The sequence below is a fragment of the Bosea sp. 29B genome (assembly GCF_902506165.1).
Lineage (GTDB): Bacteria > Pseudomonadota > Alphaproteobacteria > Rhizobiales > Beijerinckiaceae > Allobosea.
Genome location: NZ_LR733817.1, coordinates 3174021 through 3229117, shown reverse-complemented (window position 1 = coordinate 3229117; position 55097 = coordinate 3174021). Strand labels below are relative to the sequence as shown.

General features: G+C 67.0%; 59 protein-coding genes (1 of these 59 only partly in view). 22 read left to right on the top strand and 37 right to left on the bottom strand.

The window, feature by feature from the left end; all coding sequences use genetic code 11:
* Both GV161_RS15705 and GV161_RS15700 read right to left on the bottom strand, forming a co-directional pair.
* On the bottom strand, window positions 1-140 hold the 5' portion of the coding sequence (locus tag GV161_RS15705; RefSeq protein ID WP_152016577.1) for a phospholipase D-like domain-containing protein. It extends 1318 nt beyond the left edge of the window; 140 of the gene's 1458 nt are visible here — the first part of the coding sequence; it begins with the start codon at window positions 138-140; its stop codon lies off the left edge, out of view.
* 360 nt (window positions 141-500) lie between these two features.
* A complete protein-coding gene (locus GV161_RS15700; protein WP_244624228.1) occupies window positions 501-1166 on the bottom strand; it encodes an MBL fold metallo-hydrolase in 666 nt (221 codons plus the stop codon).
* Between the two features lie 243 nt (window positions 1167-1409).
* Between GV161_RS15700 and GV161_RS15695 the strand changes: the two genes are divergently transcribed.
* Window positions 1410-2270 carry a GyrI-like domain-containing protein gene (locus GV161_RS15695; protein ID WP_152016576.1) on the top strand — a complete coding sequence of 287 codons (861 nt, stop codon included), beginning with the start codon at window positions 1410-1412 and terminating at the stop codon, window positions 2268-2270.
* A gap of 173 nt (window positions 2271-2443) precedes the next feature.
* Window positions 2444-3241, top strand: coding sequence for a dienelactone hydrolase (locus GV161_RS15690; protein ID WP_348521241.1), 798 nt, complete (start codon window positions 2444-2446; stop codon window positions 3239-3241).
* Here the strand turns inward: GV161_RS15690 and GV161_RS15685 are convergent, their stop codons facing one another.
* The 9 genes from GV161_RS15685 to GV161_RS15645 all read right to left on the bottom strand — a co-directional run bounded on the left by GV161_RS15685 (window position 3242) and on the right by GV161_RS15645 (window position 11620).
* Window positions 3242-3574, bottom strand: a complete 333-nt coding sequence (locus GV161_RS15685; RefSeq protein ID WP_152016574.1) for a hypothetical protein — start codon at window positions 3572-3574, stop codon at window positions 3242-3244.
* Window positions 3571-5187, bottom strand: a complete 1617-nt coding sequence (locus GV161_RS15680) for a fumarate hydratase (protein WP_152016573.1) — start codon at window positions 5185-5187, stop codon at window positions 3571-3573. Before GV161_RS15680 ends, GV161_RS15685 begins: the two co-directional genes overlap by 4 nt.
* A gap of 135 nt (window positions 5188-5322) precedes the next feature.
* Complete coding sequence (ptsN, locus tag GV161_RS15675) at window positions 5323-5784, bottom strand: PTS IIA-like nitrogen regulatory protein PtsN (RefSeq protein WP_152016572.1); 462 nt, start codon at window positions 5782-5784, stop codon at window positions 5323-5325.
* A gap of 84 nt (window positions 5785-5868) precedes the next feature.
* Window positions 5869-6456, bottom strand: coding sequence for a ribosome-associated translation inhibitor RaiA (gene raiA, locus GV161_RS15670; RefSeq protein ID WP_152016571.1), 588 nt, complete (start codon window positions 6454-6456; stop codon window positions 5869-5871).
* A gap of 188 nt (window positions 6457-6644) precedes the next feature.
* Complete coding sequence (gene rpoN / locus GV161_RS15665) at window positions 6645-8177, bottom strand: RNA polymerase factor sigma-54 (protein ID WP_152016570.1); 1533 nt, start codon at window positions 8175-8177, stop codon at window positions 6645-6647.
* A gap of 160 nt (window positions 8178-8337) precedes the next feature.
* On the bottom strand, window positions 8338-9150 hold the full coding sequence (gene lptB / locus GV161_RS15660) for an LPS export ABC transporter ATP-binding protein (protein WP_152017479.1): 813 nt from the start codon (window positions 9148-9150) through the stop codon (window positions 8338-8340).
* A 309-nt stretch (window positions 9151-9459) separates the two neighbouring features.
* A complete protein-coding gene (locus tag GV161_RS15655) occupies window positions 9460-10110 on the bottom strand; it encodes an LptA/OstA family protein (RefSeq protein ID WP_152016569.1) in 651 nt (216 codons plus the stop codon).
* Window positions 10111-10151: 41 nt separating this feature from the next.
* Window positions 10152-10832 carry a lipopolysaccharide-assembly, LptC-related protein gene (locus GV161_RS15650; protein ID WP_152016568.1) on the bottom strand — a complete coding sequence of 227 codons (681 nt, stop codon included), beginning with the start codon at window positions 10830-10832 and terminating at the stop codon, window positions 10152-10154.
* Between the two features lie 173 nt (window positions 10833-11005).
* Entirely contained in the window at window positions 11006-11620 is a 615-nt protein-coding gene (locus tag GV161_RS15645; protein WP_152016567.1) for a ribonuclease H-like domain-containing protein, read from the bottom strand.
* 233 nt (window positions 11621-11853) lie between these two features.
* Here GV161_RS15645 and GV161_RS15640 point away from each other — a divergent pair, with 233 nt between their 5' ends.
* From GV161_RS15640 to GV161_RS15630, 3 genes are all read left to right on the top strand, one after another.
* Window positions 11854-12282 (top strand): DUF805 domain-containing protein, encoded by a 429-nt coding sequence (locus GV161_RS15640; protein WP_152016566.1) that lies wholly within the window; start codon window positions 11854-11856, stop codon window positions 12280-12282.
* Window positions 12279-13481 (top strand): succinyl-diaminopimelate desuccinylase, encoded by a 1203-nt coding sequence (dapE, locus tag GV161_RS15635; RefSeq protein ID WP_152016565.1) that lies wholly within the window; start codon window positions 12279-12281, stop codon window positions 13479-13481. Before GV161_RS15640 ends, dapE begins: the two co-directional genes overlap by 4 nt.
* A 66-nt stretch (window positions 13482-13547) precedes the next feature.
* Entirely contained in the window at window positions 13548-14135 is a 588-nt protein-coding gene (locus tag GV161_RS15630; protein ID WP_152016564.1) for a hypothetical protein, read from the top strand.
* A 165-nt stretch (window positions 14136-14300) separates the two neighbouring features.
* Here the strand turns inward: GV161_RS15630 and truA are convergent, their stop codons facing one another.
* The 3 genes from truA to def are packed head-to-tail and all read right to left on the bottom strand — an operon-like array spanning window position 14301 to window position 16523.
* Window positions 14301-15038, bottom strand: coding sequence for a tRNA pseudouridine(38-40) synthase TruA (gene truA / locus GV161_RS15625; protein ID WP_152016563.1), 738 nt, complete (start codon window positions 15036-15038; stop codon window positions 14301-14303).
* Between the two features lie 2 nt (window positions 15039-15040).
* A complete protein-coding gene (gene fmt, locus GV161_RS15620) occupies window positions 15041-15970 on the bottom strand; it encodes a methionyl-tRNA formyltransferase (RefSeq protein ID WP_152016562.1) in 930 nt (309 codons plus the stop codon).
* 19 nt (window positions 15971-15989) lie between these two features.
* Window positions 15990-16523, bottom strand: coding sequence for a peptide deformylase (gene def, locus GV161_RS15615; protein WP_152016561.1), 534 nt, complete (start codon window positions 16521-16523; stop codon window positions 15990-15992).
* 114 nt (window positions 16524-16637) lie between these two features.
* Here def and rmuC point away from each other — a divergent pair, with 114 nt between their 5' ends.
* Complete coding sequence (gene rmuC, locus GV161_RS15610; RefSeq protein WP_152016560.1) at window positions 16638-17822, top strand: DNA recombination protein RmuC; 1185 nt, start codon at window positions 16638-16640, stop codon at window positions 17820-17822.
* 95 nt (window positions 17823-17917) lie between these two features.
* Window positions 17918-19159 (top strand): MFS transporter, encoded by a 1242-nt coding sequence (locus GV161_RS15605; RefSeq protein ID WP_152016559.1) that lies wholly within the window; start codon window positions 17918-17920, stop codon window positions 19157-19159.
* 9 nt (window positions 19160-19168) lie between these two features.
* Here the strand turns inward: GV161_RS15605 and GV161_RS15600 are convergent, their stop codons facing one another.
* From GV161_RS15600 to GV161_RS15575, 6 genes are all read right to left on the bottom strand, one after another.
* Window positions 19169-19678 carry an OsmC family protein gene (locus tag GV161_RS15600; RefSeq protein WP_137884437.1) on the bottom strand — a complete coding sequence of 170 codons (510 nt, stop codon included), beginning with the start codon at window positions 19676-19678 and terminating at the stop codon, window positions 19169-19171.
* 45 nt (window positions 19679-19723) lie between these two features.
* A complete protein-coding gene (locus tag GV161_RS15595) occupies window positions 19724-20434 on the bottom strand; it encodes an ATP-binding cassette domain-containing protein (protein ID WP_159650270.1) in 711 nt (236 codons plus the stop codon).
* Window positions 20435-20598: 164 nt separating this feature from the next.
* Complete coding sequence (locus GV161_RS15590; protein WP_152016557.1) at window positions 20599-21147, bottom strand: GNAT family N-acetyltransferase; 549 nt, start codon at window positions 21145-21147, stop codon at window positions 20599-20601.
* 29 nt (window positions 21148-21176) lie between these two features.
* Window positions 21177-21959 carry an ABC transporter ATP-binding protein gene (locus GV161_RS15585; RefSeq protein WP_152016556.1) on the bottom strand — a complete coding sequence of 261 codons (783 nt, stop codon included), beginning with the start codon at window positions 21957-21959 and terminating at the stop codon, window positions 21177-21179.
* A gap of 7 nt (window positions 21960-21966) precedes the next feature.
* Window positions 21967-22800 carry an ABC transporter permease gene (locus tag GV161_RS15580; protein ID WP_152016555.1) on the bottom strand — a complete coding sequence of 278 codons (834 nt, stop codon included), beginning with the start codon at window positions 22798-22800 and terminating at the stop codon, window positions 21967-21969.
* Between the two features lie 20 nt (window positions 22801-22820).
* Window positions 22821-23795 carry an aliphatic sulfonate ABC transporter substrate-binding protein gene (locus GV161_RS15575; protein ID WP_152016554.1) on the bottom strand — a complete coding sequence of 325 codons (975 nt, stop codon included), beginning with the start codon at window positions 23793-23795 and terminating at the stop codon, window positions 22821-22823.
* A gap of 357 nt (window positions 23796-24152) precedes the next feature.
* Between GV161_RS15575 and GV161_RS15570 the strand changes: the two genes are divergently transcribed.
* From GV161_RS15570 to GV161_RS15560, 3 genes are all read left to right on the top strand, one after another.
* Window positions 24153-26888 (top strand): [protein-PII] uridylyltransferase, encoded by a 2736-nt coding sequence (locus GV161_RS15570; protein ID WP_244624293.1) that lies wholly within the window; start codon window positions 24153-24155, stop codon window positions 26886-26888.
* Window positions 26889-26983: 95 nt separating this feature from the next.
* A complete protein-coding gene (grpE, locus tag GV161_RS15565) occupies window positions 26984-27601 on the top strand; it encodes a nucleotide exchange factor GrpE (RefSeq protein ID WP_244624227.1) in 618 nt (205 codons plus the stop codon).
* Between the two features lie 3 nt (window positions 27602-27604).
* A complete protein-coding gene (locus GV161_RS15560) occupies window positions 27605-28231 on the top strand; it encodes a trimeric intracellular cation channel family protein (RefSeq protein ID WP_152016552.1) in 627 nt (208 codons plus the stop codon).
* Here the strand turns inward: GV161_RS15560 and GV161_RS15555 are convergent.
* From GV161_RS15555 to GV161_RS15545, 3 genes are all read right to left on the bottom strand, one after another.
* Window positions 28223-28846 (bottom strand): alpha-ketoglutarate-dependent dioxygenase AlkB, encoded by a 624-nt coding sequence (locus GV161_RS15555; RefSeq protein ID WP_193219582.1) that lies wholly within the window; start codon window positions 28844-28846, stop codon window positions 28223-28225. The genes GV161_RS15560 and GV161_RS15555 overlap by 9 nt on opposite strands.
* The gene (gene dapB, locus GV161_RS15550; protein WP_152017477.1) at window positions 28846-29652 is read right to left on the bottom strand and encodes a 4-hydroxy-tetrahydrodipicolinate reductase; all 807 of its coding nucleotides are present in this window, start codon (window positions 29650-29652) and stop codon (window positions 28846-28848) included. The genes GV161_RS15555 and dapB overlap by 1 nt, the downstream gene beginning before the upstream one ends.
* Window positions 29653-29910: 258 nt before the next feature.
* Complete coding sequence (locus GV161_RS15545) at window positions 29911-30879, bottom strand: TIM44-like domain-containing protein (RefSeq protein WP_152016550.1); 969 nt, start codon at window positions 30877-30879, stop codon at window positions 29911-29913.
* A 182-nt stretch (window positions 30880-31061) separates the two neighbouring features.
* On the opposite strand from GV161_RS15545, the gene GV161_RS15540 reads away from it, so the two are divergent.
* Window positions 31062-31370, top strand: coding sequence for a hypothetical protein (locus GV161_RS15540; protein WP_152016549.1), 309 nt, complete (start codon window positions 31062-31064; stop codon window positions 31368-31370).
* A 486-nt stretch (window positions 31371-31856) separates the two neighbouring features.
* On the opposite strand, the gene GV161_RS15535 is transcribed toward GV161_RS15540, so the two are convergent.
* The 3 genes from GV161_RS15535 to GV161_RS15525 form a co-directional block, all read right to left on the bottom strand.
* Window positions 31857-33101: an amidase gene (locus tag GV161_RS15535; RefSeq protein WP_152016548.1), complete on the bottom strand. Its 1245-nt coding sequence runs from the start codon at window positions 33099-33101 to the stop codon at window positions 31857-31859.
* A 132-nt stretch (window positions 33102-33233) separates the two neighbouring features.
* Window positions 33234-34013, bottom strand: coding sequence for an SDR family oxidoreductase (locus GV161_RS15530; RefSeq protein WP_152016547.1), 780 nt, complete (start codon window positions 34011-34013; stop codon window positions 33234-33236).
* Window positions 34013-34711, bottom strand: a complete 699-nt coding sequence (locus GV161_RS15525) for a hypothetical protein (protein WP_152016546.1) — start codon at window positions 34709-34711, stop codon at window positions 34013-34015. The genes GV161_RS15530 and GV161_RS15525 overlap by 1 nt, the downstream gene beginning before the upstream one ends.
* A gap of 122 nt (window positions 34712-34833) precedes the next feature.
* Here GV161_RS15525 and GV161_RS15520 point away from each other — a divergent pair, with 122 nt between their 5' ends.
* From GV161_RS15520 to GV161_RS15505, 4 genes are read left to right on the top strand one after another with little or no spacing between them, the layout of a single operon-like run.
* Window positions 34834-35682, top strand: a complete 849-nt coding sequence (locus GV161_RS15520; protein WP_152016545.1) for an IclR family transcriptional regulator — start codon at window positions 34834-34836, stop codon at window positions 35680-35682.
* Window positions 35679-36485: an ABC transporter permease gene (locus tag GV161_RS15515; protein WP_152016544.1), complete on the top strand. Its 807-nt coding sequence runs from the start codon at window positions 35679-35681 to the stop codon at window positions 36483-36485. Before GV161_RS15520 ends, GV161_RS15515 begins: the two co-directional genes overlap by 4 nt.
* Before the next feature lie 51 nt (window positions 36486-36536).
* The gene (locus GV161_RS15510) at window positions 36537-37526 is read left to right on the top strand and encodes an ABC transporter substrate-binding protein (RefSeq protein WP_152016543.1); all 990 of its coding nucleotides are present in this window, start codon (window positions 36537-36539) and stop codon (window positions 37524-37526) included.
* On the top strand, window positions 37523-38302 hold the full coding sequence (locus tag GV161_RS15505; protein WP_244624226.1) for an ABC transporter ATP-binding protein: 780 nt from the start codon (window positions 37523-37525) through the stop codon (window positions 38300-38302). Before GV161_RS15510 ends, GV161_RS15505 begins: the two co-directional genes overlap by 4 nt.
* A gap of 139 nt (window positions 38303-38441) precedes the next feature.
* Here the strand turns inward: GV161_RS15505 and GV161_RS15500 are convergent, their stop codons facing one another.
* Complete coding sequence (locus tag GV161_RS15500) at window positions 38442-39149, bottom strand: glutathione S-transferase N-terminal domain-containing protein (protein WP_152016542.1); 708 nt, start codon at window positions 39147-39149, stop codon at window positions 38442-38444.
* Between the two features lie 277 nt (window positions 39150-39426).
* Here GV161_RS15500 and GV161_RS30930 point away from each other — a divergent pair, with 277 nt between their 5' ends.
* Window positions 39427-40569, top strand: a complete 1143-nt coding sequence (locus tag GV161_RS30930; RefSeq protein ID WP_201303033.1) for an extensin family protein — start codon at window positions 39427-39429, stop codon at window positions 40567-40569.
* Window positions 40570-40617: 48 nt separating this feature from the next.
* Here GV161_RS30930 and GV161_RS15490 read toward each other — a convergent pair whose 3' ends face one another.
* Window positions 40618-41316, bottom strand: a complete 699-nt coding sequence (locus tag GV161_RS15490; protein ID WP_152016541.1) for an alpha/beta hydrolase — start codon at window positions 41314-41316, stop codon at window positions 40618-40620.
* A 104-nt stretch (window positions 41317-41420) separates the two neighbouring features.
* Complete coding sequence (gene mepA / locus GV161_RS15485; protein WP_152016540.1) at window positions 41421-42362, bottom strand: penicillin-insensitive murein endopeptidase; 942 nt, start codon at window positions 42360-42362, stop codon at window positions 41421-41423.
* A 149-nt stretch (window positions 42363-42511) separates the two neighbouring features.
* Here mepA and GV161_RS15480 point away from each other — a divergent pair, with 149 nt between their 5' ends.
* Together GV161_RS15480 and GV161_RS15475 are read left to right on the top strand one after the other, a co-directional pair.
* Window positions 42512-43495 (top strand): tripartite tricarboxylate transporter substrate binding protein, encoded by a 984-nt coding sequence (locus tag GV161_RS15480; protein WP_152016539.1) that lies wholly within the window; start codon window positions 42512-42514, stop codon window positions 43493-43495.
* 91 nt (window positions 43496-43586) lie between these two features.
* Window positions 43587-43760, top strand: a complete 174-nt coding sequence (locus GV161_RS15475) for a DUF3309 family protein (protein ID WP_152016538.1) — start codon at window positions 43587-43589, stop codon at window positions 43758-43760.
* A 9-nt stretch (window positions 43761-43769) separates the two neighbouring features.
* Here the strand turns inward: GV161_RS15475 and GV161_RS15470 are convergent, their stop codons facing one another.
* The 4 genes from GV161_RS15470 to sppA are packed head-to-tail and all read right to left on the bottom strand — an operon-like array spanning window position 43770 to window position 46363.
* The gene (locus GV161_RS15470) at window positions 43770-44714 is read right to left on the bottom strand and encodes an ornithine cyclodeaminase family protein (RefSeq protein WP_152016537.1); all 945 of its coding nucleotides are present in this window, start codon (window positions 44712-44714) and stop codon (window positions 43770-43772) included.
* Between the two features lie 10 nt (window positions 44715-44724).
* Window positions 44725-45060, bottom strand: coding sequence for a LapA family protein (locus GV161_RS15465; protein WP_152016536.1), 336 nt, complete (start codon window positions 45058-45060; stop codon window positions 44725-44727).
* Between the two features lie 21 nt (window positions 45061-45081).
* On the bottom strand, window positions 45082-45366 hold the full coding sequence (gene ihfB, locus GV161_RS15460) for an integration host factor subunit beta (protein ID WP_091833512.1): 285 nt from the start codon (window positions 45364-45366) through the stop codon (window positions 45082-45084).
* A 28-nt stretch (window positions 45367-45394) separates the two neighbouring features.
* Window positions 45395-46363 carry a signal peptide peptidase SppA gene (gene sppA, locus GV161_RS15455; protein WP_152016535.1) on the bottom strand — a complete coding sequence of 323 codons (969 nt, stop codon included), beginning with the start codon at window positions 46361-46363 and terminating at the stop codon, window positions 45395-45397.
* A 165-nt stretch (window positions 46364-46528) separates the two neighbouring features.
* Here sppA and GV161_RS15450 point away from each other — a divergent pair, with 165 nt between their 5' ends.
* Window positions 46529-46903 (top strand): cupin domain-containing protein, encoded by a 375-nt coding sequence (locus GV161_RS15450; protein WP_152016534.1) that lies wholly within the window; start codon window positions 46529-46531, stop codon window positions 46901-46903.
* Between the two features lie 7 nt (window positions 46904-46910).
* Here GV161_RS15450 and GV161_RS15445 read toward each other — a convergent pair whose 3' ends face one another.
* From GV161_RS15445 to GV161_RS15435, 3 genes are all read right to left on the bottom strand, one after another.
* Window positions 46911-48200 (bottom strand): Hsp70 family protein, encoded by a 1290-nt coding sequence (locus GV161_RS15445; RefSeq protein WP_152016533.1) that lies wholly within the window; start codon window positions 48198-48200, stop codon window positions 46911-46913.
* A gap of 89 nt (window positions 48201-48289) precedes the next feature.
* The gene (gene rpsA / locus GV161_RS15440) at window positions 48290-49996 is read right to left on the bottom strand and encodes a 30S ribosomal protein S1 (RefSeq protein WP_091833499.1); all 1707 of its coding nucleotides are present in this window, start codon (window positions 49994-49996) and stop codon (window positions 48290-48292) included.
* A 467-nt stretch (window positions 49997-50463) separates the two neighbouring features.
* A complete protein-coding gene (locus GV161_RS15435) occupies window positions 50464-50886 on the bottom strand; it encodes a nuclear transport factor 2 family protein (RefSeq protein ID WP_152016532.1) in 423 nt (140 codons plus the stop codon).
* A gap of 327 nt (window positions 50887-51213) precedes the next feature.
* Between GV161_RS15435 and GV161_RS15430 the strand changes: the two genes are divergently transcribed.
* Window positions 51214-52221: an LLM class flavin-dependent oxidoreductase gene (locus GV161_RS15430; RefSeq protein WP_152016531.1), complete on the top strand. Its 1008-nt coding sequence runs from the start codon at window positions 51214-51216 to the stop codon at window positions 52219-52221.
* 12 nt (window positions 52222-52233) lie between these two features.
* On the opposite strand, the gene GV161_RS15425 is transcribed toward GV161_RS15430, so the two are convergent.
* Window positions 52234-52722 carry a MarR family transcriptional regulator gene (locus GV161_RS15425; protein ID WP_152016530.1) on the bottom strand — a complete coding sequence of 163 codons (489 nt, stop codon included), beginning with the start codon at window positions 52720-52722 and terminating at the stop codon, window positions 52234-52236.
* Between the two features lie 366 nt (window positions 52723-53088).
* On the opposite strand from GV161_RS15425, the gene GV161_RS15420 reads away from it, so the two are divergent.
* Window positions 53089-54804: a cytochrome c biogenesis protein DipZ gene (locus tag GV161_RS15420; protein ID WP_152016529.1), complete on the top strand. Its 1716-nt coding sequence runs from the start codon at window positions 53089-53091 to the stop codon at window positions 54802-54804.
* A gap of 77 nt (window positions 54805-54881) precedes the next feature.
* Entirely contained in the window at window positions 54882-55079 is a 198-nt protein-coding gene (locus GV161_RS15415; RefSeq protein ID WP_152016528.1) for a hypothetical protein, read from the top strand.
* The last annotated feature ends 18 nt before the right edge of the window (window positions 55080-55097 follow it).

Here is a 55097-nt window from a genome sequence, read left to right as displayed (position 1 = left end):
AGCACGATGACGCCGACCCAGCCGATGGCGGCGCGGACCTCGTCCTTGGTCATCGCGGCATGGCTGGCGGCGACCACTGTCAGCGCCAGCGAGACGAAGCCGAGGATATGCGGCCAGTAGGCGTAGAGAATCTCCCACATGGCCGCGACTATCGCATGGGTAGCCAAACCGGCAACGCGGTCAGGCGCCTAAACACGTGGCCCACTTTCATGGACCTGCCCCTTGCAATGACGGGATTGCAATCCCATATCGGGATCACGGCAATGTCGAGGGCGTTCCACCGCCCTCCGTTCCGTTGAAGACGGCCATGAACCCGAAGCCAGCGACGCCGGATGTACGCGCGCCCTTCCGGACATGGCCGTTGGCGTTTCTGCAGCCTTAACCCGCGTCATGCCCGGGCTCGCCCCGAGCATCTCAGGCCGGAAGAGGCTCCAACCACCACCCTCTCGTCCAGAGATTCTCGGGTCTGCGCTTCGCTCCGCCCGAGAATGACGGCGCTCCTAGAGCGAATTCCCCTGCAGGAACGGATTGGTCTTGCGCTCCTCGCCGAGCGTGCTGGCCGGGCCGTGGCCCGGCAGGAACTGGACGTCGTCGCCGAGCGGCAGCAGCTTGCCCTTGATGCCGCCGATCAGGTCCTTGTGGTTGCCATAGGGGAAATCGGTGCGCCCGACTGAGCTGGCGAAGATCGTGTCGCCGGCGAGCAGGAAGCGCAGATCCCTCTGGAACAGCGTGACATGGCCGGGCGTGTGTCCCGGCACATGCTGCACGGAAAAGCTGATATCGCCGACCGCGACGGCGTCGCCCTCGGCGAGCCAGCGCGTCGGTGTCACCGCCTGCACGCCGCGCATCTCGAACATCAGGCCCTGCTGCGGCAGGGCGTCGAGCAAGAACTTGTCGGCCTCGTGCGGGCCAATAATCGGCAGGTTCAGGACGCTGGCGAGCTCGGTCGCACCGCCGGCATGGTCGATATGGCCATGGGTCAGCCAGATCGCGACCGGCGTGACGCCGAGCTCCTTCAGCGCGCCGCGGATGCGCTCGACATCGCCGCCGGGATCGACGATCGCGGCCTCCTTGGTGCGCGTGCACCAGACGATCGAGCAGTTCTGCTGGAAAGGCGTCACCGGCACGACGGCGATGCCAAGCGGGGAGGTCATGTCGTCGGTCATTCCATCATCCCGTAGTCGTTCAAATCGAACCCGGCAGTGCAAAGGGCGAGGCACTTGCTGACTGCCATACTCCAAACACCGCCCCGCCCAAACCCATTCGCCCGACTGTGTTTCGAAACCAGAGAGGGAATGGCTGTCACATCCATGAGACGATTGAGGACGCAGCAACCGAGCGATCCGTATCCAGGCACTTTAGCAAAAGCAGCTAAGTTTCCGGCGCAGCGATAGGGCAAGCTATTAGCCATGGCCAACGATCGAACAGAACGGGATTACCGCATCCGCGTGGCTCGTGCGGTCGCGGCCATCGTCGCCGACCCGATGGCCAACTCCCGTCTCGACGATCTCGCGCGCCTCGCCAATTTCTCACCGTTTCATTTTCACCGCGTCTATGCCGGCGTCGTCGGTGAGACGGTGGCGGCCACCGTTCGTCGCGTCCGGCTGGCTCTCGCGACCCGTCTCCTGACAAGCTCGAACGAGAGCATCACGCAAGTGGCGCTGGCGGTCGGCTATGACAGCCCGCAAGCCTTCGCGCGCGCCTTTCACGAATTCACCGGGCAATCGCCACGCGCATTCCGGCAACAGATGACGCAGGCGTTCGTCGCTGCCGAAATGACGCCCCTGCTCCCCGGCGACGCATCGCTGCCAGCTGTCACGATCGTCGAGCGGCCGGCGCGACAACTGCGTGCGCTGCGGCATGTCGGATCGTTCGCGACCATCCCTCATACGCATCGGCAACTGCGCCTACGCGCCGGGCCACGCACCATCTCGGAGAAATGGGGCGCCTCGTTCGGCAACCCCGAATATGCCGGCCGCTTCAGATACTACGCCGCCATCGCCTCGCCTGAGCCCTGGCCCGAGGATGCGGATATCGAGGAACTGGAGATTCCCGGCGGGCGCTATGTCGTGCACCGGCTGGTCGGCCCATACACCCGCATCAACGCCGCCGCACAGGCCATCTACACCAGATGGATGCCGGGCAGCGGCTACGAGCCCGACGATCGGCCGACGCTCGAGCACTACCTCGATACATCGTCGCGAGGGATCGCTCCTGCCGCCCTACGCACCGACCTGTTCATCCCCATCCGCAACGCGAGCCCGCCATGAATCTCCACCGTCTCTTGTCCAGCCTAGCGTTTTGCCTTGCGACCTCGCTGACGCAGGCCGCCGGACTCAAGTCCGTCGACATTCCGGCCGAAGGAGGACTCCAGCCGCTCAAGGGCGCGATCTGGTATCCATGCACTCAGCCAAAAAGCGAGATACGGCTCGGACCTTTTGCCATGTCCGTCAGCATGAATTGCCCGCTCGCTGGCGAGAAACGCCCGCTCATCGTGGTCTCGCACGGCAGGACCGGCAGCTTCCTCGGACACCGGGACACGGCCGAGGTTCTGGCCGATGCAGGCTTCATCGTCGTCGCGATCAATCACCCCGGCGACACTAGCCTGGACCAGAGCCGTACGCGCGAGTTTTCGGTCTTCGTCGAGCGGCCGGCCGACATCAAGCGCGTGGTCGATTACATCCTCGGCTCATGGCCCGATGCCGCCAGGATCGATGCCGGGCGCGTCGGGTTCTTCGGCTTCTCGCGGGGCGGCTATACCGGACTCGTTGCCGTCGGCGCCAATCCATATTTCGGCAAGCGCCTCAGGCTCTGCGAGGGCAAGAGCGACCCGCTCTGCGATCAGGTCCGCCTGGGAGAGCTTCCGGAACTCCGCCATGATCCGCGCATCAAGGCGGCGGTCATCGCCGACCCGCTCAGCGTCTTCTTTACGCAGGAGAGCTTCAAGAACGTACGGGTGCCGGTTCAGCTCTGGGGTTCCGAGCGCGGCGGCGACGGCGTCACTCCGGCTAGTGTCGCGGAGATAGCAGGTTGGCTGCCGACGAAGCCCGATTTCCACGTCGTGCCCGGCTCCCAGCATTTTTCTTTCCTGCCGCCCTGCCCGGCCGAGCTGGCCCAGTCGGCTGGCGAGCTCTGCAGCGATCAACCCGGTTTCGACCGGGCCGCCTTCCACGCCGACTTCAACGCGCGCGTGCTCGCCTTCTTCAAGGCGCAGCTCGGCCAGCCGCCATATGTCAAGTAGTCAGCGGCGCCCGCAGCGGTTGGCGAGCAGCACGCGATAGTCGGCGAGCGACTGGTCCATCTGCGCGACGTTCTCCTCGCGCTGCCGGCCGGCCTGGCATGTCGCGAAGACCGAACGCGCATTCTGCATGAAGGCGACATGGTCGCGCCAGGCGGCGCATTGCGTCGCCTGGTCGGCCGTGGCGACCTGCTGCATCTTGTACTGGCGCTGGCGCATCGCCGCCTCGTTCTGAAACAGGTCGCGACTGCACGTCGCCGGAACGGGACGCGGCTGTGCCGATGCGAAAGTCGGAACGAGGATCAGCAAGACGGCGGCAGCGGCACGCAGGATCATCCGAGGTTCAGCTCCTTGAAGAAGTCGTTGCCCTTGTCGTCGATGACGATGAAGGCGGGGAAATCCTCGACCTCGATGCGCCAGACCGCCTCCATGCCGAGCTCGGGATATTCGAGCACCTCGACCTTGCGGATGCAGTCCTGGGCGAGGCGCGCCGCCGGGCCGCCGATCGAGCCGAGATAGAAGCCGCCATGGGCCTTGCAGGCCTCGCGGACCTGGGCCGAACGGTTGCCCTTGGCCAGCATCACCATCGAGCCGCCGAAGGACTGGAACTGGTCGACGAAGGAATCCATCCGGCCGGCCGTGGTCGGACCGAAGGAGCCGGAGGCGAAGCCTTCCGGTGTCTTGGCGGGGCCGGCATAATAGACCGGGTGGTTCTTCAGATAGTCCGGCATGCCCTTGCCGTTCTCCAGCCGCTCGCGGATCTTGGCATGAGCCGAGTCGCGCGCGACGATGATCGTCCCGGTCAGCGAGAGCCGGGTCTTCACCGGGTATTGCGTCAATGTGGCGAGAATCTCGCTCATCGGCCGGTTGAGGTCGACCTTGACGACATCGCCGCCGAGCTTGGCCTCATCGATCTCGGGCAGGTACTTCGACGGATCGGTCTCGAGCGCCTCCAGGAAGATGCCGTCCCTGGTGATCTTGCCCTTGGCCTGGCGGTCGGCCGAGCAGGAGACGCCGAGGCCGATCGGCAGCGAGGCGCCGTGGCGCGGCAGGCGGATGACGCGCACGTCATGGCAGAAATACTTGCCGCCGAACTGCGCGCCGACGCCGAGCGCCTGCGTCAGCTTGTGGACCTCCTCCTCCATCTCGATATCGCGGAAGGCATGGCCGGAGGGCGAACCCTTGGTCGGCAGCGCATCGAGGTACTTGGTCGAGGCGAGCTTGACCGTCTTGAGGTTCTGCTCAGCCGAGGTGCCACCGATGACGATGGCGAGATGGTAGGGCGGGCAGGCGGCGGTGCCGAGCGTCAGGATCTTCTCCTTCAGGAAGGCCATCATCCGGTCCCTGGTCAGGAGCGAGGGCGTCGCCTGGAAGAGGAAGGTCTTGTTGGCCGAGCCGCCGCCCTTGGCGACGAAGAGGAATTTGTAGGCATCCTCGCCCTCGGCATAGATGTCGATCTGCGCCGGCAGGTTGGTCGCGGTGTTCTTCTCCTCGAACATGGAGAGCGGGGCAACCTGGGAATAACGCAGATTGCGCTTGAGATAGGCGTCGTAGACGCCCTCGCCGAGCGCCGCCTCGTCGTCGCCATCGGTCCAGACCTTGCGGCCCTTCTTGCCCATGATGATCGCCGTGCCGGTATCCTGGCACATCGGCAGCACGCCGCCGGCGGCGATGCCTGCGTTCTTGAGCAGGTCATAGGCGACGAAGCGGTCGTTTCCGGTCGCCTCGGGGTCGTCGAGGATTTTTGCGAGCTGGGCGAGATGGCCCGGGCGCAGCAGATGGTTGATGTCGATGAAGGCCTGCTCGGAGAGCCGCTTGATCGCCTCGTGCGAGACACTCAGGACCTCGCGGCCAGCGACCGTCTCGACCGTGACGCCGTCGCTGCCGAGCGAGCGGTAGGGCGTCTTGTCTTCGCCGAGGGGGAAGAGATCGACATGGGTATAGGCCATCGGCGGGGCTCCGCGGTTCGAAGGCGCCGCGCGCGGCGCCTCACAGCTTCGGCCGCGTCATAGCCGCTCGGGGCAAGGCCTCCAAGCCCAGACTGTCATCATTCAAAGGAAGAAGCCGCCTCGTGCGGCCTGCCTTCAGGCCGCCTTGGCGGCGGTCTCCGCCAGGATGGCGTAGATGGCGGCCGGGTCATGCGCGTGGCGCACCTGCTCCAGCACCGCCTGGTTGCGCAGCACACGGGCGACGCGGGCCAGGGCCTTGAGATGATCGGCCCCCGCCCCCTCCGGCGCGATCAGCACGAAGATGATGTCGACCGGCTGGCCGTCCAGCGCCTCGAAATCGATCGCCTTCTCGGCGCGGGCGAACAAGCCGACGAGCCGGTCGATCCCGGCCATGCGTCCATGTGGAATGGCGATGCCGTCGCCGATGCCGGTCGAGCCCAGGCGCTCGCGCTGGAGCAGGGCCTCGAACAGTTCGCGCTCGGGCAGGCCGGTGAGCACGGCGGCGTGCTGCGCCAGTTCCTGCAGAGCCTGCTTCTTGGAATTGGCGCGTAGCGGCGAGATCACCGCATCGGGCCGGAGAAGATCGGTCAGCGTCATAGGCCAATCCATGCATGTCCCGTGCCGGAACGCGGGCGCCACCGGCATCCCGGCCGGCACCCGAATCCCATCAGCGGCGGGACTTCAAGAAAGAGAAGCCGGCGGATCGATCCAGCCGATATTGCCGTCGCGGCGGCGGTATACGACGTTCATGCGGCCATTGCCAGCATGGCGGAAGATAACCACAGGGGCGCCGGTCAGATCGAGCTCGGCAACCGCGTCGCCAACCGTCATCTGATGCAGGGATTTGGTCGATTCCGCCACGATCACCGGGTTCTCACCAGCGTGGTCGGCCTCATGTTCCTCGATATCCTCATCGGGAGCGGCGATCACATAGCTGGGGATTTCCAGGGCCGGCTCACGACCATTGGCGGCAGCGGCGCGATCCTTCAGCCGTCGCTTGTAGCGGCGCAAACGCTTCTCGATGCGCTCGGCCATCTTGTCGAGGCTGGCATAGGGATCATGCGCAGTGGCCGAAGCTTCGAGGGTGATGCCGGAAGAAAGATGCAGAACGCCGTCGGTCTTGAAGGCGGTGCCATCCTTGCCGACGGTGACGTGGCCCTGATAGCCGCCCTCATAGTACTTGCCCAACGCTGCGGCGACCCTGGCCTCGGCCTGACCACGGAGGGCCTCGCCGACATCGAGATTCTTGCCGGAGATTCGCAAGCTCATGGAGTGCTTCCCCTTCTTGTCGCCATGGTCAGTAGCCGACCATCCTCAGGAGGTAAGAACGGCCTCATGGGGTTGTCAATGTGCGGAACGGCGCAGGTGCACGGGCGGCAGGACAAGGTTGCGAGCGCCTCATGGAACAGAAGACGATTTGTGCTGCACCGCACGCCGGGCGTGGAAGGGTTCGCCCCTCAACGCCCCGCCAGCGCCATCGCCGCCTTCTCGCGGCGGCGCTCCATCGAGGAGGGAATGCGCAGCGATTCCCGATACTTCGCCACGGTGCGGCGAGCGATATCGATGCCGCTCTGCTTCAGCCTGGTGACGATGGCGTCATCCGAAAGCACGTCCCGCGGCGGCTCGTCATCGATCATCTGCTTGATGCGATGCCGCACGGCCTCGGCCGAATGCGCCTCGCCATAGCCGGTCGCTGCGATCGCGGCGGAAAAGAAGTATTTCATCTCGAAGACCCCGCGTGGGCAGGCGAGGTACTTGTTCGAGGTGACGCGCGAGACCGTCGATTCGTGCATGCTGATCGCGTCGGCGACGGTCTTGAGATTGAGCGGGCGCAGATGCTCGACACCATGGGCGAAGAAGCCGTCCTGCTGGCGCACGATCTCGCTGGCGACCTTCAGGATGGTGCGGGCGCGCTGCTCGAGCGAGCGGGTCAGCCAGTTCGCCGTCTGCAGGCATTCGGCGATGAAGGCCTTGTCCACATCGCTACGGGCCGCCTTCGTGACGCGGGCGTGATAGGTCTGGTTGACCAGCACGCGCGGCAAGGTGTCGGGGTTGAGATCGACCAGCCAGGAGCCGTCCGGCGCAGCGCGGATGAAGACATCCGGCACCACCGTCTCCGCCGCAGAGCCACCGAAGGCGCGCCCCGGCTTGGGGTCGAGCCGCCGGATTTCGGCGACCATGTCGGCGATGTCCTCGTCATCGACGCCGCAGATGCGCTTCAGGGCGGCAAAGTCGCGCTTGGCGAGGAGCGGCAGGTTGGCGATGAGGGCCTGCATGGCCGGATCGTGGCGGTCGCGGTCGCGCAGCTGGATCGCCAGGCACTCGCCGACGTCGCGGGCGGCGACGCCACTGGGATCGAAGCCCTGGACGATGGCGAGCACCTGCTCGACCTTGGCAAGATCGACGCCGAGACGTTCGGCGATGTCGGCAAGCGGCTCGGTCAGATAGCCGGCATCATCGACGCCGTCGATGATGTGGCGGCCGATCAGGCGCTCGGCCGGCGCAGTCACGGCGAGGTCGAGCTGGGCGCTGAGATGCTCGTGTAGCGAGAGCTCGCTCGTCAGCCCGCTTTCGAAGCCCTCGGGCCCCTCCTCGAACGAGCCGCCGGAGCCGCCATAGGTGCCGCCGATGATCGGCAGGCTGTCGGCTCCTTGCGTCTCCAGCCGCGCTGCCTTGGGCTGCTCGTTCTGGAAGACATTGTCGAGCCCGGTACCAAGCCGGCCCTCGATGCCCTCCTGGGTGTTGAGGCTCTCGGCGCGGGCATAAGTCTCGGCATCGGCGGCGAGCGGACTTTCGCCGGCGCCGTTGAGCGAGCCGGCATCGGGAGCCTCGTCGCCGCGCTCGAGCAGCGGATTGCGCTCCAGCTCGCCCTCGACGAAGCTCTGCAATTCGAGATGGGAGAGCTGGAGCAGCTTGATCGCCTGCAATAGCTGCGGCGTCATCACCAGGGACTGACCCTGGCGCAGCTCCATGCGTGGCATCATCGCCATCGCGATCCCGACTCCTTAGCCTGCGGCAATTCGGCACGGTTCTTGCCTGTGAGACAGACTAGTCGCCGACCGCGACCGCGTCAAAGCCCTGGACGGGCTTTTGCGCCGGGAAGTTAATGCACTGCAATATAGCCGGTGGGGCGACCGCGTGCCGGACGCCTCAGAGCCGGAAATCCTCGCCGAGATAGACGCGGCGGACATCGGCATTGGCGATGATCTCGGCCGGCGAGCCTTCGGTCAGCACCCGGCCGGAATGGATGATGTAGGCGCGATCGACCAGCCCGAGCGTCTCGCGGACATTGTGGTCGGTGATCAGCACGCCGATGCCGCGATCGGTCAATTGCCGGACCAGCTCCTGGATGTCGCCGACCGCGATCGGGTCGATGCCGGCGAAGGGCTCGTCGAGCAGGATGAAGGAGGGCCGCCCGGCGAGCGCGCGGGCGATCTCGCAGCGGCGGCGCTCGCCGCCCGAGAGCGCGATCGAGGGCGCCTTGCGCAGGCGGCTGATGTTGAATTCGTCGAGCAGCTTGTCGAGCTCGCGCTCGCGCTTCTTGCGGTTCGGCTCGACCACTTCGAGCACGGCCCGGATGTTGTCCTCGACCGAGAGGCCGCGGAAGATCGAGGCCTCCTGCGGCAGATAGCCGATGCCGAGCCGGGCGCGCTGGTACATCGGCAGGTTGGTGATGTCGTTCCCTTCGAGCGAGATCACGCCCAGATCGGCGCTGACCAGGCCGGTGATCATGTAGAAGATCGTGGTCTTGCCGGCGCCGTTCGGGCCGAGCAGGCCAACCGCCTCGCCATTGCGGACATAGAGCGAGGCCTCGCTCACGACATTGCGGGCGCCATAGGTCTTGCGCAGGCCGCTGACGGCGAGGATGCCGGCGCCACCGACCGCGCTCGCGATCGGGCCAGGCTGCTCGTCGTCCTCGACAGCCTGCTTGTCCTTGCCCCGGCCGAAGAGTCGGCCGAGCAGCCCCGGTGCCGCCGGCGCCTTGGCCGGCCGCGCCGGGCTGGGCTGCGCCTGCTGGCCAGCGTCGGAAGGCGGAGACGTGGATATCGTCACAGGAGGAAATTCGCGCTGCTGGCGTTCGACATGGGTCCGCTCTGGTATGCGAGGCGCGCCGAACTGGCAACGCCTTCCTGCAGCCGCCCCTGCCGAAGAGCAGGATGCGAAAAAATGGGAACCGGTTTTCCGCTGAAATCCTGCTCTAAACTCTTAGAATCGATCACGTTTTATGATTTTTGATCGCTTCGATCCAAAATCATCGTGATCCAGGGAAGATCAGTTGGTCGGCGAGGCGGCCGGCTTGGCGCCAGCCTTACTGTCCTTGCCGTCCTTGTTGTCACCCGAGTTCGGCACGAAGAAGCCTTGGACGCGCCCGCTCGACGTCACGTTGGCGATGCCGGTCTGCGTGTTGTAGACGAGCTTGTCGCCGCGGGTGATGTTCGGGCCATCGTTCAGCGCGACATTGCCGGTCATGATCACCTGATTGTTGGCGCGGTCGAAGACGGCATTGTCCGAGGTCGCGGCCTGGGTCTTCGAGACGACGGTGACCGGCCCGGTGCACTCGATGCGCTTGATCGCGCCGTCATTGGCGCCCTGCCCCTGCGCCGCAGGCTGCGCCGGCTTCGGCGTCCCACCCTGGCCCCGGCCCTCATAGAACACCGTCATCACCGAGCAGCGCACGGTCGTCTCGCCCTGCACGGCGACGACATTGCCGGAGAAGACCGCCTTGTTGTCTTTGTCGAGCACGTCGAGCTTGTTCGCGTCGATCTTGATCGGCTCCTTGCTGTCGCCGCCCATGCCGCCGAAAGGCGAGCCCGGGGCTCCACCGCGCGACTTGGCCGGCTTGGTGGCCGGCTGCTGAGCGAATGCAGCTGTCGAGAGCGCCGGAGCGACCAGAACAGCGAGAGCGAGAGCAAGAGCTTTCATCGGTGACCTGTAGCTGACCTGCATGGCTGGATGCGATGATCTCACGGCTTGGCAGCCGGGCGAAGAGCTTCGAGATTGGGCGTGCTGCCCTCGCGCTCCGGGCCGGCCAGGCTGCGGGCCGGCGCATTCTCGATCAGGACATGCACGCGCCCCTCGAAGGTGATGAGCGCGCCATTGTCCTTCACGTCAAGCGTATCGGCGTCAACCGTCGTCGTGCCGAGATTGACCTTCACCGGCTCGCGCGAGTTGACGGTTCCGGCCTTGAAATCGACGTCGGCGGTGCGCATGCGGACATCATAGCCCGAATCGGTGCGGATCTTCACGTCGTCGACCAGCTTCAGCTTCTCCTTCGTCTGGTCGAAAAGGCCGCTGCGGGCATTGATGTTGATCCAGCCTTCGGACTTCATCAGCACCCGCGCCACCATCTGCACGAGCTCGATCTGCGTGGGATTGCGGACGTCCTGCAGGGCCGATTCCGCCGTAACCTCGTAAGGACTGTTGTCCTTGCGATAGCCGGCGAGCTTCGGCGTTTCCATCACCACCTTGCCGCCCGACAGGCTGATCCCGCCCAGCGAAAAATTGCCGGCATGGCGCAGAGGGTTGAGGAAGGGAACGATGATCAACCCCACCACCGCGGCGATCGCCCCGATCGGAATCAGGCGCCGGAGCAGACGCACGAGCGCGGAATGCCGGCGCGCGGCCTGGAAGGCGCTCTGCCGCATCTGCGCCCGAATCGCCGCCGGACTGCGTGTCTCAGGAGTTGTGATCGCCAAGCTCATGCCCGCCCATTGCCAGCCACCGGCGGCTTTTTCATGTCGAACCGGGCATGCCGACGGGCAGCAGCGACCGGTCCGGCGACCGCCAGACGGATGACCCTAGCCCAGATACATCAACTTTACGTATGCGCGAAGATGTCGACCTCCGGCCAACCGGCGAGATCGAGCTCGGCGCGCGCCGGCAGGAAGTCGAAGCAGGCCTTGGCGAGATGCGCGCGGCCCTCGCGCTCCAGCATCACATCGAGCTTCGCCTTCAGAGCATGCAGATGCAGCACGTCCGAGGCGGCATAGCCGAGCTGCGCCTCGGTCAGCGTGTCGGCGCCCCAGTCCGAGGATTGCTGCTGCTTCGACAATTCGACGCCAAGGAGCTCGCGGACGAGATCCTTCAGCCCGTGGCGGTCGGTATAGGTGCGCACCAGCTTGGAGGCGATCTTGGTGCAATAGACCGGCGCGGTGACGACGCCGAAGGCCTTTTCAAGCGCAGCGATGTCGAAGCGGGCGAAGTGGAACAGCTTCAGCACGCCGGGATCGGCGAGGATGCGGCAGAGATTGGCCGGCGCCCGGGCGCCCTTCGGGATTTGGACGACGTCGGCAGTGCCGTCGCCGCGCGAGAGCTGCACCACGCAGAGCCGGTCGCGCTGAGGGTTGAGGCCGAGCGTCTCGGTGTCGATCGCCAGGATCGGGCCCGGTTCGAACCCATCGGGAAGATCGCCGCGGTGCAGACGGATGGTCATGCCCAAAACCTCGCTCGGCGGCGCGATGCGCCGCTCACTCAAACTGCCATCCGCCAATCACGCCGAATGGCCCCCTTCAAATCCGGAGTACGTCTCGCAGCTAGCGGCGCGCTCCGCCGGGTTCAAGCATTTTCTCTGCCAGAACAACCGGTTCGAGCGCATTAACCTTTTATTCACCATAAGCTTCATTCCAGCCCCTCTCCGTGCGAGAATGCAGGATCGGAGCTTGACCCATGTCCGCAATCCGCCTGTTCACCGATCTCGATGGCCGGATCGGCCTGCGCCAGTTCTGGCTCGGCAGCATCGCGCTCGCCCTCTGCCTGCTGGCGGTCCAGTGGGCTGCGCCACAGGTCGCGGACAAATATGCCGCAGCGAAGATCGTCGCCTTCGCCAATGCCTTCGCTCTGTTTCCCTGGGCAGCGCTGGCAGCCAAGCGCGCCGCCGACCGGGGCGGCTCATCGCTGTTCGGCATCCTCCTGGTCTGCGCCATCGTGCTGCCGCGAGAAGTGCAGCCGCTGCTCGGCTATGCCTGGGCGCCCTCGCTGGTCGCGATCTCGACGATGGCCTGGCTGGTCGCGCTGGTCGATCTCGGCCTGATGCCGGGCGTCGGCCGCGACGCGGCGCTTGCGGAGCAAACCGGGGCTGCTAAACCGGCTCGATGAGCCCAAGCATACCCGCCCCCCTCGCCTTCGACCCCACCGATCCGGTCGCCCTCACCCAGGCCCTGATCCGCTGCGCCTCGGTGACGCCGGCCGAAGGCGGCGCGCTGACGCTGCTCGATGCCGTACTGAGCGCCGAGGGCTTCAGCGTCGAGCGACCGACCTTCTCGGAACCCGGCATGCCGGACATCGAGAACCTCTATGCCCGCATCGGCAGCGAAGGCCCGGTCTTTGTCATTGCCGGCCATACTGATGTCGTCCCGCCCGGCGACCTCGCCGCCTGGACGCATGATCCCTTCGCCGCGGACATCGTCGACGGCACACTCTTTGGCCGCGGCGCCTGCGACATGAAGGGCGGGCTCGCCGCCATGGTCTGCGCCGCGATCCGCTATCGCCGCGCCAATCCGGATGCGCCGGGCTCGATCGCCTTCCTCGTCACCGGCGACGAGGAAGGCCCCGCCGTCAACGGCACGGTCAAGCTCCTCGCCTGGGCCGACGCTCGCGGCGAGCGTTTCGACCATTGCCTCCTCGGCGAGCCGACCAATCCGGCGGCGATGAGCGACATGATCAAGATCGGCCGGCGCGGTTCGCTGACCGGCAAGCTCGCCGTCCAGGGCATTCAGGGCCATGTCGGCTACCCGCACCTCGCCCAGAACCCGATCCGCGACATGGTCCGGCTGCTGGCAGCGCTGGACGCAACGCCGCTCGACGCCGGCACCGAGCATTTCGATCCGAGCAATCTCGAAGTGACGACGCTCGATGTCGGCAATCCCGCGACCAACGTGATCCCGGCGCACGCCAAGGCGGTGTTCAACATCCGCTTCAACGACCTCTGGACACCGGAGACGCTCGCGGCCGAGATCGAGCGCCGCCTGCGCGAGGCGGCCGGCAACACCGTGCGCTACGAGATCAGCTTCGAGCCGACCAATGCGGTGGCCTTCCTGACCCAGCCGGGACCGTTCGTGGCGATGGTCGCCGAGGCCGTCGAAGCCGAGACCGGCAAGCGCCCTGCCCTGTCCACGACCGGCGGCACCTCCGACGCCCGCTTCATCAAGAACTACTGCCCGGTGGTCGAGTACGGCGTCGTCGGCCAGACCATGCACCAGATCGACGAGCGGGTCGCCGTCACCGACCTCGTCACGCTGGAGCGGATCACGCATCGTTTACTGGCGGGCTATTTCGCTGCAGCGCAGCAGGCTTGACGGAACCGACCCTGACGCCCACAATTAGACGAAAGTCTAATATCGTGACGTCCGGAGGGTTGGGCCATGAGGCTTGCTGCCGACGATGTGACGCGATCGCTCGCTGCCTCCTGGCGCCTGCTGCGGGCCGACGCGAAAGCCCTGCCTGATCTCGACCTCAGCCGCGAAGGCTTCTGGCGCTCCTATCTCGCGCTGGTGCTGGTCGTGCCCTCGATGATCCCGGTGCTGGCGGCCGAGCGCACGCTCGCCGGCCTCTCCAACAGCGGCGGGTTGTTCGATGCACCGGGCCTGATCGCAGCCATCGTCACGGCGGAGGTCCTGGCGATCCTCGCGGTGCCGGCGCTGCTGGTCGGGCTCGCGCCCGGCCTCACCCGCAATCCCCGTTTCACCAGCTTCGTCATCGCCTGGAACTGGGCCGGCATCCTCTCGGCAGCCCTGATGGCGGTGCCGGCGACGGTGTTCGCGCTGGGTTGGTCGAATCCGAGCATCGCCGGCTTCCAGAGCCTCGCCTTCGCCGCGATCGTGCTCAGGCTGCGCTATTGCGTCGCCAGGGCCACCTTCGGCGCGCAGGGCGGCGTCGCCGGCGCGATCGCCTGCGCCAGCGTGCTCGCCGACTACACGGTGCTGAAGATTTTCGGGCTGGCCGGGTTCTGATCGCTCACGGTCATTCCGGGACAGGCCGCAGGTCTGAGCCCGGAAACCAGAACAGATGCGCTTGATCGCAAAGACTCGGGACACGGCCACTCCTCATTGGAGATGGCATCGGCTCTGGGTTCCGGGCTCGCCGCTCCGCGGCGCCCCGGAAAGACGGGGTGGCTCTCAGTAATCCACGCCTGCCAGATAGAGCCCGCTGGGCGGCGCCAGTGCGGCGCATTGCGAGCGATCGCGCGCCGCCAGCACCTTGCCGACCTTGTTCTCCGGCCAGCGCCCCATGCCGACCATCTTCAGGCAGCCGACCATGGAGCGGACCTGATGATGCAGGAAGGAACGGGCATGGACATAGGCGACGATCTCGGCGCCCTCGCGCCGGCAATCGAACCGATCGAGCGTGCGCATCGGGCCATTGGCCTGGCATTCGGCGGCGCGGAAGGTCGTGAAGTCGTGATGGCCGATCAGCGCCTTGGCGGCGCGATCCATCGCCTCATGGTCGAGCTTGACCGGGACATGCCAGACCCGGTTGGCGTCTAACGCCGGCTGCGCCCGCCGGTCGAGGATACGGTAGATGTAGTAGCGACGCGTGGCCGAGATGCGGGCATCGAAGGTCTCGGGCACCGCCTGCGCGCTCAGCACCGCCACCGGCAGGCGCTTCAGCCGGGCATTGCTGGCGTCGCGCACCACATCGGTGCGCCAGTCCTTGTCGAGATCGACATGGGCGACCTGGTGGGTGGCGTGGACCCCGGCATCGGTCCGCCCGGCGCAATGCAGGCGCACGGCGTGGCCGCAGAAGGCTTCGATCGCCTCCTCGACGCTCTGCTGCACCGACGGCCCGTTGAGCTGGCGCTGCCAGCCTGAGAAGGGCGTGCCGTCATATTCGATGACGAGCTTGTAGCGGGGCATCGCTACAGCTTCGCACCCGCCGAGAGCCGCGCGCCGCGCAGGAACTCCTGCGCGCTCATCGGCCCCTTGCCGGCGCGCTGGACCTGGAGGAGCTTCACCGCCCCGACCGCGCAGGCGATGGTGCCGTCATCGTCGAGCAGCGTGCCTGGCTCGGCCGCTCCGCCGGCGCGGGCAGTGCGCAGCAGCTTCAAGCGCTCCGGTCCCTTGCCGAGATCGACCTCGACGAAGGCGCCGGGGAAAGGCGAGAGACCACGCACGACGTCATGAACCTGCTGCGCCGGCCGGTTCCAGCTCAGCCTGGCCTCGTCATTGCCGATCTTGCTGGCATAGGTGACGCCTTCCTCCGGCTGCGGCGTAAAGCGCAGGCCGCCGCGGCTGAGCGCGGCGAGCGCCCGGACCATCAGGTCGGCGCCGAGGCCGGCGAGCCGGTCATGCATGTCGCCGGCCGTGGCGTTGCCGTCGATCGCAAGCCGCTCGACCATGGCGACGGGGCCGGTATCGAGCCCCTCCTCCATCTTCATCACGCAGACGCCGGTCTCGGCATCGCCCGCCATGATGGCTCGCTGGATCGGCGCGGCACCGCGCCAGCGTGGCAGCAGCGAAGCGTGCAGATTGAGGCAGCCGAGTTCCGGCACCTCCAGGATCGCCTTGGGCAGGATCAGGCCATAGGCGACGACGACGGCGACATCGGCCTGGTGCGAGGCCATGATCTCGACCGCCTCGGGCGTCTTCAGCGTCTTCGGCGAGAACACCGGGATGCCGAAGCGCTCGGCCGTGACCTGGACCGGCGAGGGCCGCAGCTCCATGCCGCGCCCGGCCGGCGCCGGAGCGCGGGTGTAGACGGAGACGACCTCGTGGCCCTGGCCGATGATCTCGGTCAGGGTGGGCACGGCGAAATCCGGCGTGCCCATGAAGATGACGCGCAAGCTCATAGTGTTTTGCCCCGACCGGTCAGGCCGCGCTCTCCCGTTTCGCCGCCTTGGCGAAGCGCTTGTTGACTCGGTCGCGCTTCAGCCGTGACAGGTAGTCGATGAAGAGCACGCCGTTGAGATGGTCGATCTCATGTTGCAGGCAGGTGGCGAGCAGGCCATCGGCCTCGATCTCCTGCGCCTTGCCGTCGAGATCGCGATAGGTGACCTTGACCCGCGCCGGCCGCTCGACCTCCTCGTAATATTCGGGGATCGAGAGGCAGCCCTCCTCATAGGAGCTGAATTCCTCCGAGCGCCAGGTCACTTCGGGGTTGATGAGGACCATCGGCTCGCGCTCCTGCTCCTCGCCTTCCTCCGCCTTCTTCGAGACGTCCAGCGTAACAAGGCGGACTGGCTCGCCGACCTGGATCGCGGCGAGGCCGATTCCCGGCGCGTCATACATCGTCTCCAGCATGTCGTCCGCCAGCTTGCGGATCTCCGGCGTGATGTCGCCGATCGGTGCGGAAACCTTGCGCAGCATCGAGTCGGGCAGGATGACGAGGGGGCGGATAGCCATAGGGCGCTCTGGGACGTTTTCAGGAGTTGCCGCGACATAAGCACTTGTGACGAAGCGGTCAAACTGTTCCGCTTATGTTCTAGATTTACGGCCGAGATCGTGTAGGCTTGCGGCATGAACCAGATCGCCTTCGTCCTGCTGGAGCGCCCCGTGAACTGGGCCGAGGCTGCCTTCGGCTTCGCCGGACTGACGCTCGCTTTGCTGGTGCTGGCACTGCTTTCGTCCTGGCGCGCGGCGCGCCGGCGCGAGATCGAGGCGGCGATGGCGGCCGAGCGTGCTCGCGAGATGGACGACAAGGTCGCCGAGATGAACCGGCAGCAGGCCGAGCTCAGCGGCCGCATGCAGACGATGGCCGAGATCCTCTCGACCCGGCAGGGCGACCTCGCCCGCATCATGGCCGAACGGATGGACGGCCTGCGCCAGCAGGTCGGCGCCGGGCTGGAACAGAATGTCCGCCAGACCAATGAGAGCCTCGGCAAGCTGCAGGAGCGCCTGGCCGTCATCGACAACGCCCAGAAGAACCTGACCGAGCTCACCAGCGAAGTGGTGACGCTGAAGGACGTGCTCGCCAACAAGCAGGCGCGCGGCGCCTATGGCCAGGGCCGGATGGAGGCGATCATCCGCGACGGTCTTCCAGCGGCTTTCTTCTCGTTTCAACCAACGCTCTCGACCGGCAAGCGACCGGACTGTCTGGTCACCCTGCCGGGCGACGGGCGCGGCCTCGTCATCGACGCGAAATTCCCGCTGGAGAGCTTCACCATGCTGCGCGAGGCACGCGGCGAGGAGGCGAAGAAGCAGGCTTCGGCACGGGTGCGCGCCGATGTCGGCCAGCACGTCAAGGACATCGCCGAACGCTATTTCCTGCCCGGCGAGACACAGGACATGGCGCTGCTCTTCGTGCCGTCGGAGGCGATCTATGCCGACCTGCACGAGCATTTCGACGATATCATCCAGAAGGCGCACCGGGCACGCGTGATGATCGTCTCGCCCTCGCTGCTGGCGCTGGCGATCCAGCTGATGCAGTCGCTGGTACGCGATGCGCGCATGCGCGAGGAAGCGCAGGTGATCCAGTCCGAAGTCGGCAAGCTGCTCGACGATGTCCGCCGCCTCGGCGACCGGGTCGACAAGCTCGACAGCCACTTCCGCCAGGCGCAAGACGACGTCGCCCAGATCAAGACCTCGACCGGAAAGGTCACCGGCCGGGCCGAGAAGATCGGCGCGCTCGAATTCGACGACGTCAGGCCGAACGAGCCGCAGCTACCCTTCGCCAAGGCTGAGAGGCTGAAGGCGGCGGAGTGACGCGGCGCGACGCTATTCGTCCCGGTCGCCATGGCGAGATCACATTCCGGCGTTGAGTTGCAGGCCTTCCCAGACCGCATCGGAGGCCGCCAGCCGTGCTCGTGCAGATCGGAACGCTCATCGCCGCGACGAGCCTCGTGCAGCTCGCCAACGGCTTCTTCAACACGTTCCTGTCGCTGCGCCTGACGAGCGAGGGCTTCGGCCCGACGCTGACCGGGCTGGTACTCAGCGCCTATTTCATCGGCTTCACCATCGGCGCCGTCGGCTGCGGGCGCGTAATCCAGCGCATCGGCCATATCCGCGCCTACGCGGCCTTCGCCGGCATGGTCGTGGTCGGGACTGCGGCGATGCCGCTCTTCGTTTCGCCGGCGGGCTGGATCGCCTGCCGGATGGCGATCGGCATCGGCTGCGTCGGCCTGTTCATCACCACCGAGAGCTGGCTCAACGCCAAGGCCCTGCCGGAACAGCGCGGCCGCATCTTCTCGATCTACATGGTCGGCACCTTCCTGGCGCTGGCCGCCGGGCAATTGCTGATCGGCAAGCTCCCGGTCGAGAGCGCGGTCCCGTTCAACATCATCGTCGCGCTGTTCGCGCTGGCGCTGGTAATGGTCAGCACGACACGCGCGGAAGCGCCGACACTGCCGTCAGAGGCCTCGCTGCCCTATGGCGAGCTGACGCGGCAGGCGCCGATCTCGGTGATCGGCTGCGTGATCGCCGGCATGATCAGCAGCGCCTTCTACGCGCTGTTCCCGGCCTGGATGGCTCGGAACGCTATCCCCCAGGAGACGATCGCGCTGTTCATGCTGGTCGCTGTGCTCGGCGGCTTCGCCTTCCAGGTGCCGATCGGCCGCCTCTCCGATCGCGGCGACCGCCGGATCGTCCTCGCGGGGCTGGCGCTCGGCTTCTCCATGGCAGCCGTCGCGCTCAACCTCGTGCCGCGCCATCTCGGCGCAGTGCTGCCGGTCGCCGCATTGCTCGGCGGCTTCATGTCGACGCTCTATCCGGTCTGCGTCGCGCATGCGCTCGACCGCATGCCGCAGGACCGCGTCGTCGCGGTGAGCGGCCGGCTGATCCTGGTCAGCGGCATCGGTTCCGCGCTCGGCCCGCTGCTCGGCGCCCAGGTGATGGCGCGGCTCGACATCAACGGGCTCATCTACTTCATGGCCGCGATCAGCGCCCTGCTCGCCGCCCTGGCGGCGCTGCGTATACGCCAGCGCGCCGCGCCCGAGCAGATGTCCGAGCGCCCCTTCGCGATCATCGACCCGATGACGGCGCCGATCTCGCAGGAACCCGAGGCGACGGAGGCGGACGGATCATCACGCCCGCTGCCGGCCTGATCAGGCCGATCAAGCCCGTGCGAGATTGGCCGAGAGCTCCGGCTTCACGTTCAGCGTCTGGAAGACGACGCAGTAGCGCTCGGTCAGCTTGAGCAAGGTATCGAGCTTCTCCTGCGGCGCGTCGGTCTCGACGTCGAAGGAGAGGCGGATCGCCTTGAAGCCGACCGCTGCGTCCTTGGCGACGCCGAGCGTGCCTCGGAAATCGAGATCGCCCTCGGCGCGGACCGTGCCCTTCTTCAGCTCGATCTCGAGCGCGGTCGCGACCGCCTTCAGCGTCACGCCGGCGCAGGCGACGAGCGCTTCCAGCAGCATGTCGCCGGAGCAGAGCTCGGCGCCCGAGCCGCCGGTCGCCGGATGCAGGCCGGCGAGCGCGATCGCCCGACCGGTCTCGACCTTGCAGGCGATGTGCTGGTCGTCGAGCTCGCCCTTGGCTTTCAGCGTGATCACCGCCGCATCGGGCGCCTCACGATACTTGTCCTTGAGCGGGGCCTGCAGAGCGCGCAGCGCAGTGACGTCCATGGTCGTGATCCCTAGCGAAAACTGTTCGCGGCCTGTCTAGCCGGTTCAGGCCGCCGCCTCCACCTCCGGCGCGGCATGCCGGCCTTCCTTGTCGAGCGCCCGGCGCAGTTCGCGGCGCAGGGCAACGAAGCCGACGGAACCTTCCTCGCGCGGGCGGGCGAGCAGGTTGTCGAGGCTGAACGCGACCGGGCCCGGCTGCTGCGGCAGGACGAGGATGCGGTCCGCCAGCCGCAGGGCATCCTCGACCGAGCCGATAGCGATGACGACAGCGGGACGCCCCTGCGTATAGAGCTCCGGCAGGAAGGCGGCGAGCCGTGCACGCGCCTCGGTGTCGAGCCCGGCAAAGGGCTCGTCGATCAGCAGCAGGCGCGGCCTGACCAGCAGCAGGCGGGCAATGGCGAGCCGCAGCAGCTCTTCGGGCGAGAGCGCACCCGGCCGCTGCGTCGCCTGCGCGGCAAGACCGACGCGGACCAGCACATTGGCGATCAGACCCTCGCGCTCGAACGGGGAGGCCTTGGGCAAGGCAAAGGCAAGGTTCTCGGTGAGATCGAGCCAGGGGAAGAAGTGCGGCCGGGCACAGAGCAGGCCGATCTCGGCAGTCGGCGCCGTTCCTTCGTCAACCCTCAGGCCGGCGAACCCACGCAGCGCCGCCGCCCGCACCTCGGGAGCGCCGAGCAGAGCGACGACCTCGCCAGCGGCCGGGCGTGACAGGGCGTGATCGAGAGAACGGGGAAGATCGTGAAGATCAGCCGACATAACTGGCTCCATCCATAGACAAGGCGGAAGGAGCGCCGACGGCCTTAAGGCCGTCCCGTCGTCCCGCGCTTTAGCTGCATTTGTTTCGCGCCCGCAAGCTGAGGCTCAAATCGGCGCGTGTCCTTTCATAAGGTCTGAACGTCCGTTTTGTCAAACGGACCCTCTCAGTCAGGGAAGTCGGCACGGGCGAGCCGGTAGCGGCATTGCAGGATGGTTTCACCGCGCGAACGCGAGGGACACTCGGCCCGGTCGAACAAGCGGAAACCCAGCCTGGTCAGCACCCCACCCGAGGCGGCATTGTCCGCCGCATGCCCGGACCGGAGCGACAGGAGCCTGGCTTCGGCGAAAGCGAACCGCACCACCGCCCTCGCCGCCTCGGAGGCTAAGCCCTGTCCCCAGGCCGCCTGCTCGAACCAATAGCCGATCTCGCCCTCGCCATCGGCGATCTCATCGATGTCGACGAGCCCGATCATCCGCCCGTCCAGCATCGCGGCGAAGCGATAAGCCTCCCCCGCCGCCCATTTGCGCGGATGATCGGCGAACCAGGCTTCGATCTCGGTCCGGGCGGGTGGAAAGGAGGCCATCCGCAGCATCTGCGTGACGGCCCAGTCGGACTGGATCTCGAAGGCGCGTTGCGCGTCGGCCGCAGACGAGGGCCGCAAGGCGAGCCGGGCGGTCGCGATCGTCCTGCGTGGGATGGGCGCGGTGTCCATCGCCCGATGCTGCCACGGTCGTGCGGCGCCTACCACCACATGCCGGCGCTCTCGGCCGCCTTGTGCTGGCGCGGCTCGCTGTCGGTGAGCGAGCGGTCGAGCGTGCGCAGCGCCTCGCGCTTGATCGCCTCGAAGGCCGGCGAAAGCCGGTCGCGCGGGCGGGTCAGCGGGTTGTCGAGCTCGTCGAAAATGCGGCCGGGCCTGGGTTGCATCACAACGATGCGGTCGGCCAGCGTCACCGCTTCCTCGACATCATGGGTGACCATCACGACGGTCGGCCGGCTCTCCTCCCAGAGGGCGAGGAGATGGCCGTGCAGGCTGGCGCGCGTCGTTGCATCGAGCGCCGAGAAGGGCTCGTCCATCAAGAGGAGCTTGGGCCGGGTGACGAGGGCGCGGGCGATGGCGACGCGCTGTTGCTGGCCGCCGGAGAGTTCGCGCGGCCAGCGCGCCTCATAGCCGGCGAGGCCGACGCGGGCGAGCGCCCCGGTGACGAGACGGGCGCGCTCCGTCGCCGGGAGATGGCTGAGGCCGAAGCCGGCATTGTCGGCAACCGAGAGCCAGGGCAGCAGGCGCGGCTCCTGGAAGATCACGCCGACATCGGCCCGCGGCTCGGTGATCGCCGCGTCGTCGAGCAGGATGCGCCCCTCGCTCGGCCGGTCGAGCCCAGCGACGAGGCGCAGCAGCGTGGTCTTGCCGCAGCCGGAGCCGCCGACCAGCGCCAGGATCTCGCCGGCCGCGACGGAGATATCGATGCCGGAGAGTGCGCGGGTGCCGTCGGCATAGGTCTTGGAGAGGTGATTGAAGGTCAGCATCGCGCCCTCAGAGCCTGTCCCTGGCCGTGTCCTGCCAGGCGAGGAAGGGGCGGGTCAGCCCGAGCAGCAGGCCATCGGCGAGCTTGCCGAGCACGGCGAAGGCGATGATTGCGGCGATGATGGTGTCGGGACGGCCGAGCTGCTGGCCGTCGACCAGGAGATAGCCGAGGCCTTCGCTCGCGCCCATGATCTCTGCGGCGACGACGAACATGAAGCCGAGACCGAGCCCGCCGCGCAAAGCCGTGAACCAGTCGGGCAGGATCGCCGGCAGCAGCACGCGCCTGACCATGGCGAGCCGGCCGAGCCGGAAGACGCGGCCGACCTCGACGATCTTGCGGTCGATCGAGAGGATTGCGGCGGCGACGCCGAGATAGACCGGAAAGAAGACGCCGACCGCGATCAGCGCCACCTTCGAGGCCTCGAAGATGCCGAACCAGAGAATGAAGAGCGGCACCCAGGCGATCGAGGGAATGGCGCGCAGGGCTTGCAAGGTCGGGTCGAGCAGGCCGCGCGCCAATGGCAGGGCGCCGGTCAGGGCTCCCAAGGCCGTGCCGACGGCGGCGCCGATACCGAAGCCGGCAGCAACGCGCCAAAGCGTCGCCCACGCATGGGTCCAAAGCTCGCCGCTGACGGCGAGTTGCCAGAGCGTCGCGCCCACCACGCTCGGCGGCGGCATCAGCCGGCCATTGGCGAGGCCGGCCCGGACCAGGATTTCCCAGATGATCGCGAGGACGACCGGCAACAGGAAGCCGGCGAGCCGCAGGCCAACGCGAGAAGCCGGCCGTGCGCGGGGCGCGGCCGGCCTCCCGTCGATGGCGTCTGCGATCTCGATCGAACTCATTGCGACGGGATCATGCCCGCTCAGTTGGTCGCGGCAAAGCGCTTGTCGATCAGCGCATCGACCGATGCCTTGACGTCGGCATTGGCGGGCAGGACGCCGGCCTGCTGCAGCGCGAGGCCCGCGGCGAGGATGGTCTCGGCTTGCGCCGGGCCGATCGTGCTGTGGGTCAGTTCGGTGCGGGTGAGCTGGCGCTCGATCACCGCGTCGGAGAGCTTGGTCGCCTCGACCAGCGCCTTCCGGACCTCGGCCGGGTTGGCGAGGGCGATGGCGCGCGCCTCCTCATAGGCCTTGAGCACCTTGCGGACGAGCTGCGGGTTCTTTTCGGCGAACTCCTCGCGGACGTTGAGCACGCCCCAGGTGTTGTCGGCGGCCTTGCGGTGGAAGAGCTTGGCGCCCGCCTCGACCTCGGCGGCGGCCATCATCGGGTCGAGCCCGGCCCAGGCCTCGACATCGCCGCGCTCCAGCGCGAGCCGGCCGTCGGCATGCTGCAGCAGCACGAGCTTGACGTCCTTCTCGGTCAGGCCGGCCTCGGCGAGCGAGCGCACCAGGAAGATATGCGGATCGGTGCCGCGGGTAACGGCGACGCGCTTGCCCTTGAGGTCGGCGACCTTGGTGACCTCGCTCTTGGCGCCGGTGACCAGCGCCGTCCATTCCGGCCGGGAATAGACGTAGATCGACTTGATCGGGTTGCCGTTGATCTTGGCGATCAGCGCGGCGGCGCCGGCGGTCGAACCGAAATCGAGCGAGCCGGCATTGAGGAATTCGAGCGCCTTGTTCGAGCCGGCCGAGAACACCCAGCGCACCTTGATGCCGTCGGCCTCCAGCGCCTTCTCCAGGATGCCGCGCTCCTTGAGCAGCAGGCTGACCGGGTTGTAGGTGGCGTAGTCGACGCGGATCTCCTTCGGCGCCTGCGCCTGCGCGCTGCCAAAGGCGAGCGAAGCTGCGGCAAGACCGGCGAGCACGGCGCGGCGGGTCGAGAATGAGATAGTCGACATGGCGTTCCCCTTCGATCGACTTATGCGAAGGGGTGGAAGCAATCGGCCTCCGGCGCCCCCGCTTTAGCTGCACTTGTTTCGCGCCCGCAAGCTGCTGGCTCAAATCGGCGCGTGTCCGATTGATAGGTTCAATCGTTCTCTTTGTCAAACAAGACGCAAGATTGCGTGATATCCATCACTTCACATAATTTCCTTGTTAAATTATGTTTCCGCGCTTGGCTTGGTTCGTGCTAGGGATCGGCAATCGCCGCGTCTGCCGAAAGTCTCGAAGAGCCTCGTTCAGTGCCGCCCTCCCCCGACAAGCCAGTCCCCCGCCTCGCCGAATTCATCGACAATCCCACGGCCGCGGTCGGCAAGCTGGCGCGACAGTTCGACGAGGGCGATCGCGACAACCTGCGCAATGCGCTGGTCGACGCACTGCGCGACAATCTCGAGGAAGGTCGCCAGTCGGCCCGCGACATCCTGACCAAGTCGCGCAACGGCCTCGCCTGCGCCAAGCGGCTCTCCGGTGTGATGGACAGCATCGTCGCCAGCCTGCATGTCGCAGCGACGCGGCATTTCTATCCGGTCGAGAATCCGTCCGCCGGCGAGCGCATCGCCGTCGTCGCGGTCGGCGGCTATGGCCGCGGCACGCTGGCGCCGGGCTCCGATGTCGATCTGCTCTTTCTTTTCCCAGACAAGCAGACCGCATGGGGCGAGAGCGTGGTCGAGGCCATGCTCTATCCGCTTTGGGACCTGAAGCTGAAGGTCGGCCATTCCGTGCGCTCGGTCGACGACTGCATCCGCGAGGGGCGGGCCGACATGACGATCCGCACCGCGCTGCTGGAGGCGCGGTTGGTCTGCGGCGATGCCGCCCTGTTCGCCGATCTGCAGCGGCGCTACGGCGCCGAGATCGCCGAGGGCACCGCCGCGATCTTCACCGAGGCCAAGCTCGCCGAGCGCGAGGCCCGCGTCGCCCGCGCCGGCTCGTCGCGCTATCTGGTCGAGCCCAACGTCAAGGATGGCAAGGGCGGCCTGCGCGACCTCAACACGTTGTTCTGGATCGCCAAGTATTCCTATCGCGTCGACGATCCGGCCGAGCTGGTCGAAGCCGGGCTGTTCGATGCGCGCGAATTCGCGATGTTCCAGCGCTCGGAGGAATTCCTCTGGCGGGTGCGCTGCTGGATGCATTTCATCACCGGGCGAGCAGAGGAGCGGCTCTCTTTCGACCTGCAGCGCCAGGTCGCAGCCGCGATCGGCTATGCCGGCCGTAGCGGCCAGGCCCCGGTCGAGCGCTTCATGAAGGCCTATTTCCTCGTCGCCAAGGATGTCGGCGACCTCACCGCGATCGTCTGCGCGGCGCTGGAGGCGCGCCAGCAGAAGCCGCGCGCCAGCCTGACCAGCCTGATCGGCTCCTTCACCAAGCGACGGCGCGTGCGCGCGCTCGGCCATCCCGACTTCACTCTGCAGGGCCAGCGCCTCGCCGTGATCGACGACGACGCCTTCAAGCGCGACCCGGTCAACCTGCTGCGGCTCTACGAGATCGCCAGCCGCGACGATCTCGCCATCCACCCCGACACCAGCCGGCTGGTGACGCAGTCGCTGCGGCTCGTCACCCCGCAATTGCGGCAGGATCGCGAGGCCAACCGCATCTTCCTGGAGATTCTGACGGCGCGGCGCTCGCCCGAGGCGGTCCTGCGGCGGATGAACGAATCCGGGCTGCTCGGCCGCTTCGTCCCGGATTTCGGCCGCATCGTCGCGATGATGCAGTTCAACATGTATCATCACTATACAGTCGACGAGCACCTGATCCGCTCGATCGGCATCCTCGCCGAGGTCGATGCCGGCAAGCTCGAAGCCGAGCACCCCCTGGCGAACTCGATCTTCGCGACCATCACCAACCGGCGTGCGCTCTATGTCGCGCTGTTCCTGCACGACATCGCCAAGGGCCGGCCGGAGGACCATTCGGTCGCCGGCGCCCGCATCGCCCGCAAGCTCTGCCCGCGGCTCGGCCTCACCGATGCGCAGACCGAGACGGTGGTCTGGCTGATCGAGAACCATCTGGTGATGTCGACGATCGCCCAGAGCCGCGATCTCGGCGACCCCAAGACGATCGAGAGCTTCGCTGCGATCGTGCAGACGCTGGAGCGGCTGAAGCTCTTGCTGGTGCTGACCGTCGCCGACATCAAGGCGGTCGGCCCCGGTGTCTGGAACGGCTGGAAGGGCCAGTTGCTGCGCACGCTCTATTACGAGACCGAGGTCGTGCTCGCCGGCGGCCATTCCGGCATCGAGCGCAAGGCCAGGGTCGAGCGCAAGCAGCAGGCGCTGGAGGCGCGCCTCGCCGATTGGACGGACGAGGAGCGGGCCGCCTATCTCGCCCGGCACTATCCGGCCTATTGGCTCAAAGTCGAGCCCGAGCGGCAGGAGCAGCATGCCCGCTTCCTGCGCGAGGCTGAGGTTGCCGGCCGCACCACGGCGACACGGGTCGAGACCGACCAGTTCCGCGGCGTGACCGAGCTCACCGTGCTGGCGCCCGACCATCCGCGCCTGCTCGCCATCGTCACCGGCGCCTGCGCGGCGGCCGGCGGCAACATCGTCGACGCGCAGATCTTCACCACCACCGACGGGCTGGTGCTCGACACCATCTTCGTCTCGCGCGCCTTCGAGCGCGACGACGATGAGCTGCGTCGGGCCGAGCGGATCGCCGCGGCGATCGAACGCGCCCTCAAGGGCGAGATCAGGATCGCCGACCTCGTCGCCCAGCGCCGGGCCCCGCCACCACGCGGCGGCACCTTCCAGGTCGCGCCCGAGGTGATCATCGACAATGTCCTGTCGTCGCGGCACACGGTGCTGGAGGTCTCCGGCCTCGACCGGCCCGGCCTGCTCTATGACCTCACTACCGCGATCGGGAAGCTCAACCTCAACATCGCCTCGGCCCATATCGCGACCTTCGGCGAGAAGGCGGTCGACGTCTTCTACGTCACCGACCTCACCGGAGCGAAGATCACCTCGACCGGCCGCCAGCTGGTGATTCGCCAGGCGCTGCTCGCCGTGTTCACGGCGGAGCTCGACAAGCAGGCCTCGGGCAAGGCGAAGGCCGTGGCTCGCGCTTGATTTCGCCCGGCCGAAGCCCGATATCGGCAGCGAAGCCGGTGCGCCGACAGGCCGCGCCGCAATGATGCATGACGATAAACGATTGGGATGATGGAATGACGCAGAACCCTGCGAAGGACGATCCGAAGCCGGAAACCGAGGCCCAGGACGCGACCGAGGCGAACGAGACGCAGACGCCGGACCCCGTTGCCCTGCTCGAAGCCGAGCGCGACGACATCAAGGACAAGCTGCTGCGCACCCTGGCCGAGATGGAGAACCTGCGCCGACGCACCGAGCGCGAGATCTCCGACGCCAAGGCCTATGCCGTGACGAGCTTCGCCCGCGACCTGCTCGGCTCGGCCGACAATCTGCGCCGTGCGCTGGAGAGCGTGCCGGAGACGGCCCGCGCCGCAGCCGACACTGCACTGTCGGCCGTGGTCGAAGGTGTCGAGCTGACCGAGCGCGAACTCCTGAAGACGCTCGAGCGCCATGGCGTGCGCAAGATCGACCCGCAGGGTGAGAAGTTCGACCCGAACCTGCACCAGGCGATGTTCGAAGCGCCCGACGCCGGCATCGCCAAGGGTCTCGTCTCGAAGGTGGTGCAGACCGGCTACAAGATCGGCGAGCGGGTGCTACGCCCGGCGCTGGTCGGCGTCTCCGCCGGCGCGCCGAAGCCTGTCGCCAACGGTTCGGAGAACCCGGCGGCCGATGCCGGCGATAAGCCGGCGAACTGACAGGTGCTCGAGGCTGCGGGCGTCGTCGTCTTCGCCCTGACCGGGGCGTTGGTCGCCGCCCGCAAGCGGATGGACCCATTCGGCTTCATTCTGCTCGCCACCGGCGTCGGTGGCGGCACCCTGCGTGATCTCCTGCTTGACCGGCGCGTTTTCTGGATCGAGGCGCCGTCCGATGTGATGCTGTGCACGGCCGTCGCTCTGGCAGCCTGGACAATCGCCTACTTCAAGCCCGGCATGCTCGACGGCTGGGGCGCCGAGCGCCTGCTGATCTGGGCGGATGCCGCGGGGCTCGCACTCTTTGCCGTGGTCGGCGCGCAGAAGGGCCTGGCCGCCGGCGTGCCGATCCCCTCCGCCATCGCCTTCGGTGCGATGACCGCGACCTTCGGCGGCATCATCCGCGACCTCCTCGCCGGCGACAGGCCGATGGTGCTGTGGAGCCGCGACTTCTACGTCACCGCCGCAGCCGCAGGAGCTGCCACGACGGTTGGCCTCGCGCAGATGGGCCTTGCCCCGATGCTGGTCATGCTGGGCGGGCTCGCTGCCGGCTTCGGCCTGCGGGCCGGCCCGCTCCTGTTCGGCTGGTCGTTCCCGAAACTGCCGGGCGACGATGCGCCCAAGCCTTCAAACTGAAGGCTTCGTCACCCGCCGCAGGGTCAGATTGATCCGCCCGGCTTGCGGCAGCAGGCTCGACGAGCCCGCAAGGATGCGGTCGATGCCGTGAAAGGCGAGCCGCGCCTCGCCGCCGAAGGCGAGCGCATCGCCCGAGGCCAGCTTCAGCGAGACGGTCTTGCCGCCGCGACTGGTGCCGCCGATGCGGAAGACGGCGGTGTCGCCGAGTGAGAGCGAGAGCACCGGCGCATCGAACTCCTGTTCATCGCGGTCCTGATGCAGGCCCATCTTCGCACTCGGCTCGTAGAAATTGACGAGACAGGCCTCGGGCTGGTGCGGATAGCCCGCGAGCTCCTCCCAGGCGCGCAGCAACCGGGCCGGGATCGGGGGCCAGGGCGCTCCGGTCTCAGGGTGAAGCGGCTGGTAGCGGTAGCCGCGCTCATCCGAGACCCAGCCGAGCGCGCCGCAATTGGTCATTTTGACCGAGAATGGTTTTCCGGTCTTCGGCATGCGCGGCACATAGAACGGCGCCTGTCGCGCCGCCTCGCGCAGTTCGGCGACCAGCGCCGCCTGCTCGGCCGGATCGAGATAACCCGGCCAATGCGTCACGCCAGGCGCGACGGCGAGCGCGGTCATCAGAATTTGTCGAGGCCGAGCACGTCGGCCATCGAATAGAGCCCGGGCTTGCGGCCGCGACCCCAGAGCGCCGCCTTGACCGCGCCCTGCGCGAACAGGCTGCGATCCTCGGCGACATGGGCGAGCTCGAGCCGCTCGCCGGCGCCGGCGAAGATCACCTTGTGGTCGCCGACTACGGTACCGCCGCGCAGGGCGGCGAAGCCGATCGTGCCGGGCTGGCGGGCGCCGACCTGGCCATCGCGCACCGCGACGCGGGCTTCGGCGAGTTCGACGGCGCGGCCCTGGGCCGCCGCTTCGCCGAGCAGGACGGCCGTGCCCGAGGGCGCATCGACCTTCATGCGATGGTGCATCTCGACGATCTCGATGTCCCAGTCGGTGCCGAGCGTCGCCGCGACCTTGCGCACCAGCGCCGCCAGCAGGTTGACGCCGAGGCTCATATTGCCGGAGCGGATGATCGCGGCATGGCGCGAGGCAGCCTCCAGCTTCGCCAGATGCTGCGGCTCCATGCCGGTGGTGCCGGCGACATGGACGATGCGGGCCTGAGCGGCGAGGCCAGTGAAGGCCACGGTGGCGTCCGGTGTGGTGAAGTCGAGCACGCCCTCGGCCTCGACGAAGGCGGCGAGCGCATCGTCGCTGACCAGGACGCCGCCGGCAGGCAGGCCGGCCAGCACCGCTGCATCCTGTCCGAGCGCGGGCGAGCCCGGCCGCTCGATCGCGGCGGAGAGGACACAGCCGGGCGTATCATGGATCGCTTTGACCAGCGTGCGGCCCATCCGGCCGGCGGCGCCGACGACGACGAGACGCATGTCGCTCATGGTGAAGCTCCAGATAGCCAAGGCAGGCGCCGGACGCCGACGCTAGAGATGCCTATAGGGCGCTTCTACGTCGGCCGAAACGAAAAACGGCCGGGCGAAGCCCGGCCGTGCAGATTTCGGGTGTCGTGTCGTCGCCGGAGAGCCGGATCCGATCAGGTTGAAATAACCTGATCGGTGAATCCGTCTCTCACTTGAGTTTAGAGGCCGTTTTCCCGATCAGCTTGCAATGCAAGCTGATCGGAACGGGCTCTACTCGACCGGCTGGATTCCCGTGACTTTCCACTCGCCGCCGCGCGAACGCACGAAGGTCCAGTGCTCGGTGACCTCGCGCGGGATCGTGGCATGGCCTTCGACGACCTTGCCGCCATTGCGCTCGACCATGGCGGTGAGCAGGCTGAAGCGCATCGCGACGGTCGCGTACTCATAGCCGTCCTCGCGCCAGGATTCGGCGAGGTCGCCCTGCAGCAACTTGACCTCGGCAGCCTTCTCGATGAGGCCCTTGCGAGCGTTGTCGGCGAACTCTTCCTCGAGAGCGCCGGAGATTTCCGGCGTGGTGATCTGGCGCAGGCGCGCGATGTTCTCATCGGAGATCGCGGCCTGAACCTCGGTGAGCAGGCGCTCGAAGGTGCCGTAGTCAGCACCCTGCAACTCGAACTCGACCGGCTTGGCGGCAGACGCCGCCGCAGCACCACCACCGAGACCGCCCATGGCGGGCGCGGCCGGCTGCGGCTGATAGGCCTCGCGGCTCAGCGGCCCACCGGCGCTGGCGAGCTGCGGCTCGCTGCGGCGACGGAACAGGCGCAGCGCCAGCCAGATCAGGCCACCGATCAGCGCGACCTGGAAGAGCAGGCCCAGCATACCGGCGAGACCGCCGAAACCGGCGCCCGAAAGCAGACCGAACAGGCCGGCACCAAGCAGACCGCCGGCGACGCCCATCATCAGGCTGCGCGCCATGGACGGGCGGGCCGCCTGGGCGGCGGCACCCGCTGCGCCAGCAGCCGGGGCAGCGGCCGACGTGCCGGGCGCCTGAGTCGGGCTGCGCTGGAACGACGAGCCAGGCGCGGTCGGCGTCGGCGCGACCTGCGATTGGCTGCGCGAGCCGCGACTGCCCATGCTACGGCCGCCCGGAGCGGCCTCGGCGATGATCGGCACCAGCAGAAGAGCGCCAGCGATGAGGGCGATTGCACGTCCACGACGGGCGAGCGAAATCAGTGACATGGTTCCTCCCGGAGCCGGGATCGGCTCACTGGACCCGAAATATGGTTGGGTCGTACGACTTTCGCAAGGTGGGTCTGACCTGAACCTTCGACGGACAAGCCCTGATCATATTGGGTTGCCGGCTTCACTATGCTACCATTTCCGCACCGTCACGCTGATCCAGCGAACGACAGGAGCGAGCCATGGTCCGATCCCCTCGGAGGCTACCGCGCTCTGGTGCCGCAACGCTGCTGTTGTCGGCTTTTTCTGCGACGATCCTGTTACTGTCGGCCTCCCCTGTCATGGCGCAGGAGAGAGCCGTCGCCCTCGACAGGCCGCGCCTGGCACAGGCGCCCGAGCCGTATTGCTATTGCTGGAACGACGGCAAGAAGATCGCGGAAGGCAGCATGTCCTGTATCCGCACCACCATGGGCCGCCGCCTGGCCACCTGCGGCCGCGTCACCAATCTGATGTCCTGGGAAGTGACGGAAAATCCCTGTCCGGAAAGCTGAGCGGCCTCGTCGGACCGCCCCCGATCTGACGAGCCCCAAAGGAAAAGCGCCGCAGGGCCTCTCCCGCGACGCTTTCCAATTGGCTTATTGGTCTTTTTCGACTCGAGACTGACTTCCCCGTCAGAACGCTCCGATCACGATCGCCAGAACCAGCGCGAAAGCTGCTCCCATGGCCAACCGGTCGAGACTTAGCGTGAGGTTCATGTGAACCCTCCTTTGTCATTGACCTGACATGGAAGCTAGCAGAAACGGCGGCCACCGCAAGTGGCTGTGTCGCCGCAGCGAGCGCCGCACCAGAGAAGCGTTCTTAATCAGTGGTTAAATCATTGAACTGCTTTGTGGATAGTCCCGGACAAGACCTTCCAGGCAGAAGCTTTTAGTATTGTCGAGTGCAGCATAAATCCTTTCCGCCACAATCAAGCCGAAGTTGTTGCAGCGCAATATTGTCCCATGCGGGACCAGGACCCAGATCTCGCCGAGAGATCGTCATGCCGGCATCAGGATCAGGCGCTCGAGCGCCCGCGCCACGGCGATGACGCGGGCATCGTCACCGAAGCGGCCGACGAGCTGGAAGGAGACCGGCAGGCCACGCGGGCCTCGCATCAGCGGCACGGTCAGGCAGGGCGTGCCGAGCAGCGTCCAGAGCCGGTTGAACTTGGAATCGCCGGTCGAGGCGAGCGTCTCCGGCGCCTCGCCCGGCGCGGCATAGGTCAGGACGAGATCGACCTCACCGAACCAGCGCTCGGCCGTATGCCGGCCGCGCCGGGCAGTGCCGCGGGCCGCGTCGTAATCGTCAGGCGTAGTGGCGCGAGCTTCGTCGAGATAGGCCCGCAGCTTCGGCGGCAGGTCTTCGCGATGATTGGCGTATTCCCAGGCGAGCGCCTGCGTTGCCTCCCAGTTCTGCAGGGGACCATGAGCCTGGAAGGTCTCGGCGAGCTCGGCCGGCGTCGCGATATCCAGAACGGTCGCACCGCCCCTGCGGGCGAAATCGGCGATGCGTTGCAGCGCCCCCTCGCAGGACGGCTCCGGCCGGTCGGTGAACTCCTGTCGGCAGAGCCCGAGCCTGAGCCCATCGAGTTTGGCTTCGGATGCGTCGAGATCGGGCCGGCCGGTCAGCGCTGCCAGCGCAAAACCGAGATCGTCGGCGCTGGCGGCCATCAGGCCGAGCGTGTCGAGTGACCAGGAGAAGGGCTTCACCCCGACCGTCGGCAGCAGGCCATAGGACGGCTTGATCGCCGCGACGCCGCAATAGGCGGCCGGACGGATCACCGAGCCGCCGGTCTGGGTACCGATCGCGAGCGGCACGAGGCTGGCGGCGACAGCCGCTGCCGAGCCTGCAGAGGAGCCGCCGGGACTTGCCGAGGGATCGTGCGGATTGCGGGTCGGGGCGGGATCGAGGAAGGCGAAGGCGGTAGTCTGCGTCTTGCCGGCGACGGTCGCACCGGCTGCCTTGAGCGCCATCACGATCGGCGCATCGGCCCTGGGCTGGTTGCCGTCATAGATCGCAGCGCCCATGCCGGTCGGCAGATCGGCGGTGTCGATGATATCCTTGACCCCGACGGCGATGCCGGAGAGCGGCCCCTCGCCTGCCTTAAGAGTTTCAGGGCGGGCTGCAAAGGCGCGCAGGTCGCCATCGCGCTCGTCGATTCGTCGCTCGCTGTCGGCAAGGGCAGCCTGGGCGGAAATCGCGCCATTGGCGACGCGGCGAGCGATATCGCGAACCGAAAGCATGGATCTGTTCCTGGAATCCCGCAGCGGGGCCGCCGATGCAGCCATGCTGGCACAGGCCAAGTGCCGAAAGGAAGCCGGGAACGTCCCCCCGCAGACGGGGTATGCAGCCGGTGCGCCGCTGAAGCGCGCGGCTCAGTAGGTCGCGCGACCGCCGGAGAGGTCGAAGATGCCGCCGGTCGAGAAGGAGCAGTCGTCGCTGGAGAGCCAAAGCACCAGCCGCGCCACCTCCGCCACCTCGACGAAGCGCCCCATCGGGATGCGCGACATGATGTCGGCGCGCCGCTCGGCCGAAATCTCCTTCGCCATCGCCGTCTCGGCGGCGGCGGGCGTCACCGCTGTGACGACGATGCCCTCCTTCGCCGTTTCCTTGGCGACGCTCTTGGTCAGCGCGATCAAGCCTGCCTTCGAGGCGGAATAGGCAGCGGCCATCGCCATGCCTTCCTTGCCCTGGATCGAGGCGATGTTGACGACATGGCCGCGCAGCGGATGACCATCCGGCGAGCGCCGGGGCTCCTGTCTCAGCATCCGGCCGACGACCGCCCGCGTCACCAGATAGGCGCCGAACAGATTGACCTGCAGCACGCGCTGGAAGTTGTCGGGCGTCGTCTCCCAGATCGGCCTGACTTCGCCGAGCACGCCGGCATTGTTGACCAGGATGTCGATGCGGCCATGGGCGGAGATCACAGCATCGGCCGCCGCATCGACCGCGTGCAGGTCGCGAATGTCGAGCTGACGCTGGCTCGCCCGGCGCCCCAGCTCGGCAATGGCCTGCGCCAGGCTGTCTCCATCCTGGTCCCAGAGGGTGACACTGGCGCCGGCCTCGATCAGCGCGTGGGCGATGCCACGGCCGAGTCCGCCGGCACCGCCGGTGACGACCGCATGGCGGCCGGAGAGATCATAGCGCGTGCTCATCAGCCGGCGCTCCAGGCGGTCTTGGTCCGGGTGATCTGATGGCGGTAGAGGCCGAGCGAGAACGGCCCTTCGCCGCCGAGGGCCTGCAACTCCTCGGCCGATAGGGATTCGCGCGCCAGCGCGATGAATTCGGCCTCGTCGCCCCAGCCCTCGAGCAGCAGCACCGAGCGCGGCACGGCATTGTCGACGCCGCGCGCCTTCTGCTCGGCAGTGGCGACGCCACTCGCTTGCGCATCCGCAGTCAGCAGGTGGACGCCGGCGACGCCACGCGTGGCGAGCAGGTCCGGCACGAGCCCGCGCAGCAAGGCCGCCTTGTGGGCGGAGGCGATGTTGTCGGGCACGTCATAGCGCAAGGTCGCGATCAGCCCACCCTGAGCCGGACCGCTGGTGTGGGAGACGCGGCAGATCGCGCGTGCCACCGAGCGGAAATGCTTCACCGCCGAGAAGGTCCAGGGCGTCGGCGCGTTGACCCTCGTCGTATAGTCCTGCCCCTTCAGCACCTCGACGCTCTGCGCTTCGTACAGGTTGAAGAATTCGAGGTCGGCGTCGATCGCGACATAGCGGCGACCGCGCAGGAAGCCGGGGATGCCGACCCGCTCAGGCATGTGCTCCTCGCCATGCCAGGCATAGAACTCCGCCCTGCCCTCCGGCGCAATGTCGTGCCAGATCGCGACCGCTCCCTCACCTGCCAGGCTCATCGTCCCCTCCACCGGGCTCGTCTTGCGGGGCGCGTTGACTTGGCCTCGCCTCCTCTCTATACGAAAATGAAATCCAAATTGGAAATGATTTCCAATTTTAATCAGAGCAAGGGCGGGAACGGGTGACGATCGCGGCGGTCGAGCGCGCATTCAAGCTGCTGGAGGCGCTGGCCGACGAGGCCGACGGCGCCGACCTGACCGTGCTCGCCGAGCGGCTCGACCTGCCGGTCAGCGCGACCCACAGGCTGCTGGCGACGCTGGGCGAGCGCGGCTTCGTCACGCAGGACCCGCAATCGGGCGCCTACGGACTGACCCTGAAGCTGTCGCAGCTCGCCTTCCGCAATCTCGACCTGCGCGGCCTGCCCGATGCCGGCCAGATCGTGCTGGACGGTCTCGCCCGCGCCACCCGCGAATATTGCCGCCTCGCCGTGATCGAGGGCGAGAGCCTGACCTGGATCGCCCGCGCACAAGGAGCGACCGCCGGTCTGCGCTACGAGCCGCCGATGGGGATGGGGCCTGTTCTGCATGCGACCGCAACGGGCAAGGCCTGGCTCGCCTCGCTGCCGGAGCAGGAGGCGCTGCGCATCGTCTGCGCGCGTGGCTTCGACGGTGAGGGACGCACCGGCCCGAACGCGCTCGGCGATGTCGATGCCTTGAGGCAGCATCTCGGCGAGACCCGCAGCCGCGGCTACGCGCTGGCGGTCGAGGAGGGTGAGATCGGCACCGTCGCGATGGCGACAACCTTCCGGGCCGGGCCGGATCCGAGCGCGCCGGTCGCCGGCACACTCAGCGTCGCCGGGCCGCTGCCGCGCATGCACGAGGTGCGCCGCAGCGAGATCGCGACGGCGCTCGCCACGGCCGCAACGGAGATGGCAACCATCTGGCCGCTCAGGCGGCGGCAGATCGGCGCCCTCCCCGCCGTTTCGACCGAGGCAGCCTTGCGCGTGCTGCCGACAGAGACATCAGCATGAGCAGCGACAGCGCCACCACGGCTACCACGCCACAGGCTCCCGGCAAGGCCGCCGCCTGGGCCTCGGCGATCGCCTGGCCGCTGGCGAGCTTCGCCGTGCTGCTGATCGCCTGGCAGTTGCTGGTGCCGATGGCCGGCATCCCCGAATACATCCTCCCCGTTCCGAGCGCCTTCTTCGAGCGCCTGTGGATCGATCGCGCCGACATCTTCCGGCATACGCTGGTGACGGCGAACGAGATCGTGCTCGGCTTCCTGATGGCGGCGGTGATCTCGATCCCGCTCGGCTATGTCATCGTCTCGGTGAAGCTGCTGGAGAAGGCGATCTATCCGGTGATCGTCTTTTTCCAGCTCGTACCGAAGATCGCGATCGCGCCACTCTTCGTCGTCTGGTTCGGCTTCGGCCTGTTCCCGAAGGTGCTGCTGACCTTCCTGCTCTGCTTCTTCCCGACGCTGGTCGCGAGCATGACGGGCTTCCGCGCCCTGGACGAGCGGGTGCTCTATCTGACCCGTTCGATGGGCGCGTCCGCCTGGCAGACCTTCCGCTATGTCCGGGTGCCGGCGGCGCTGGCCTATATCTTCTCGGGCCTCAAGGTCTCGGCCGTGTTCGCGGCGACGGGCGCGATCGTCGGCGAATTCGTCGGCGCCAATGCCGGCCTCGGCTACCTGCTTCTGCGCGGCACGAGCTTCCTCGACATGCCGCTGATCTTTGCCTGCCTGGTGGCGCTGTCGGCCGTCGGCATCCTGTTCAGCTACCTCGTCGACTGGCTCGAAGTGCTGCTGATGCCCTGGCAGCGCAAGGGCTGATCCGATCGTCATCCAGCCGGAGCCAACCGGCATCTTAGGGAGGAGACAATCATGAACCGCAGAACGTTGCTGACCAGCGCAGCCATCCTCGCCCTGAGCAGCGGCATCGCCTTCGCCCAAACCGGCAAGCCGATGAAGATCACGCTGAACTTCCTCGCCGCCGCGCCCAATGCCGGCTTCATGATGGCCAAGCAGATGGGCCTCTACGAGAAGGCCGGCATCAACCTGACGATCGAGGAAGGCAAGGGCTCGGGCACCACCGCGCAGATGGTCGCCACAGGACAGACCGATGTCGGCTTCGCCGATGCGCCAGCGGCGATGCAATTGCGGACGAAGGGCGCGCCGGTGAAGATCGTCGCGCCGGTGCTGCAGACCAATGGCTTTGCCATCATCGCGCTGGAGGAGAGCGGCATCGCCTCGCCGAAGGACCTCGTCGGCAAGAAGCTCGCGGTTCAGCCCGGCACGGCCCAGACGACGCTGCTCGACGCGATCCTCGCCAGCAACGGCATCGACAAGGGCAAGGTCGACGTCATCAACATCGATCCCGGCGCCTTCGTCGGCGCGCTGCTTGAGAAGAAGGTCGACGCCATCCTCGGCGGCGCCGATTTCCACTCGGTGCAGATCCGCGAACGCGGCTTCAAGGTCCGCGACATCTTCTACCGCGATGTCGGCGTGCCCACCGTCGGGCTCTCGATCATCGCCCGCGACGACAAGATCAAGGCCGATGCCGAGCTCTACAAGAAGTTCATCGAGGCGAGCCTCCAGGGTTGGGACGCCGCCCGCAAGAACCCGGACGCGGCGGCCGATGCCGTCGTCGCGCAATTCCCCTCGGTGAAGAAGGCGCAGGTGCTGGCGCAGTTCGACGTCGTCAACAAGCTGCTCTGCGCACCCGGCGCGACCTCGCTCGGCAAGGTCCCGGAGAAGAACTGGAGCGTGAGCTTCGACCTGCTGACGCAGTATCTCGGCCTGCCCAAGGACAAGCCGATCAGCGACTACTACACGACCGAGCTGCTGCCGGCCTCGGCGCCGGCCTGCTCGTGAGCGCGACGGCCGCCAGCGCCGCCTCGATCCAGGGGCGCGGCATCGTCAAGACCTTCGGCAGCTTCACGGCCGTCGATGGCCTGACGCTCGACATCCGAAGCGGCGAATTCGTCAGCCTGATCGGCCCGTCCGGCTGCGGCAAGAGCACCTTCATGCTGATGGCGGCCGGGCTGATCCCGACCAGCGGCGGCGAATTGCTGGTCAACGGCAAGCCGCTCACCGAGCCGCTGACCGATATCGGCATCGTCTTCCAGGACCACCTGCTGCTGGAATTTCGAACAGCACTTGAAAACGTCATGCTGCAGGCCGAAATCCGCGGCCTGCCGCTGGCGCCGGCCAGGGAACGGGCGCTCGAGCTTTTCGCCAAGCTCGGCATCAGCCATGCGGCCGACCGCTATCCGAAGCAGCTCTCCGGCGGCATGCGCCAGCGCGTCTCGATCGCACGCGCGCTGATCCACAACCCGTCGGTGCTGATGATGGACGAGCCCTTCGGGGCGCTCGATGCGATCACCCGCACGCAGATCCGCCACGATCTCGAAATGCTCTGGCTGGAGACGGCCAAGACGGTGGTCTTCATTACTCATTCGATCGAAGAGGCGATCGGCCTCTCCGACCGGGTGCTGGTGATGTCGCCGACGCCCGGGCGGGTCGTCGACGAGATCAAGATCGAACTGCCGCGGCCACGCCCGGCCCATCTCGGCGACTATCCGAGCTTCAACGCCTATGCAGATCGCATCCATGATGCGTTCCGGCGGTTCGGCGTGATCAAGTATTGAAGTGCAGCACCCACGTGCGGCCCGCTACTCCGCCGTCATGCTCGCCCTTGTGGCGAGCATCCACGTCTTGAGCACGGCATGCGCTGAAGTAAGACGTGGATGGTCGGGACAAGCCCGACCATGACGGACGATGCGAGCCTCAGCCCGGCCGCTTCGGGATCTCCAGCCCGCGCTGCACCGCCGGACGCGCAAGTCCACGCTCCAGCCATTTCGGGACGAGCTTGAGCTTGTCGTACTCGACCAGTTCGCCGGCGCCGTAGAAGCCGACGATATTGCGGACCCAGCCGAGCGTCGCGATGTCGGCGATGGTGTACTCGTCGCCCATCAGCCAGTCGCCCCCGGCAAGCCTCGTCTCGAGCACGCCGAGCAGTCGCTTGCTCTCATTGGCGTAGCGGTCGCGCGGGCGCTTGTCCTCGTATTCGCGGCCGGCGAACTTATGGAAGAAGCCGACCTGGCCGAACATCGGGCCGATCGCCGCCATCTGGAAGAAGACCCATTGCAGGGTCTCATAACGGCGGGCCGGATCGACGGGGAGGAACTTGCCGGCCTTGTCGGCGAGATAGACCAGGATCGCGCCAGATTCGAACAGGCCGAACGGCTTTCCGCCGGGGCCATTGGGATCGATGATCGCGGGAATCTTGCCGTTCGGGTTGAGCGAGAGGAATTCCGGCGTCCAGCTCTCGTTCTTGCCGATGTCGATCAGGTGCGGCTCATAGGAGATGCCGGTCTCCTCCAGCATGATCGAGACCTTCACGCCATTGGGCGTCGGGAGCGAATAGAGCTGGAGCCGGTCGGGATGCTGGGCCGGCCAGCGCTGCGTGATCGGAAAAGCGGAAAGATCAGGCATCTCAGGGATATCCTCGGATGGCGGGACGCCGGCGGCGCAAGGGCCATGACGTTGCGCGGCAGATTGCTGCGGCCGGAAGCACGGCGCAACCGCTTCGTCCTTGCAGGATCGCCCAATCGCCAAGGCAATTCCGAAATGCAGAGGTTAAGATTCGCATCGACGAAAAAGCGCTGCGTTAACCACCGCTTAACGCCATCGGCAAAGTTAATCGCGCCGTGGCTTCCAGGACGCAGCCGGTCAACAAACCGTTCACCCAACGCCTCGCATTTGATCTGTCATGCGTCGCGTTCATCTCACTCTCCTCGCGCTCGGCGTCATCGGCGCCGGCCTTGCCGGCTGCGGCAAGTTCCAGAAGCCGCAGCGCGCGCCCTGGCGTGACCAGGCTGAAGCCCAGTGCCTGTCCTCGGGCCAGGTGCAGCTCTCCGCCTATGTCAGCCTGCGCGGCAAGGCGATCGATGGCCCCGGCACCTGCGGCATGGAGAAGCCGCTCAAGGTCGCGGCCTTCGCCAATGGCAGCGTCGCGCTGACCAGCAATGCGACCCTGGCCTGCCCGGTGGTTGCCACCACCGACAAATGGTTCACCGAGGTGGTGCAGCCGGCAGCGATGAATGTGCTCGGCGCGCAGGTGATCGAGATCCGCGCCGGCTCCTATTCCTGCCGCGCCATGAACAACGGCACCGGCACGAGCCGCACCTCCGAGCATGCCTTCGGCAATGCCGTCGACGTCTTTTCCTTCCGGCTGAACGACAACCGCGTCGTCACCGTGAAGGATGGCTGGCGCGGCGCGCCCGAGGAACAAGCCTTCCTGCGCGAGATCTTCGTTGGTGCCTGCGAGCATTTCTCGACCGTGCTCGGCCCCGGCGCCGATCCGATGCACTACGACCATTTCCATATCGACCTGGCGCGCCACTCCAAGGGCCGGCACATCTGCAAGCCGGTGATCAAGTACGAGCCCAACTACAACCTGCCGCCGCCGGACCCGGCGCGGCCGGATCGGATGGCGCTGCAACAGCAGCAACAGGATACGCGCCAGAGCCTGCCGCCGCCGATGGTGGCGGGCGGATCGGGTGGCCTGCTGCGCCAGCCGAGCGGCGGCCTGCGTCCACCCGGCGCGGTCAGCGGCGGCTATCCGGTCGCGCACCAGCAGCATGGCGGGCTCGACGGCCAGCGGCGCTATATCGAGGAGGAGGCGCCGCAGATGAGCCAGCGCTACCAGCCGCAGCCGACGCCGAGCGAGATGCGCGGACCGCTGCAGCTGCCGGGCTCGACGCCACCGACGGAGGAGCTGATCGTCGGCGACGAGGAAGGCAACGGCATCATCGACAGCGCCCAGCCGGGCGAGGAGCCGCCGATCAATCCGCGCAACGACCCCTTCGCCTACCGGCCGCAGGGCCAGCAGACCGGATCGATCCGGCGGTGAGACTGACGCGGCGACCTGCCATGCGGGTCGCCGCAATCACCCCGCCTCTCAGACCTTGGCAACCTCGCGAGCGGCTTCGTCGATCAGGGCGGCCACCTCGCCTGCCCGCGAGGCCAGGGAGGCGTGGCTGGCATCGAGTGTCAGGATGCGGCGCGGCTTCATCCGCTCGGCCATGCGATACTGGTTGTCCGGATGGATCATCCGATCGTCGGTGGAGAGCTGATACCAGCTCGGCTTCGCCTTCCAGGCTGGTGCCGTGATCGTATCACCGAAGGTCGACGCCAGCGGCGCCTTCTGCGCCACGGCCATGGCGAGCGCCTCGTCGGCGGTCAGGTCCTGGCAGAAGCTCTCGTGGAACTTGTCGTAGTTGATCCAGAGATAGCCGTCGCTGTCGGGAGAAAGATTGGCGATCGCCGCCGGCGGCGTCGCCTGGCTGATGCCGCCCGGGCTCTCGCCCGCATCCGGTGCGAAGGCGGCGATGTAGACGAGACCTGCGACATTCGGCAGGTCGCCGGCTTCAGTGATGACGGCACCGCCATAGGAGTGGCCAACCAGCAGCACCGGCCCCGCCTGCTGCTTCACCATCTTGCGCGTGCGCTCGGCATCGTCGACGAGCGAGGTCAGCGGCATCTCGACCGCACGGAGCTCGGAATGGCCCTTCCGGGCCAGCTCGACGATGACCTTGCTCCAGTGAGCGGCTCCGCCCCAGAAGCCATGAACGAGAACGATGGTCGGCTTGGCACTCATCGCGTCCTCCACTGATCAGCGACGCGGCCTCGCAAAATGCGGAACCTCGCGCGCTGTCAGGTTAGGACGCGAAAACGGAAGAAGCGACCGCCGATCCGCGCCCCTTAGCGCGACACCAGCACCTGTCGGCACTCGGCCGGAAGTGCGTCGAGCGACATGGGCGGCTTGGGCTTCGGCTTCGGGCCCGGCTTCGGCTTGGGCGGATTGAAGATCGCCTGATACTGCTTCTCGACCCAGCCATCGAGTTCCGCGCCGCAGCCATCGCCGAAATTGGGCGGTTCCTGGCCCTGGCAGCCCTCCATGCCGGGCGGGCAGCTCAGCCGGATATGGAAGTGGTAGTTGTGGCCCCAGATCGGCCGGACCTTGCCCAGCCAGGCCTTGTCCGAGCCGGCCTCGCGGCAGAGCGCGACCTTGAGCGCCGGATTGACGAAGATGCGCTCAACCTTGGGCTCGCTCGCCGCCGCCTTGATCAGCCGGGTATGCGCCGGCGTCCAGTTCTTCGGATTGACGTCGCGCCAGTCGGAGCGAGCCATGTTGACCGCCGACATGTTCTCGCGGTCGTCGCTGTCGAGCCGCTTCCTCGGCATCGGCGTCAGCCAGATATCGGCATCGAGCCCGATCTGGTGCGAGGCGTGGCCGGTCAGCATCGGCCCGCCGCGCGGCTGCGAGATGTCGCCGACCAGGAGGCCAGGCCAGCCGGTGATCTTCGGCACCTCGCGAGCGAAATGCTCGAGGAAGGAGATCAGCTCGGGGTGGCCCCAGTTGCGGTTGCGGGCGAGGCGCATGACCTGCCAGTTCTCGCCATCGACCGGCAGCGCCGTCGCGCCGGCCAGGCAGCCGCGGGCATAGGAGCCGATCGAGCGCGCCCTCAAGGCGGCCGGCGTGGTCTTCTGGCCGAACAGGGCACGGGCTGCATCCGGGTACGCCGCGATATTGGCAGCGCGGGTCTTCGCCTCCGCCTCGCCGGTGGACTGGGCGCGCGCAGCTCCCGTGATCATGAGCAACGGCAGGAGAATCAGGGGGGCGAAGCGACGAAGCGTTTGCATGGCGGCAGAATCGCAGGCCGCTCGCGCCGAGGTCAAGCCACTGCCCGCTCAATGGGCTGGACAGGGCGCATGGGAGGCGGCAGCGTCTTCACTGCCGAAAAACGGGCGGCAAGCCCACCGGCGAACGTATCTGGAGGAGACATCCGACGATGAGCCGTTTCACACTCGACCGCCGCGCCTTGCTCGGCGGCCTCGGCGCCGCGCTCGCCTTGCCCGCGGCTGGCCGCGCACAGGGCGCCTGGCCGCAAGGGCGCACGCCCAAACTGGTCGTGCCGTTCACGCCCGGCGGCGCCACCGATATCCTCGGACGGCTGGTTGCCGACAAGGTCGGCCAGGCGCTCGGCGCGACCTTCGTGGTCGAGAACCGGGCGGGTGCCGGCGGCAATATCGGCGTCGAGGCGGTGGCGCGGTCCGAGCCGAACGGTGACACCCTGCTGATCGTCTCAGTCGGCCTCGTCGCCAATCCGGCGCTCTACGCCAAGGTCAACTACGACCCGCTGACTGATTTCGCTCCGATCACCATGGTCGCGCTGGTGCCGAACCTGCTCGTCGTCAGCCCGACGCTGAAGGTCAAGGACACAGCCGAGCTGATCGCCTATGGCAAGGCCAATCCCGGCAAGCTGACCTATGCCTCCTCCGGTGTCGGCACCTCGATCCACCTCGCCGGCGAACTCTTCCAGAAGCTGACCGGCATCAAGATGGTGCATGTGCCCTATCGCGGCTCGGCGCAGGCGATGCAGGACCTGATCGGCGGGCGCGTCGACCTGATGTTCGACAACATCACCGCCGCCCTGCCCCAAGTCCGCGCCGGCACGGTGCGCGGCTTCGGCGTCACCACCGCGCAGCGTGCACCGACCGCCTCCGATTTTCCGCCGATCAACGACCTTGTGCCGGGCTTCGACGTCTCCTCCTGGTTCGCCCTGTTCGCGCCGGCGAAGACGCCACAAGCGATCGTCGACCGGATGCAGGCCGAGACCAAGGCCGCGATCGCCGACCCCGTGGTGCGCGGCAAGATGGACCAGCTCGCTGCCCAGCCGGTCGGCAACACACCGGCCGAGCTCGCCGCCTTCGTTCGTGCCGAGCAGACGAAATGGGTCGGCCTGATCCGCGAGGTCGGCATCAAGGCGGAGTAGCACGGGAACCTACGGTTCGCGCCCGACGTTCTTCCAACGCTCGCTCGCCGACAACTGACGAGGCGGGCGGACGGAAGAAGGGGCGCGAACCATGTCCACACTCCTCATCATCATCCTGCTCGTCATCCTGCTCGGCGGCGGCGGGTATTATGGCCATCGAAGCTATGGCGGAGCCGGCCTCGGCGGTGTTGTCGGCCTGGTCCTGACCATCGTGATCGTGCTGTGGCTGCTCGGGGCCCTAGGCGGCCCGGCCGTCAGGGTCTGACGACGCGCTTCAGTTCGCCAGCTTCCAGACCAGCATGGCGGCAGCGAGATCCTCGAGCGCGGTGCCGACTGACTTGAACAAGGTGACGTCGTCGCGCTCGGCGGCGGCGTCATATTCGCCGCGACAGAGACCGGCCAGAGTGCCGGAAACCTGCTCCGCCGTGTAGGTCCCCGCCTTGATCGCGACGGCAACGTCGCCGCCCTCATGCAGCGCGGCTTGCGTATCGACGAAGACATGGGCGCGTTGCAGCGCCTCGTCATCGGCCTCGCGCATCGACAGGTTGAAGGCGCCTACCAGATCGAGATGGGCAGTACGTTTCAGCCAGCGGCCCTGGATCAGCGGCTCGCGCGACAGCGTCGCGCAGGAGATGAGGTCGGCCTGACGCGCCTCGGCTTCCAGATTGTCCGCGACGCGCGCTTCGATGCCGTCGCGTGACAGCTCGGCCACGACCTCGGCGGCAGCCTCGGGTCGCCGAGCCCAGATCGCGATGTCCTCGAAATGGCGGACGCTGCGATGCGCCTTGACCAGGAAGGTCGAAAGTGCACCGGCGCCGACCATCAGCATCCGCTTGGTGTCAGGGCGCTCCAGCATGCGCGAGGCGAGCGCGGAGGCCGCTGCAGTGCGCCACAACGTCAGACGCGCGCCATCCAGCGCTGCGAGCGGCGCACCACTCGCTCCGTCCATCAAAAGATAGCTGCCCATCACGCTCGGCAGGCTCACCGCGGCATTGCCAGGGAATACCGTGACGACCTTGGTGCCGAGGAAGGCTGGCTTTTCCTCCGGCGCCGTCCAGGCCGGCATCAGCAGGAGAGTCGCGGCCGCATCCGGGCGTTCGACCTCATGGTGATGACGCACCGGCGTGACGATGCCGCCGCGGAAGGCTTCGGCGAGCGCATCGACCAAAGCGGGGAAATTCAGCAGGCCGTCGATCTCGGCGGCGGAGAAGAAGCGCATGATGGTGGCTTCAGACGCGGCTGGTCAGCGCCGGCAGCGCCGAATCCGGCACGGCGGCGCGCAGCGACTGCGCCTCGCCACGCAGCTTGTCGGCCTCGCGACGATTGACCCGCGCCGCCTTGCGATGCTTGCCCTGCGCCAGCCAGGAGGCGAAGCCGCCGATCAGGATGCCGACGGCGATGGCGGCGAGGATCACGGCAAAGAGCGGCAGGTCGAGCGCGAAGGCCGGCGCATCGCGGCTGATCGGATCGAACGAGACCCGGACCGGGGCGCGGTTCGCCACCGAGAACAGCACCACGATCAGCGCCACCGGAACGAGCACCAGCGCCTTGAAGAAAGCCTTCATCCCGCTCTCCTCCAACCCATCTCAGGCCTTGCCGTTCAGCCGCATGCGCAGCTCCTTGCCGGTCTTGAAGACCGGCACGAACTTCTGGTCGACCTTGACGGAATCGCCGGTGCGCGGATTGCGGCCGACCCGGGCGGCACGCTCCTTGGTCGAGAAGGCGCCGAAGCCGCGCAGCTCGACCCGGTCGCCACGCGCGAGCGCCTTGACGACCTCGTCGAGGATCGAGCCGACGATGTTCTCGATATCGCGCTGGTAGAGATGGGTGTTGCGCTCGGCGATGCGCTGGACGAGTTCTGATTTTATCATGGGTGCAATATAACCGCTTGTAACATCGTCACTTTTCGACGGCAGGCTGCCAGAGCGCCAAGGGCGCGTCAAGCCGCAGTCCAACCGGAGTTTCAGCAGCACGCGCGAGCAGGGCCGCGAGCTCCTCCAGGCCGGCGGCGCGCGCCATCGCTTCGCTTGCGCTCCACAGGCCATAGGAGGAGGATTCGCTGCGGCGGCGCCAGTCGCGCACGGGCAGATCTTTGCCGACACCCTTCTCGCGCTCGAGCCAGGCGATCGCCTCCTGCTCGCTGCCGACCTCGTCGATGAGCTTGAGCTTGATCGCCTGGCGGCCGGAATGGACGCGGCCGTCGGACACTGCGGCGATCTCGGGGTCGGCGAGCTTGCGGCGTTCGCCGACCAGCCGCTTGAACCAGTCGTAATTGTCGGCGATCACGCGAGCAGTCTCGGCGGCCGCCTCCGGCGAAGTCGGCTCGAGGCCGCTCGGCGCCGCCTTGAGCGGGCTCGAGCGTGTGATCTCGAACTTGACGCCGATCGTGTCGAGAAGCCGGGCGACATTGGGAATCTGGGCGATCACGCCGATCGAGCCGACTATCGAAGTCTGGCGTGCGACGATGCGCTCGCTGCCGAGCGCGACGATATAGCCGCCGGAGGCGGCCATGCCGTCGACCACCGCGATGACGGGCTTCTTGGCGGCAAGACGGCGGACCGCATCATAGACGGCTTCGGAGCCGGTCACAGTGCCGCCCGGGCTGTCGATGCTGAGCAGCACGGCGCTGGCGCGGCTTTCCTCCAGCGACTTGATCAGCTCGAGCGTGCGGCGATCGCCGGAGATAAAGCCGGAAATGGTGACGCGCGCGATATGCGCCTGGGCGGTGCTGCCCGGCAGGCGCCCGCTCCAGACGAGCGCGCCGGCGACGACCATGACGACGACGCCGGCAAGCGCGAGCAACCGCCAGAGCGAAAGCTTGCGCCGCAAGCTGCGACGATCGGCGAGCAGATCGGCATCGGACGACATTGTCGGCGGCTCCGGTTGGCGGGGCCTGTGATGTAGCCCCGCGGTACCAGACGGGCAAGACGGCAGTTGTCGCGTCGGCAGCCGCGGCGGCCGCGGCACGATCGTTCAAGACATGACGATGGCAGGCACCGAACATGCCGATCCCTTGATCGGAGCCCCATCGAGATGCCCGAAAACACCTATCGCGCCATCAACTTCGCCGAGAAGCTCGGCCACATTCACGAGCAATGGCAGCCGCGCGTCATGGCCGAGCTCAACGATTATCAGATCAAGATCGTCAAGATCGAAGGCGACTTCATCTGGCACGATCATCCCGAGACCGACGAAGCCTTCCTCGTGATCGAGGGCTCGCTGCGGATCGACTTCCGCGACGGTTCGGTCACCGTCGGCCCCGGCGAGATGTTCGTCGTGCCCAAGGGCAAGGAGCACAAGCCTTTCGCCGAAAAGGAGGTCTGCATGCTGCTGATCGAGCCGCGCGGCACGCTCAACACCGGCCACGAGGGCGGCGCGCGGACGGCGCAGAACGATCTCTGGGTCTGAGCGGCCTTCAGGCCGCGGCGAGCGCCCGCTGCCGGTCGAGCGCGAGCAGGGCAAGGCCGCTCGCGACCGAGCGGAAGGCGTCGCCGATATGGATGCGCTGCGGGCTGAAGCGCCGGTCGAACAAGGCGCGCACCGCCGGCACATAGGAGGTGCCGCCGGTCATGAACACCGCCTCGATCTTGTCGCCGGCGACGCCGGCGGTGGCCAGCGCCTCGTCGAGAGCGCCTTCAATCGCCGCGACATCCTCGGCGATCCAGCGGTCGAACAGGGCCCGCGTCACGGTGCGGTCGATGCGCACGCCCATCTGGTCGAAGCTGAGCTGCGCCTCCTCCTGCGAGGAGAGCGCGATCTTGGTCGCCGAGACGGCACGATAGAGCTCGTAGCCGAGATCGTATTCGATCACCGTCATCAGATCCTCGAGCCTGCCGGGCTCGACTGCGTCGCGGATCAGCGCCTTGAGCTCGGTCATCGTCTCCCGGCTCTTCATCAGCGAGAGCCGGTGCCATTGCGCGAAGGCGGCGTGGTAATGCGCCGGGATCGGCAGGCGCTTGCCGAAGGAGAGATAGTCCGAGCCCTTGCCGAGCAGCGGCGAGACCGCGTGCTCGATGATGCGGTAGTCGAAGGTGTCGCCGGCGATACCGACACCGGCATGGGAGAGCGGCACGGCCTGCAAGGTCCCATTGCCACCGGGCTCGAAGCGCATCACCGAGAAGTCGCTGGTGCCGCCGCCGAAGTCTGCGACCAGCATGGTCTGCGGCGTCTTGAGATCGCGTGCGTACCAGTAGGCGGCGCCGAGCGGCTCATAGGCGAAATCGACCTTGCTCATGCCGGCCTTGCCATAGGCGGCCGAGAGGCGCGAGAGCGCCAGCGTCTCGTCGGGCCGGTCGCCGGCGAAGACGACGGGGCGGCCGGAGAGGACGCTGCGCTCGCCGAGGTCGTCCAGCCCGGCGGAGAGGTCGCTCAGGAAGACTGCGATCAGATCCTCCAGCCGAAAGAGCTTGCCGAACAGGCGCGTCTCCTGGAAGGCGCGGCTCGACAGATGCGTCTTCAGCGATTGCAGGAAGCGGTGCTCGGTGGTCATGCCGAGCGCCATGTCGAGTGCGTCGGGGCCGCTGACATGGGTGACATGGGCGTGGGGCGGGCGGCCCTCGCGCCAGAACATCAGCGCCGAGCGATAGGCGTCGACGGCGCCCTGCCTGGTGGCGAAGCTGCGGGTCGTCACCGAACCATCAGGACGTGCGAGCGCGACCACGCTGTTCGTGGTGCCGAAATCGATCCCGATCGCTGCGTCCTGCATCTTTACCTCCTTCAGCCGAAACAAAAGCCCGCGCGGATTTCTCCGCGCGGGCCGATGGATTGGTCAGGCCGCGAGATGCGGCCTGATGATCACTTCTTGTCGGTCGTCGCCTTCTTGAGGGCGGCGCCGAGGATGTCGCCGAGCGAAGCACCCGAGTCGGCCGAGCCGTAGGTGGCCATCGCCTCGCGCTCCTCGGCCACTTCCAGGGCCTTGATCGAGACCTGGATCTTGCGGGCCTTCTTGTCGAAGAGGATGACGCGGGCGTCGACCTTCTCGCCGGCCGCGAAGCGCTCGGGGCGCTGCTCGGCACGGTCACGCGCGATTTCGGCGCGCTTGATGAAGGTTGTCATGTCCGTGCCGGAGATCTTGACGTCGAGACCACCGTCCTTGACGTCGATGATCTCGCAGGTCACGACCTGGCCCTTCTTGAACTCGCCGGCATCCACGAAGGGATCGCCGCCAAGCTGCTTCAAGCCGAGCGAGATGCGCTCCTTCTCGACGTCGACATCGAGGACGACCGCCTGGAGCATGTCGCCCTTCTTGTACTCCTCGATCACCTGCTCGCCCGGACGGTTCCAATCCAGGTCCGACAGATGGATCATGCCGTCGATGTCGCCCTCGAGGCCGAGGAACAGACCAAACTCTGTCTTGTTCTTGACCTCGCCCTCGACGACCGAACCAGCCGGATGCTGCTCGGCGAAGACTTCCCACGGGTTGCGCAGGGTCTGCTTGAGGCCGAGCGAGATGCGGCGCTTGACCTGATCGACCTCGAGGATCGCGACGTCGACTTCCTGCGAGGTCGAGACGATCTTGCCGGGGTGGACGTTCTTCTTGGTCCAGGACATCTCGGAGACGTGGATCAGGCCTTCGATGCCCGGCTCCACTTCGACGAACGCGCCGTAGTCCGTGATGTTGGTGACACGACCCTTGAGGCGCGTACCGACCGGATAACGAGCGGCGATGCCATCCCACGGATCGGCCAGCAGCTGCTTGATGCCGAGCGAGATGCGATGCGTCTCCTGGTTGATCTTGATGATCTTGACCTTGACCGTCTGGCCGATGGTCACGACCTCGGACGGATGGTTGACGCGGCGCCAGGCCATGTCGGTCACGTGCAGCAGGCCGTCAATGCCGCCGAGATCAACGAACGCACCGTATTCGGTGATGTTCTTGACGACGCCGTCGATGACCTGGCCCTCTTCGAGCGAGGCGACGAGCTCGGAACGAGCCTCGGCGCGAGTCTCTTCGAGCACGGTGCGGCGCGAGACGACGATGTTGCCGCGGCGACGATCCATCTTGAGGATCTCGAAGGGCTGCGGCTGACCCATCAGCGGGCCGACGTCGCGGATCGGGCGGATGTCCACCTGCGAACGCGGCAGGAAGGCGACGGCGCCGTCGAGATCGACGGTGTAGCCACCCTTGACCGTGTTGAAGATGTTGCCCATGACCTTCTCGCGGGCCTCGAACGCCTTCTCGAGCTTGACCCAGCTCTCTTCACGGCGGGCCTTGTCGCGCGAGATGACGGCTTCGCCGAGCGCGTTCTCGATCCGGTCGAGATAGACCTCGACCTCGTCGCCGACCTTGAGCTCCTCGTCCCGGCCCGGGCCGGTGAATTCCTTGAGGGCGACGCGACCTTCGGTCTTCAGACCGACGTCGATGATCGCCATGTCCTTCTCAATGGCAACGACCTTGCCCTTGATGACGGTACCTTCGAGGGCCTCGTTCCGGGTGAACGATTCCTCGAGCAGGGCGGCGAAATCCTCGCGACCCGCGCTATAGCTTTCGACAGCTGACATATGTGCTCCTGAACGCCGGCCGCGTATCCCGCGGATGTCCGGCCAAGACGCCGATTGGGTTGGTGCTGCACACCGGATCGATCCGCGCGGTGCTCCACTCGTGGAGCGAGCCATCCCATGGACGGCGGCGCCTGGCCGCAGGGGCCGATCCGCATCAAAAGGCCCGTTTTCCAAACACAAAACGGGAGCAGGCCGGTCGGCCGCCCCCGGCTGTGATCGATCACGGCCCTTCGGACGAGGCTGACCTAGCGATTATCAGCGCATTCCGCAAGCGGATTGCGGCTCACGGCCGAGGCAATCGCTTCGATTCGAGGAAACCTGGACCAGCAGCAGCTGAAATAGAATTCAGCTGCTTTCAAAGAACGCCGACAGGCCGGCACCATGAAAGTCCCCAATGCACGACGGCACGAACAAGCTCCAGAGGTGGCCTCGCAGCTTTTTGTCAGAACCCAAGGCCGCAGTGGGACCTATTTGATAGGCGGGGCACTCGTCCAGGTATCCTGGGCCTCGGCATCGCTCCATCGCGAGCCCGTGGGCATCATGGACATCCAGGTCTCGACGAGCTTGCCTCCTTCGGTCCGGTAGGATTGCATGCCCGCCTGCTGGCGCGGCTCGCCGGTCTCCAGATCAGACCATTTGAAGGCGAACCGAAACCACGCGCGGTTCCCCTTGAACGCGTGATCGTAGACGGTGACGCTGATGCCGGGGCGATCCTTGCGAAGTTGCGCAAGTTCGGCGGCATAGTCATCACGCGCGACGACCCGATCTCCATTATGGTCGTGCCTGATGTAATGTTCGCCTAGACAGCTGGGCACGAGGTCAAACTCCCCGTCGACCCACACCCGTTGCCAACGGTCGAACAGATCACTCGTAACTGTCTCTTCTGACATTGCTTTGGCGCCCCTTTGAAGTGAGGCGCAGCCTTACCCTGGGCGCCCGGCCATATCGTGACAGGAACAAGCCATCCAGAGCGAGCTTCACGTCGCCTTCTGATGCGTTTGGCTGACAGTTGAATCAGCTCCCCTTGTCATCCCCGAGAAGTCGCGCAGCAGTGCTGCCGCGAAAATGACGGCATGTGAAATTGGATTCGAAGCGATACCCTGGGCGCGTAATGCCGGTCGCGCATGCGTGGAGCGACCTTGCGAGCCGCCGGAAGGCTGCCGATCTTTCGCGACGAAGCCCGGCGCCAAGCCGGAGCGATGCAAGGGAAAAGCCCAATGTTCCCGCTTTCCATCCTCGACCTCGCCTTCATTGCCGAGGGGTCGACCGCAGCAGACGCCCTCCACAACAGCCGCGACCTCGCCCGCCATGCCGAAAGGCTCGGCTACACCCGCTTCTGGCTGGCCGAGCACCACAATATGACCGGCATCGCCAGCGCCGCGACCTCGGTCGCGATCGGCTACGTCGCCGAAGGCACCAAATCGATCCGCGTCGGGGCCGGCGGGATCATGCTGCCGAACCATTCGCCAATCGTGATCGCCGAGCAGTTCGGCACGCTGGAGACGCTCTATCCCGGCCGCATCGACCTCGGGCTCGGCCGTGCGCCCGGCACCGACCAGCGCACCTGGCGCGCGCTGCGGCGCGAGGCCGACGCGTCCGAGCGCTTCCCGCAGGACGTGCTGGAGTTGCAGGCGCTGCTCGGACCGTTGCAGCCGGATCAGGTGATCCAGGCCGTGCCGGGCACCAACACCAATGTCCCGCTCTGGATTCTCGGCTCCAGCCTGTTCGGCTCGCAGCTCGCCGCCGTGCTCGGCCTGCCCTACGCCTTCGCCTCGCATTTCTCGCCGGATGCGCTGATGGACGCGCTGGCCGTCTATCGCGAGCGCTTCCAGTCCTCGACCCAGCTCGACAGGCCCTACGCGATGGTCGGCTGCAACGTTGTCGTCGCCGAGACGGACGCCGAAGCGCATCACCTCTTCACTTCGGTGCAGCAGCGCTTCGCCGACATGCTGCGCGGCCGGCGTGGCCTGCTGCCGAAGCCGATCGACGACATCGAGACCTATTGGTCCGGCCCGGAGAAGGCGCAGGCGCAGCGCATGCTGGCCTGCTCCTTCGTCGGTTCGCGCGAGAGCGTGCGGGCGCAGTTGCAGGCCTTCATCGAGAAGACCAAGGCGGACGAGCTGATCGTCGCCTCGGCGATCTTCGACCATGCGGCCCGCAAGCGCTCCTACGAGCTGCTGGCAGAGATCCAGCCGGCACTGGGATTGGTGGCGGTCGCAGCCTGACCGAGCCGCCGCTCAGGAGCGGCGTTCATATTCGGCCGCGGTGAGATTTGCCCGCAGCCGAACCATCTCTTCGCGCAGATGGCGCTGCTCATCAGGAGCAAGGCCCGTCGCGCGCTGCATGCTGAGCCGGACCGCCCTGCCCCGCTCGCGAAGCGCGCGGCCCTGCGCCGTCAGATTAATGCGGACCTGTCGCTCGTCCCGCGGGTCGCGTTGGCGCGTCACCGCGCCCATCGCCTCCAGCCGCTTCAGCAGCGGCGTCAATGTGCTGGAATCGAGGAAGAGCTTTTCGCCGAGCTGGCCGACGGTCTGATCCGCCGTCTCATAAAGGGCGACCAACGCAATATATTGCGGATAGGTCAGCCGGAGTTCGTCGAGCAACGGCTTGTAGACGCGGTTGAAGGCGAGATTGGTCGAATAGACCGCAAAGCAGAGGAATTCGTCGAGCCCCGGCAGCCTGTCGGCCTCGCCCTGCTGCTCCGCCCGTCCTGTCTCACCAGCCATTGCACTCCTCCCGAAAAAGGATCGCTCACAGGTATTTGATGCGCGATTTGTTTTCAAGCGATTGAGTGAGGCGCCCCGATCATTTACTTGTCGAGCGATTGAATCGCTCAACAAGTAAATGATCGGAGTATCACATGGCCCGCATCGCTTCCTTGCCCGCCACGGCGACTGCCCAGAGCTCGGCAGAGCCCGCTTCGGCCGTGCGCCGCCTACTGGCTGCTGCAATGCTGGCCGCGACCGCGAGCTTTGCGATGACCTGCACCGCCTTCACTGGCCCGCGCAGCTACGGCCCCAGCCCGATCACCACATCGAATGCTCCGCCACGGCGCCCCGCAGCTCATCCCTGACGCCCCCCGAGGAGATGACATGATGAACTTCGCCCTCGCCTATCTCGCCGGCATCCTGACCATCGCCAGCCCCTGCATCCTGCCGGTCCTGCCCTTCGTGCTGACACGGACCGGCCAGCCGTTCCGGACCGGCACCTTGCCGATGCTGCTCGGCATGGCGTTGGCTTTCGCGGGAGTCGCGAGCCTTGCCGCCGTCGCCGGCAACTGGGCAATCGCGCTCAACAGCCATGGCCGCACCGTCGCGCTCGGCCTCGTCGCCCTGTTCGGGCTGGCCCTGCTGTTCCCGGCATTGGCGGCACGCCTCGCCGCGCCGTTGACCGCGCTCGGTGAGAAGCTGACGCGCGTAGCAGGAACGGCCGGCCGCACCGATCTGCGGCCGGTCTCCTCGGCTTTGCTCGGCATCGCCACGGGCCTGTTGTGGACGCCGTGCGCCGGGCCGGTGCTCGGCCTGATCCTCGCCGGCGCCGCTCTCGGCGGGCCGGGCCTGACCACCGCGCTCCTGCTCTTCGCCTATGCCGCCGGCGCGGCGACGGCGCTGGCTGCCGTTCTCCTGCTGGGCAATCGGCTGCTGGCGTGGGCCCGGCGCCCCGCCGCTCTCCTCGAACCCGTGAGGCGCGGCCTTGGTCTCGCCGTGGTCGCAAGCAGTGTCGCAATCGCCTTCGGCATCGACACCAGCGTCCTCACCCGCCTGTCGGCGCCGACCACGGCTGCGCTTGAGCAACGCCTCCTCGATATCACCATGCCGGCTGCCCCGAGCCTTGTCACAACCGCACAGGCGCAGCCGGCTGCCAAGCCGCTGTTCGGCGCCAAGCAATGGCTCGACCGCGAGCCGCTCACCGCCGAGAGCGTGCGCGGCAAGGTCGTGCTGGTGAATTTCTGGACCTATTCCTGCATCAACTGCCTGCGCTCGCTGCCCTACGTCCGGGCCTGGGCCGAGAAGTACCGGGATCGCGGCCTCGTCGTGGTCGGCGTGCACACGCCGGAATTCGCCTTCGAGAAGGACCCCGCCAATGTCCGCAAGGCGGTTGCGGCACTCGGCGTGACCTATCCGGTCGCGCTCGACAACGACTATGCGGTCTGGCGCGCCTTCGGCAACCAGGCCTGGCCTGCCCGCTACTTCATCGACACGCAGGGCCGCACCCGCCATCACGAGTTCGGCGAAGGCGACTACGCCGCCTCCGAGCGGCTGATCCAGTCGCTGCTCGCCGAGGCCGGCAGCACGGTCGAGCCCGGAATCGCCAAGGTCTCGGCCGAGGGCGCGCAAGGAGCGCCCGACTTCGCCAATCTGCGCTCGCCGGAGACCTATCTCGGCCATGCCCGCACGAACGGCTTCGCCTCGCCCGGCGGCATCCGGGCCGATGATCCAGTGACCTACGAGGCCGCCACCTCGCCTCGCCTCAACCAGTGGAGCCTGTCTGGCAGCTGGACCGTCGCCGGCGAGTTCGCCACGTCGCAGCAGGCCGGTGGGCGGATCAATCATCGCTTCCATGCCCGCGACCTGCATCTGGTGATGGGCCGCTTGCCCGGCAGCCCGCCGGTCCGCTTCCGCGTCACCATCGACGGCGCCGCACCCGGCAACGCCCATGGCGCCGATATCGACGCCGAGGGCTACGGCACGATCGCTGACGAGCGGCTCTACCAGCTGGTCCGCCAGGACGGGCAGGTGAAGCCTCGCGACTTCAGCATCGAGTTCCTCGATCCCGGCGCGCGCGCCTACGCCTTCACCTTCGGCTGAGCAGGCCGCCAATCAAGAAGAGACTGGGAGGAAACAATAAACTCTATCTCACCGAAATCTCGTCCGCGACCGCACGGGTGCGCATTGCACTCGCCCTGAACGGTATCAAGGTGGGGCAATTGCTGGTCTATCTCGCCGGCTCGATGCTGGCCGGCAAGCTCGCCGATACGCTGGGCTATGGCGCGCTGTTCTCGCTGGCGACCGCAATTTCGGCGGTCGCGGTGATCGCGACGATCAGGATGATCGCGTGCAGCAGCGTCGGAAAGCCGGCCTGACCGACGCAAGGCGCTCGC

Coding starts and splice junctions, on each gene's coding strand:
- GV161_RS15540 (WP_152016549.1), top strand. CDS start 31,062: ATGGTCCGATCCCCTCGGAGGCTACCGCGCTCTGGTGCCGCAACGCTG.
- GV161_RS15685 (WP_152016574.1), bottom strand. CDS start 3,574: ATGATCCTGCGTGCCGCTGCCGCCGTCTTGCTGATCCTCGTTCCGACT.
- sppA (WP_152016535.1), bottom strand. CDS start 46,363: ATGTCGTCCGATGCCGATCTGCTCGCCGATCGTCGCAGCTTGCGGCGC.
- GV161_RS15630 (WP_152016564.1), top strand. CDS start 13,548: ATGAGGCTTGCTGCCGACGATGTGACGCGATCGCTCGCTGCCTCCTGG.
- GV161_RS15655 (WP_152016569.1), bottom strand. CDS start 10,110: ATGAAAGCTCTTGCTCTCGCTCTCGCTGTTCTGGTCGCTCCGGCGCTC.
- GV161_RS15555 (WP_193219582.1), bottom strand. CDS start 28,846: ATGACCGCGCTCGCCGTCGCGCCTGGCGTGACGCATTGGCCGGGTTAT.
- mepA (WP_152016540.1), bottom strand. CDS start 42,362: ATGCAAACGCTTCGTCGCTTCGCCCCCCTGATTCTCCTGCCGTTGCTC.
- GV161_RS15515 (WP_152016544.1), top strand. CDS start 35,679: ATGAGCAGCGACAGCGCCACCACGGCTACCACGCCACAGGCTCCCGGC.
- GV161_RS15585 (WP_152016556.1), bottom strand. CDS start 21,959: ATGCTGACCTTCAATCACCTCTCCAAGACCTATGCCGACGGCACCCGC.
- GV161_RS15700 (WP_244624228.1), bottom strand. CDS start 1,166: ATGACCGACGACATGACCTCCCCGCTTGGCATCGCCGTCGTGCCGGTG.
- GV161_RS15575 (WP_152016554.1), bottom strand. CDS start 23,795: ATGTCGACTATCTCATTCTCGACCCGCCGCGCCGTGCTCGCCGGTCTT.
- truA (WP_152016563.1), bottom strand. CDS start 15,038: ATGCCCCGCTACAAGCTCGTCATCGAATATGACGGCACGCCCTTCTCA.
- GV161_RS15535 (WP_152016548.1), bottom strand. CDS start 33,101: ATGCTTTCGGTTCGCGATATCGCTCGCCGCGTCGCCAATGGCGCGATT.
- ptsN (WP_152016572.1), bottom strand. CDS start 5,784: ATGACGCTGACCGATCTTCTCCGGCCCGATGCGGTGATCTCGCCGCTA.
- grpE (WP_244624227.1), top strand. CDS start 26,984: ATGACGCAGAACCCTGCGAAGGACGATCCGAAGCCGGAAACCGAGGCC.
- GV161_RS15470 (WP_152016537.1), bottom strand. CDS start 44,714: ATGCGCTTCTTCTCCGCCGCCGAGATCGACGGCCTGCTGAATTTCCCC.
- GV161_RS15590 (WP_152016557.1), bottom strand. CDS start 21,147: ATGGACACCGCGCCCATCCCACGCAGGACGATCGCGACCGCCCGGCTC.
- GV161_RS15435 (WP_152016532.1), bottom strand. CDS start 50,886: ATGTCAGAAGAGACAGTTACGAGTGATCTGTTCGACCGTTGGCAACGG.
- GV161_RS15680 (WP_152016573.1), bottom strand. CDS start 5,187: ATGGCCTATACCCATGTCGATCTCTTCCCCCTCGGCGAAGACAAGACG.
- GV161_RS15465 (WP_152016536.1), bottom strand. CDS start 45,060: ATGAAGGCTTTCTTCAAGGCGCTGGTGCTCGTTCCGGTGGCGCTGATC.
- GV161_RS15510 (WP_152016543.1), top strand. CDS start 36,537: ATGAACCGCAGAACGTTGCTGACCAGCGCAGCCATCCTCGCCCTGAGC.
- ihfB (WP_091833512.1), bottom strand. CDS start 45,366: ATGATAAAATCAGAACTCGTCCAGCGCATCGCCGAGCGCAACACCCAT.
- rmuC (WP_152016560.1), top strand. CDS start 16,638: ATGAACCAGATCGCCTTCGTCCTGCTGGAGCGCCCCGTGAACTGGGCC.
- GV161_RS15490 (WP_152016541.1), bottom strand. CDS start 41,316: ATGAGTGCCAAGCCGACCATCGTTCTCGTTCATGGCTTCTGGGGCGGA.
- GV161_RS15690 (WP_348521241.1), top strand. CDS start 2,444: ATGTCCGTCAGCATGAATTGCCCGCTCGCTGGCGAGAAACGCCCGCTC.
- rpoN (WP_152016570.1), bottom strand. CDS start 8,177: ATGGCGATGATGCCACGCATGGAGCTGCGCCAGGGTCAGTCCCTGGTG.
- dapE (WP_152016565.1), top strand. CDS start 12,279: ATGAGCCCAAGCATACCCGCCCCCCTCGCCTTCGACCCCACCGATCCG.
- GV161_RS15645 (WP_152016567.1), bottom strand. CDS start 11,620: ATGACCATCCGTCTGCACCGCGGCGATCTTCCCGATGGGTTCGAACCG.
- GV161_RS15425 (WP_152016530.1), bottom strand. CDS start 52,722: ATGGCTGGTGAGACAGGACGGGCGGAGCAGCAGGGCGAGGCCGACAGG.
- raiA (WP_152016571.1), bottom strand. CDS start 6,456: ATGAGCTTGCGAATCTCCGGCAAGAATCTCGATGTCGGCGAGGCCCTC.
- GV161_RS15450 (WP_152016534.1), top strand. CDS start 46,529: ATGCCCGAAAACACCTATCGCGCCATCAACTTCGCCGAGAAGCTCGGC.
- GV161_RS15545 (WP_152016550.1), bottom strand. CDS start 30,879: ATGTCACTGATTTCGCTCGCCCGTCGTGGACGTGCAATCGCCCTCATC.
- GV161_RS15650 (WP_152016568.1), bottom strand. CDS start 10,832: ATGCGGCAGAGCGCCTTCCAGGCCGCGCGCCGGCATTCCGCGCTCGTG.
- GV161_RS15595 (WP_159650270.1), bottom strand. CDS start 20,434: ATGTCGGCTGATCTTCACGATCTTCCCCGTTCTCTCGATCACGCCCTG.
- GV161_RS15580 (WP_152016555.1), bottom strand. CDS start 22,800: ATGAGTTCGATCGAGATCGCAGACGCCATCGACGGGAGGCCGGCCGCG.
- GV161_RS15420 (WP_152016529.1), top strand. CDS start 53,089: ATGATGAACTTCGCCCTCGCCTATCTCGCCGGCATCCTGACCATCGCC.
- GV161_RS15480 (WP_152016539.1), top strand. CDS start 42,512: ATGAGCCGTTTCACACTCGACCGCCGCGCCTTGCTCGGCGGCCTCGGC.
- GV161_RS30930 (WP_201303033.1), top strand. CDS start 39,427: ATGCGTCGCGTTCATCTCACTCTCCTCGCGCTCGGCGTCATCGGCGCC.
- GV161_RS15500 (WP_152016542.1), bottom strand. CDS start 39,149: ATGCCTGATCTTTCCGCTTTTCCGATCACGCAGCGCTGGCCGGCCCAG.
- GV161_RS15475 (WP_152016538.1), top strand. CDS start 43,587: ATGTCCACACTCCTCATCATCATCCTGCTCGTCATCCTGCTCGGCGGC.
- GV161_RS15430 (WP_152016531.1), top strand. CDS start 51,214: ATGTTCCCGCTTTCCATCCTCGACCTCGCCTTCATTGCCGAGGGGTCG.
- GV161_RS15525 (WP_152016546.1), bottom strand. CDS start 34,711: ATGAGCCTGGCAGGTGAGGGAGCGGTCGCGATCTGGCACGACATTGCG.
- rpsA (WP_091833499.1), bottom strand. CDS start 49,996: ATGTCAGCTGTCGAAAGCTATAGCGCGGGTCGCGAGGATTTCGCCGCC.
- GV161_RS15695 (WP_152016576.1), top strand. CDS start 1,410: ATGGCCAACGATCGAACAGAACGGGATTACCGCATCCGCGTGGCTCGT.
- GV161_RS15445 (WP_152016533.1), bottom strand. CDS start 48,200: ATGCAGGACGCAGCGATCGGGATCGATTTCGGCACCACGAACAGCGTG.
- GV161_RS15600 (WP_137884437.1), bottom strand. CDS start 19,678: ATGGACGTCACTGCGCTGCGCGCTCTGCAGGCCCCGCTCAAGGACAAG.
- GV161_RS15640 (WP_152016566.1), top strand. CDS start 11,854: ATGTCCGCAATCCGCCTGTTCACCGATCTCGATGGCCGGATCGGCCTG.
- def (WP_152016561.1), bottom strand. CDS start 16,523: ATGGCTATCCGCCCCCTCGTCATCCTGCCCGACTCGATGCTGCGCAAG.
- dapB (WP_152017477.1), bottom strand. CDS start 29,652: ATGCGTCTCGTCGTCGTCGGCGCCGCCGGCCGGATGGGCCGCACGCTG.
- fmt (WP_152016562.1), bottom strand. CDS start 15,970: ATGAGCTTGCGCGTCATCTTCATGGGCACGCCGGATTTCGCCGTGCCC.
- GV161_RS15530 (WP_152016547.1), bottom strand. CDS start 34,013: ATGAGCACGCGCTATGATCTCTCCGGCCGCCATGCGGTCGTCACCGGC.